At 54.7% G+C, this 57,671-nt stretch carries 36 protein-coding genes and 3 pseudogenes (2 of these 39 only partly in view); 10 read left to right on the top strand and 29 right to left on the bottom strand.

All coding sequences use genetic code 11. The features are described 5' to 3' along the window. Positions 1-393 carry the beginning of an AI-2E family transporter gene (locus QEN31_RS06570; protein ID WP_000892056.1) on the bottom strand. Its footprint begins 675 nt before the window's first position, so 393 of the gene's 1,068 nt are visible here — the first part of the coding sequence; it begins with the start codon at positions 391-393; its stop codon lies beyond the left edge, outside the window. 207 nt (positions 394-600) lie between these two features. Between QEN31_RS06570 and bepA the strand changes: the two genes are divergently transcribed. Beyond that, positions 601-2,064 carry a beta-barrel assembly-enhancing protease gene (bepA, locus tag QEN31_RS06565; protein WP_000489630.1) on the top strand — a complete coding sequence of 488 codons (1,464 nt, stop codon included), beginning with the start codon at positions 601-603 and terminating at the stop codon, positions 2,062-2,064. A 39-nt stretch (positions 2,065-2,103) separates the two neighbouring features. After that, on the top strand, positions 2,104-2,463 hold the full coding sequence (gene arsC / locus QEN31_RS06560) for an arsenate reductase (glutaredoxin) (protein WP_000132648.1): 360 nt from the start codon (positions 2,104-2,106) through the stop codon (positions 2,461-2,463). A gap of 26 nt (positions 2,464-2,489) precedes the next feature. Here arsC and QEN31_RS06555 read toward each other — a convergent pair whose 3' ends face one another. The 3 genes from QEN31_RS06555 to upp form a co-directional block, all read right to left on the bottom strand. After that, positions 2,490-3,191: a DnaA inactivator Hda gene (locus tag QEN31_RS06555; RefSeq protein WP_061835882.1), complete on the bottom strand. Its 702-nt coding sequence runs from the start codon at positions 3,189-3,191 to the stop codon at positions 2,490-2,492. A gap of 94 nt (positions 3,192-3,285) precedes the next feature. Further along, on the bottom strand, positions 3,286-4,575 hold the full coding sequence (gene uraA / locus QEN31_RS06550; protein WP_000198335.1) for a uracil permease: 1,290 nt from the start codon (positions 4,573-4,575) through the stop codon (positions 3,286-3,288). Positions 4,576-4,662: 87 nt separating this feature from the next. Then, positions 4,663-5,289: a uracil phosphoribosyltransferase gene (upp, locus tag QEN31_RS06545; protein ID WP_000706208.1), complete on the bottom strand. Its 627-nt coding sequence runs from the start codon at positions 5,287-5,289 to the stop codon at positions 4,663-4,665. Positions 5,290-5,702: 413 nt separating this feature from the next. On the opposite strand from upp, the gene purM reads away from it, so the two are divergent. From purM to ppx, 4 genes are all read left to right on the top strand, one after another. Then, positions 5,703-6,740 (top strand): phosphoribosylformylglycinamidine cyclo-ligase, encoded by a 1,038-nt coding sequence (gene purM, locus QEN31_RS06540; RefSeq protein ID WP_000130477.1) that lies wholly within the window; start codon positions 5,703-5,705, stop codon positions 6,738-6,740. After that, positions 6,740-7,378, top strand: coding sequence for a phosphoribosylglycinamide formyltransferase (purN, locus tag QEN31_RS06535; RefSeq protein ID WP_001028593.1), 639 nt, complete (start codon positions 6,740-6,742; stop codon positions 7,376-7,378). Before purM ends, purN begins: the two co-directional genes overlap by 1 nt. Positions 7,379-7,566: 188 nt before the next feature. Continuing rightward, complete coding sequence (gene ppk1, locus QEN31_RS06530) at positions 7,567-9,633, top strand: polyphosphate kinase 1 (RefSeq protein WP_000529555.1); 2,067 nt, start codon at positions 7,567-7,569, stop codon at positions 9,631-9,633. 4 nt (positions 9,634-9,637) lie between these two features. Continuing rightward, complete coding sequence (ppx, locus tag QEN31_RS06525) at positions 9,638-11,179, top strand: exopolyphosphatase (protein ID WP_001123330.1); 1,542 nt, start codon at positions 9,638-9,640, stop codon at positions 11,177-11,179. 35 nt (positions 11,180-11,214) lie between these two features. On the opposite strand, the gene QEN31_RS06520 is transcribed toward ppx, so the two are convergent. Together QEN31_RS06520 and QEN31_RS06515 are read right to left on the bottom strand one after the other, a co-directional pair. Then, a complete protein-coding gene (locus tag QEN31_RS06520) occupies positions 11,215-13,428 on the bottom strand; it encodes a bifunctional diguanylate cyclase/phosphodiesterase (RefSeq protein WP_000773647.1) in 2,214 nt (737 codons plus the stop codon). 96 nt (positions 13,429-13,524) lie between these two features. Continuing rightward, the gene (locus QEN31_RS06515; RefSeq protein ID WP_001540598.1) at positions 13,525-13,662 is read right to left on the bottom strand and encodes a hypothetical protein; all 138 of its coding nucleotides are present in this window, start codon (positions 13,660-13,662) and stop codon (positions 13,525-13,527) included. Between the two features lie 178 nt (positions 13,663-13,840). Here QEN31_RS06515 and QEN31_RS06510 point away from each other — a divergent pair, with 178 nt between their 5' ends. Further along, positions 13,841-14,032 carry a YfgG family protein gene (locus tag QEN31_RS06510; protein WP_000075924.1) on the top strand — a complete coding sequence of 64 codons (192 nt, stop codon included), beginning with the start codon at positions 13,841-13,843 and terminating at the stop codon, positions 14,030-14,032. 78 nt (positions 14,033-14,110) lie between these two features. Here QEN31_RS06510 and QEN31_RS06505 read toward each other — a convergent pair whose 3' ends face one another. Next, complete coding sequence (locus QEN31_RS06505) at positions 14,111-14,347, bottom strand: hypothetical protein (RefSeq protein ID WP_014343875.1); 237 nt, start codon at positions 14,345-14,347, stop codon at positions 14,111-14,113. On the opposite strand from QEN31_RS06505, the pseudogene QEN31_RS25340 reads away from it, so the two are divergent. After that, positions 14,271-14,588, top strand: a pseudogene (locus QEN31_RS25340) (STM2901 family protein); the annotation flags it as partial. The gene QEN31_RS06505 and the pseudogene QEN31_RS25340 overlap by 77 nt on opposite strands. Next, entirely contained in the window at positions 14,573-14,902 is a 330-nt protein-coding gene (locus QEN31_RS06500; protein ID WP_001738968.1) for a DUF1493 family protein, read from the top strand. The pseudogene QEN31_RS25340 and the gene QEN31_RS06500, both read left to right, overlap by 16 nt. A gap of 79 nt (positions 14,903-14,981) precedes the next feature. Here QEN31_RS06500 and QEN31_RS06495 read toward each other — a convergent pair. From QEN31_RS06495 to guaB, 3 genes and pseudogenes are all read right to left on the bottom strand, one after another. After that, a pseudogene (locus tag QEN31_RS06495) lies at positions 14,982-15,299 on the bottom strand (DDE-type integrase/transposase/recombinase); the annotation flags it as partial. A 135-nt stretch (positions 15,300-15,434) separates the two neighbouring features. Further along, positions 15,435-17,012, bottom strand: coding sequence for a glutamine-hydrolyzing GMP synthase (guaA, locus tag QEN31_RS06490; RefSeq protein ID WP_000138296.1), 1,578 nt, complete (start codon positions 17,010-17,012; stop codon positions 15,435-15,437). Between the two features lie 69 nt (positions 17,013-17,081). Next, the gene (guaB, locus tag QEN31_RS06485; protein WP_000944174.1) at positions 17,082-18,548 is read right to left on the bottom strand and encodes an IMP dehydrogenase; all 1,467 of its coding nucleotides are present in this window, start codon (positions 18,546-18,548) and stop codon (positions 17,082-17,084) included. Positions 18,549-18,708: 160 nt separating this feature from the next. On the opposite strand from guaB, the gene xseA reads away from it, so the two are divergent. Beyond that, entirely contained in the window at positions 18,709-20,058 is a 1,350-nt protein-coding gene (xseA, locus tag QEN31_RS06480; RefSeq protein WP_000953165.1) for an exodeoxyribonuclease VII large subunit, read from the top strand. Positions 20,059-20,219: 161 nt separating this feature from the next. On the opposite strand, the gene shdA is transcribed toward xseA, so the two are convergent. From shdA to QEN31_RS06385, 19 genes and pseudogenes are all read right to left on the bottom strand, one after another. Next, positions 20,220-26,183: a fibronectin-binding autotransporter adhesin ShdA gene (shdA, locus tag QEN31_RS06475; RefSeq protein ID WP_072052107.1), complete on the bottom strand. Its 5,964-nt coding sequence runs from the start codon at positions 26,181-26,183 to the stop codon at positions 20,220-20,222. Between the two features lie 559 nt (positions 26,184-26,742). After that, a pseudogene (locus QEN31_RS06470) lies at positions 26,743-26,829 on the bottom strand (IS1 family transposase); the annotation flags it as partial. A gap of 14 nt (positions 26,830-26,843) precedes the next feature. Continuing rightward, positions 26,844-34,151, bottom strand: a complete 7,308-nt coding sequence (gene ratB / locus QEN31_RS06465) for a DUF823/DUF824 repeat adhesin RatB (RefSeq protein WP_080111495.1) — start codon at positions 34,149-34,151, stop codon at positions 26,844-26,846. Between the two features lie 165 nt (positions 34,152-34,316). After that, on the bottom strand, positions 34,317-39,914 hold the full coding sequence (ratA, locus tag QEN31_RS06460; RefSeq protein ID WP_074379262.1) for a DUF823/DUF824 repeat adhesin RatA: 5,598 nt from the start codon (positions 39,912-39,914) through the stop codon (positions 34,317-34,319). A 119-nt stretch (positions 39,915-40,033) separates the two neighbouring features. Then, positions 40,034-40,993 carry a SinI family autotransporter-associated protein gene (locus tag QEN31_RS06455; protein WP_001149066.1) on the bottom strand — a complete coding sequence of 320 codons (960 nt, stop codon included), beginning with the start codon at positions 40,991-40,993 and terminating at the stop codon, positions 40,034-40,036. A gap of 57 nt (positions 40,994-41,050) precedes the next feature. Next, positions 41,051-43,243 carry an intimin-like inverse autotransporter SinH gene (sinH, locus tag QEN31_RS06450; RefSeq protein ID WP_000252220.1) on the bottom strand — a complete coding sequence of 731 codons (2,193 nt, stop codon included), beginning with the start codon at positions 43,241-43,243 and terminating at the stop codon, positions 41,051-41,053. A gap of 345 nt (positions 43,244-43,588) precedes the next feature. Continuing rightward, positions 43,589-43,810: a zinc ribbon domain-containing protein gene (locus tag QEN31_RS06445; protein ID WP_000406466.1), complete on the bottom strand. Its 222-nt coding sequence runs from the start codon at positions 43,808-43,810 to the stop codon at positions 43,589-43,591. A gap of 88 nt (positions 43,811-43,898) precedes the next feature. Continuing rightward, positions 43,899-45,371 carry a ribosome biogenesis GTPase Der gene (der, locus tag QEN31_RS06440; protein ID WP_000249411.1) on the bottom strand — a complete coding sequence of 491 codons (1,473 nt, stop codon included), beginning with the start codon at positions 45,369-45,371 and terminating at the stop codon, positions 43,899-43,901. A 118-nt stretch (positions 45,372-45,489) separates the two neighbouring features. Then, positions 45,490-46,668 carry an outer membrane protein assembly factor BamB gene (gene bamB, locus QEN31_RS06435; RefSeq protein ID WP_001177074.1) on the bottom strand — a complete coding sequence of 393 codons (1,179 nt, stop codon included), beginning with the start codon at positions 46,666-46,668 and terminating at the stop codon, positions 45,490-45,492. A gap of 10 nt (positions 46,669-46,678) precedes the next feature. Next, positions 46,679-47,299: a YfgM family protein gene (locus tag QEN31_RS06430; protein ID WP_000409190.1), complete on the bottom strand. Its 621-nt coding sequence runs from the start codon at positions 47,297-47,299 to the stop codon at positions 46,679-46,681. 13 nt (positions 47,300-47,312) lie between these two features. Beyond that, complete coding sequence (hisS, locus tag QEN31_RS06425) at positions 47,313-48,587, bottom strand: histidine--tRNA ligase (RefSeq protein WP_001107141.1); 1,275 nt, start codon at positions 48,585-48,587, stop codon at positions 47,313-47,315. A gap of 110 nt (positions 48,588-48,697) precedes the next feature. Next, the gene (gene ispG, locus QEN31_RS06420; RefSeq protein ID WP_000551804.1) at positions 48,698-49,816 is read right to left on the bottom strand and encodes a flavodoxin-dependent (E)-4-hydroxy-3-methylbut-2-enyl-diphosphate synthase; all 1,119 of its coding nucleotides are present in this window, start codon (positions 49,814-49,816) and stop codon (positions 48,698-48,700) included. Between the two features lie 26 nt (positions 49,817-49,842). Next, complete coding sequence (gene rodZ, locus QEN31_RS06415; protein ID WP_001090890.1) at positions 49,843-50,847, bottom strand: cytoskeleton protein RodZ; 1,005 nt, start codon at positions 50,845-50,847, stop codon at positions 49,843-49,845. 291 nt (positions 50,848-51,138) lie between these two features. Then, a complete protein-coding gene (locus QEN31_RS06410) occupies positions 51,139-52,305 on the bottom strand; it encodes a bifunctional tRNA (adenosine(37)-C2)-methyltransferase TrmG/ribosomal RNA large subunit methyltransferase RlmN (RefSeq protein ID WP_000003211.1) in 1,167 nt (388 codons plus the stop codon). A gap of 206 nt (positions 52,306-52,511) precedes the next feature. Beyond that, positions 52,512-52,943 carry a nucleoside-diphosphate kinase gene (gene ndk, locus QEN31_RS06405; protein WP_000963846.1) on the bottom strand — a complete coding sequence of 144 codons (432 nt, stop codon included), beginning with the start codon at positions 52,941-52,943 and terminating at the stop codon, positions 52,512-52,514. A 120-nt stretch (positions 52,944-53,063) separates the two neighbouring features. Continuing rightward, complete coding sequence (locus QEN31_RS06400) at positions 53,064-53,927, bottom strand: 4Fe-4S binding protein (RefSeq protein ID WP_000247788.1); 864 nt, start codon at positions 53,925-53,927, stop codon at positions 53,064-53,066. Beyond that, positions 53,927-54,736, bottom strand: coding sequence for a dimethyl sulfoxide reductase anchor subunit family protein (locus tag QEN31_RS06395; protein ID WP_000544894.1), 810 nt, complete (start codon positions 54,734-54,736; stop codon positions 53,927-53,929). The genes QEN31_RS06400 and QEN31_RS06395 overlap by 1 nt, the downstream gene beginning before the upstream one ends. Further along, the gene (locus QEN31_RS06390; protein WP_000077436.1) at positions 54,729-55,358 is read right to left on the bottom strand and encodes a DMSO/selenate family reductase complex B subunit; all 630 of its coding nucleotides are present in this window, start codon (positions 55,356-55,358) and stop codon (positions 54,729-54,731) included. Before QEN31_RS06390 ends, QEN31_RS06395 begins: the two co-directional genes overlap by 8 nt. Then, positions 55,355-57,671 carry the 3' portion of a DmsA/YnfE/YnfF family dimethyl sulfoxide reductase gene (locus QEN31_RS06385; RefSeq protein WP_001521637.1) on the bottom strand. 62 nt of this gene lie beyond the right edge of the window, so 2,317 of the gene's 2,379 nt are visible here — the last part of the coding sequence; its start codon lies off the right edge, out of view; its stop codon occupies positions 55,355-55,357. The genes QEN31_RS06390 and QEN31_RS06385 overlap by 4 nt, the downstream gene beginning before the upstream one ends.

Here is a 57,671-nt window from a genome sequence, read left to right as displayed (position 1 = left end):
ATCAATAATGCCCGCATCCATCAGCGCCGGATAGCGTCGCGGCAAGGTCGCGGCGAAATCGGACAGTTTATTCAGCATACCGGGCATATCACGAATCAGGTAAATACCCTGCTGCCAGGCAATCGGCATCACCACAAACGCCATTAATAACAGAATGCCGACAAAAAGGATAAGGACAATGGAGGCTGCCCAGCGCCGGGAACAGCCAATCGCCTGCAGGCGCGCCGTCGGCCACTCCAGCAGGTAGGCCAGTACGATAGCGACCAGCAGCGGCGCTAACAGGCCGCTAAAGAAAAAGAGGATGCTAAAACCAGCCACCAGAATGACCAGCAAGGCAATCGCCTCCGGGTCGCTGAAGCGACGGCGATACCATTGCATTAACATTTCGAGCATAAAACCCTTCCCAGAACTCAACTGCGGGATTGTGATGCCGAATTGTATCGAAATGTCACAAAAAAGACTTCGCTTTTTATCGTTGATTCAGGAAACTAAAATAGTGAGTCTGTGCTCATCACAGTTACACTTATGAAGTGTCGGAGCGTGGAACGATATTTCACGACGTTGGTCAAAGGGCTATCTCAAAACAACAGGATAGAGGTTATGTTCAGGCAGTTGAAAAAAAACCTGGTGGCAACCCTCATTGCAGCATTGGCTCTCGGTCAGGTCGCGCCCGCATTTGCCGACCCTGCCGACACGCTGCCCGATATGGGAACCTCGGCAGGAAGCACGCTTTCTATCGGACAAGAGATGCAAATGGGCGACTTTTATGTGCGCCAGCTACGCGGCAGCGCGCCGTTAATCAACGATCCGCTGCTGGTGCAATACATTAACGCGCTGGGTATGCGTCTGGTCTCGCACGCCGACTCCGTCAAAACGCCCTTCCATTTTTTCTTGATCAATAATGACGAAATCAACGCCTTCGCGTTCTTTGGCGGCAATGTGGTGCTGCACTCGGCGCTTTTTCGCTACGCGGATAACGAAAGCCAGCTAGCTTCAGTCATGGCGCATGAAATCTCCCACGTGACGCAGCGCCACCTGGCGCGCGCGATGGAAGATCAAAAGCGCAGCGCGCCGCTTACCTGGGTGGGCGCGCTGGGTTCCATTTTGCTGGCCATGGCCAGCCCACAGGCCGGTATGGCGGCGCTAACCGGTACTCTGGCGGGAACGCGCCAGGGAATGATAAGTTTCACCCAGCAAAATGAGCAAGAAGCCGACCGTATTGGTATTCAGGTACTGCAACGCGCCGGATTTGACCCACAGGCGATGCCCTCTTTCCTCGAAAAACTGCTCGACCAGGCGCGTTACTCCACGCGCCCGCCTGAAATTTTGCTCACTCACCCCTTACCGGAAAGCCGCCTTGCGGATGCCCGCAACCGTGCCAACCAGATGCGCCCGGTCGTGGTGCAATCTTCCGCCGACTTTTATTTCGCCAAAGCGCGCGCCCTGGGAATGTACAATTCCGGACGTAACCAGCTTACCAGCGACCTGCTGGATCAGTGGTCTAAAGGCAACGTGCGTCAGCAACATGCGGCGCAATATGGCCGGGCGTTGCAGGCGATGGAAGCGAGCAAGTACGATGAAGCGCGCAAAACGTTGCAGCCGCTGTTAAGCGCGGAACCGAACAATGCCTGGTATCTTGACCTCGCCACCGATATTGACCTGGGGCAGAAAAGAGCCAACGACGCGATTAATCGCCTGAAAAATGCCCGCGATCTGCGCGTTAATCCTGTGCTGCAGTTAAACCTCGCCAATGCGTACCTCCAGGGAGGCCAGCCGAAAGCGGCGGAAACCATTCTGAATCGCTACACCTTTAGCCATAAAGATGACGGTAACGGCTGGGATCTGCTTGCTCAGGCCGAAGCCGCGCTGAACAACCGCGATCAGGAGCTGGCGGCGCGCGCTGAAAGTTATGCGCTGGCGGGACGACTGGATCAGGCAATTTCACTGCTCAGTAGCGCCAGCGCCCAGGCAAAACTGGGTAGTCAGCAACAGGCGCGTTACGATGCGCGTATCGACCAGTTGCGCCAGTTACAGGAACGCTTCAAGCCATACACGAAAATGTAATCGCCGTTTATTAGCCGGATGGCGTCACAAGGAGAACTCATGACCGACACGATTAAAATCTACCATAACCCGCGCTGCTCGAAGAGCCGCGACACGCTGAACCTGCTGAAATCTAACGGCGTGGAACCGGAAGTGGTGCTTTATCTGGATACGCCCGCCGATGCCGCCACCGTGCGGGAACTGCTGCGTATGTTGGGCATGTCCAGCGCGCGCGAACTGATGCGCCAGAAAGAAGATCTCTATAAAACGCTTCACCTGGCGGATAGTGAGCTGAGTGAAGAGGCGTTAATCCAGGCGCTGGTTGAACACCCTAAACTGATGGAGCGCCCCATTGTGGTGGCAAATGGTCAGGCGCGCATTGGCCGACCGCCTGAGCAGGTGCTGGACATCCTCGGTTAACCGTTGAACGCCGCCGTCGCGGCGTATTACAGTTTCAGGATCTCTTTGACAAACGGGATCGTCAGTTTTCGCTGGGCAGTGATCGACGCATGATCGAGCTGATCCAGCGTCATAAACAGCGTGCGCATTTCGCGATCAAGACGTTTGAGTAAAAACCGCCCGACATCTTCCGGCAGTTCAAACCCCCGTAACCGGGCGCGCAACTGTAGCGCCTGAAGTTTGTCTTCATCGGAAAGAGGCTGGAGTTTATAGATTTGCCCCCAGTCCAGACGGGAAGCGAGATCGGGCAAGCCCAGATTTAACTGTCTTGGCGGACGATCGCCGGTGATCAATAACCGCGTCTTACCGGACTCCAGAATGCGGTTATAGAGATCAAAGATCGCCATCTCCCACAGTTCATCGCCAGCGACACACTCAATGTTATCAATACACACCAGCGAGAGGTGTTCCATACCGTCGAGCACTTCCGGCACGAACCAGGTACGTTTATCGAGCGGGACGTAGCCTACCGCATCTCCACGCTGCGACAGTTCAGCACAGGCGGCGTGCAGTAAATGGCTGCGGCCCGCGCCTTCACGCGCCCAAAGGTAGATATATCCACTATGTTCCTGGCGCAACACGTTTTGTAACGCGGCCAGTAGAGAGGCGTTATCCCCCGGCCAGAAACTTGCGAAAGTTTCGTCGTCAGGAAGATAAAGTGGCAAAGAGAGCTGTGCCGGTGTGTTCAGAGATACCTCAACCCAGGATGACATAAAATCGCGCTGAGTTTACCACATAATTCCCGTGAGATAGAACCGGGCAGCATCGCTGCCCGGCAACCCGTTACTGATGCGGGGGCTCCGCATCATTTGCCTCCAGTACCACTTCTTCCGGACGCAACAGGCTAATCAGTTTAAAAATCAGGCTCAGGCAAATCCCGACGATGGTCGCCAGCGCCATCCCTTTCAATTCTGCCGCGCCGATATGCACTTTCGCGCCGCTCACGCCGATGATCAAAATCACCGAGGTGAGGATCAGGTTTTGCGCTTTGTTGTAGTCGACTTTCGATTCGATCAAGACGCGAATCCCCGACGCGCCGATAACGCCGTACAACAGCAGCGAGACGCCGCCCATCACGGGTAACGGGATAATCTGAATCGCCGCCGCCAGTTTGCCAACGCAGGAAAGCAGAATGGCGAAAATCGCCGCGCCGCCGATAACCCAGGTACTGTAAACGCGGGTGATCGCCATGACGCCAATATTTTCCCCATAGGTGGTATTCGGCGTGGAGCCGAAGAAACCGGAAATGATCGTCGACAGTCCGTTAGCGAACATCGAGCGGTGCAAACCGGGATCGCGCACTAAATCTTTTTTGACGATATTCGCCGTCACCACCAGATGACCGACATGCTCGGCGATCACGACCAACGCCGCGGGCAGAATCGTCAGGATCGCGAACCATTCAAAACGCGGCGTATAGAAGGTCGGCAGCGCAAACCAGTGCGCCTGGGCAATCGGCGTGGTATCGACCACCCCCAGCGCGAATGACAGCGCATAGCCCGCCAGCACGCCGATCAAAATCGGAATGATCGCCAGGAAACCGCGAAACAGTACGGAGCCGAACACCGTCACCGCCAGCGTGACCATGGAGATGATAATTGTTTTCGTGTCCGGCGACTGCCCTTGCGCAGGCAGTAATCCGGCCATCCCCGCCGCGACGCCAGCCAGCTCCAGACCGATGACGGCAACGATTGCGCCCATTGCCGCAGGCGGGAACATCACATCCAGCCAGCCGGTGCCCGCTTTTTTAACGATGAAAGAGACCAGACAGAACAACACGCCGCACATAATAAAACCGCCCAGCGCCACTTCATAACCCAGCGGCAACAACAGTAATACCGGGGAAATAAAGGCAAAGCTCGATCCGAGGTAGGCAGGAATTTTACCTTTGCAGATAAAGAGATACAGCAACGTTCCGATACCGTTAAACAGCAGCACCGTCGCGGGATTGATATGAAACAGAACTGGCACCAGCACGGTCGCGCCAAACATGGCGAAAAGGTGCTGTAAACTAAGCGGGATTGTCTGTAAAAGCGGCGGTCTTTCACTCACCCCGATAGCACGGCGCGTCATAGTGTTTTCCTCTAAGTGTGTTTGTTATGAGTGGTTTTATTCAAAAAAAAGCCGACTCTTAAAGTCGGCTTTTAATTATTTATTCACTTATTTGGTACCAAAAATCTTATCGCCGGCATCGCCAAGCCCCGGAATAATGTATCCGTGCTCGTTAAGCCCCTGATCGATAGAGGCGGTGTACAGTTCAACGTCCGGGTGCGCTTTTTCCAGCGCCGCAATGCCTTCCGGCGCGGCGACCAGCACCAGCACCTTAATGCTGCTACAGCCTGCTTTTTTCAGCAGGTCGATGGTCGCGATGACAGAACCGCCAGTCGCCAGCATCGGGTCGACGATCAGCGCCATGCGCTCATCAATGTTCGATACCAGTTTCTGGAAATAAGGTACTGGCTCAAGCGTCTCTTCGTTACGGTACATCCCGACTACGCTGATACGCGCGCTCGGTACATTTTCCAGAACGCCTTCCATCATACCCAGACCCGCGCGCAGAATCGGCACAACGGTAATTTTTTTACCTTTGATCTGGTCGATTTCCACCGGGCCATTCCAGCCTTCGATGGTGACTTTTTCCGTTTCCAGGTCGGCTGTCGCTTCATACGTCAGCAGGCTGCCTACTTCTGAGGCGAGTTCACGAAAGCGTTTAGTGCTAATGTCGTTTTCACGCATCAGACCCAGCTTGTGTTTGACGAGTGGGTGTTTGACTTCCACGATCTTCATACTCTTCTCCTATCCTCAGATGACTGGCAACCACAAAAAAAATCGCCGGATTATACCGCTTTTCCTCTCTGACGCAACACAATGTATGCTTGACCTGGATCAACCAAAAGCGCTGATAGCGGAAAAGTGAGTATAAATCACTCACGTTGAAACAGGCGATAAAGGCTAACAACCGTTTGAATATTAGCAATTTTAAGGGTGAATGACCTATCCCGACCGCCTGTCGTAAACCAAGTGCTGGATATCCTTTTCTTTTTTACCAACAGGGAAATTTTCAAGCAGCGACCGAAACCATGCAAAAAAAATCGCCCGGATAACCAGGGCGCAGACCACGCTCGCAAACGTTTGCTTTCCCTGTTAGAATTGCGCCGAATTTAACTTTTACCGCAAGAAAAAACGTGGGGAACCAGGCAGTGACCGATAAGACCTCTCTTAGCTATAAAGATGCCGGCGTCGATATTGATGCGGGTAACGCTCTGGTTGATCGAATCAAAGGCGTAGTGAAGAAAACTCGCCGCCCGGAGGTTATGGGCGGTCTGGGCGGTTTCGGTGCGCTGTGCGCGTTGCCGCAAAAATATCGTGAACCGGTACTGGTTTCCGGCACTGACGGCGTAGGTACCAAACTTCGCCTGGCGATGGACTTAAAGCGTCACGACGCTATCGGTATTGATCTGGTGGCAATGTGCGTAAACGATCTGGTCGTTCAGGGCGCGGAACCGCTGTTTTTCCTCGATTACTATGCCACGGGTAAACTGGATGTCGATACCGCCGCCAGCGTGATCAACGGTATTGCCGAAGGCTGCCTGCAATCCGGCTGCGCGCTGGTCGGCGGCGAGACGGCGGAAATGCCGGGCATGTATCACGGCGAAGATTACGATGTGGCGGGTTTCTGCGTCGGCGTAGTCGAAAAATCAGAAATCATCGACGGCTCCCGGGTTGCCGAAGGCGACGTGCTGATTGCACTCGGCTCCAGCGGCCCGCACTCGAATGGATATTCGCTGGTGCGGAAAATTATTGACGTTAGCGGCTGCGACCCACAAACCACTCTGCTGGAAGGGAAGCCGCTGGCCGATCATCTGCTTGAACCGACCCGTATCTACGTAAAATCGGTTCTGGAACTGATTGAAAACGTCGATGTACACGCTATCGCCCACCTCACCGGCGGGGGCTTTTGGGAAAATATTCCGCGCGTTCTGCCGGAGAATACCCAGGCGGTAATTAATGAGTCGTCCTGGCAGTGGCCCGCCATCTTTACCTGGCTGCAAACCGCCGGTAATGTCAGCCGACATGAAATGTACCGTACCTTTAACTGCGGCGTCGGCATGGTGATTGCGCTCTCCGCTCCGGAAGCGGACAAAGCGCTTGCTCTGCTAAACGAGAAAGGTGAAAACGCATGGAAAATCGGTATCATCAAAGCCTCTGATTCCGAACAGCGTGTGGTTATTGAATAATGAATATTGTGGTGCTGATTTCCGGCAATGGAAGCAATTTACAGGCGATTATCGATGCCTGCGAAGCGAAGAAAATTAAAGGCACCCTCAGGGCAGTATTCAGCAATAAGGCCGACGCGTTCGGCCTTGAACGCGCCAGAGAAGCCGGTATTCCGGCGCAAGCGCTGACTGCCGATCGGTTTGACAGCCGCGACGCCTTCGATCGCGAGCTGATTCGCAAGATAGACGCGTATGCGCCCGATGTGGTCGTGCTGGCCGGTTTTATGCGTATTCTGAGTCCGATGTTTGTCGCGCATTACTACGGGCGTCTGCTGAACATTCACCCTTCCCTGCTACCAAAATATCCGGGGTTGCATACCCATCGCCAGGCGCTGGAAAACGGCGATGAGGAGCACGGTACCTCGGTACATTTCGTGACAGACGAACTCGACGGCGGCCCGGTCATTCTCCAGGCGAAGGTGCCGGTTTTTGCCAACGACAGCGAAGATGATATCACCGCACGCGTACAGACTCAGGAACATGCGATTTATCCGCTGGTGATTAGCTGGTTTGCGCAGGGGCGTCTAAAGATGCGCGATAACGCCGCCTGGCTGGACGGGCGTCGTCTGCCGCCGCAAGGTTATGCGTCTGACGAATAATATGTCATCGGACAGGACTGCGTCTGCTTGCCGGATGGCGGCATAAATGCCTATCCGGCCTACTCTTTTCCCTTCCTTTATGCTATCAGTTTATTGTCATATTTTTCTGACGCTGTTGGACATTAACGCGTAATGCTCGCCATAATTATCAGGCAGTGTCCCGTGAATAAAACGGAGTATAGGTAGTAATGGGTCAGGAAAAGCTATATATCGAGAAAGAACTGAGCTGGTTAGCATTTAACGAACGCGTGTTACAGGAAGCAGCGGATAAATCCAACCCGTTGATTGAGCGGATGCGGTTCCTGGGAATCTATTCTAATAACCTCGACGAGTTCTACAAAGTGCGTTTCGCTGAACTGAAACGACGTATTATTATCAGCGAAGAACAGGGTTCAAATTCTCATTCACGCCATTTGTTAGGCAAAATTCAGTCCCGCGTGTTGAAAGCAGACCAGGAGTTCGACGGCCTGTACAACGAATTACTGCTGGAAATGGCGCGTAATCAAATCTTTCTGATCAACGAGCGTCAGCTCTCGGTGAACCAACAAAGCTGGTTGCGCCACTATTTTAAGCACTATTTGCGCCAGCATATTACCCCGATTCTCATTAACCGGGAGACGGATCTTGTTCAGTTTTTAAAAGATGATTACACCTATCTGGCGGTGGAGATTATCCGTGGCGACACCATCAACTATGCGCTGCTGGAGATACCGTCCGACAAAGTCCCACGCTTCGTTAATCTGCCGCCGGAGACACCGCGCAGACGCAAGCCGATGATCCTGCTGGATAATATTCTGCGCTACTGCCTGGATGACATTTTTAAAGGGTTCTTCGACTATGACGCGCTTAATGCCTATTCGATGAAAATGACCCGCGATGCCGAATATGACCTGGTGCATGAGATGGAATCCAGTCTGATGGAGCTGATGTCTTCCAGCCTGAAGCAGCGCCTGACCGCTGAGCCTGTGCGCTTTGTCTATCAACGCGATATGCCCGCCGCGCTGGTCGACGTACTGCGGGAAAAACTGACGATCTCCCGGTATGACTCAATCGTACCCGGCGGGCGCTACCACAATTTTAAAGACTTTATTAATTTTCCGAATGTCGGTAAAGCCAACCTGGTCAATAAACCGTTACCGCGGTTACGCCATCTTTGGTTTGATAAAGAGAAGTTTCGTAACGGTTTCGACGCGATTCGTGAACGTGATGTGCTGCTCTATTATCCTTATCACACCTTTGAACATGTGCTGGAACTGCTGCGTCAGGCGTCGTTTGACCCAAGCGTGCTGGCGATCAAAATCAATATTTATCGCGTAGCGAAAGACTCGCGCATTATTGACTCGATGATCCATGCCGCCCATAACGGCAAAAAAGTCACCGTGGTGGTGGAGTTGCAGGCGCGCTTCGATGAAGAGGCAAATATTCACTGGGCCAAGCGGTTAACCGAAGCGGGCGTCCATGTTATTTTCTCTGCGCCCGGGCTGAAAATTCACGCCAAACTCTTTCTCATCTCACGAAAAGAGGGTGATGACGTGGTGCGTTATGCGCATATCGGCACCGGTAACTTCAACGAAAAAACAGCGCGGCTGTATACCGATTATTCGCTGCTGACCGCCGATGCGCGCATTACCAATGAAGTGCGTCGGGTCTTTAATTTTATTGAAAACCCCTATCGCCCGGTCACTTTCGATTATTTGATGGTTTCTCCACAAAACTCACGGCGTCTGCTGTATGAGATGATCGATCGTGAAATCGCCAATGCCCAGCAAGGCTTACCGTCAGGGATTACCTTAAAGCTTAACAACCTGGTTGATAAAGGGTTGGTCGACAGGCTATACGCCGCGTCGGGTTCGGGCGTCCAGGTCAATCTGCTGGTACGCGGTATGTGTTCTCTTATTCCGCAACTGGAAGGCATTAGCGATAATATTCGTGCGATTAGCATTGTGGATCGCTATCTGGAACACGATCGGGTTTATATTTTCGAAAACGGCGGTGATAAGCAAGTTTGGCTCTCTTCAGCTGACTGGATGACGCGTAATATTGACTACCGTATCGAAGTCGCTACGCCTATCCTCGACCCGCGGCTTAAACAACGCGTCCTGGATATCATTGACATTCTGTTTAGCGACACGGTAAAAGCGCGTTTTATCGATAAAGAACTCAGCAACCGCTACGTACCGCGCGGCAATCGCCGTAAAGTCCAGGCGCAGCTGGCAATTTATGACTACATCAAATCACTCGAGCAACCAGACTAACGCTATGCCAATTTACGATAAATCCCCTCGTCCGCAGGAGTTCGCTGCGGTCGATCTCGGCTCAAACAGCTTTCATATGGTCATTGCCCGCGTGGTTGACGGCGCAATGCAGATTATCGGGCGCTTAAAACAGCGCGTCCATCTGGCGGACGGGCTGGGCGCAGATAACAAACTCAGCGAAGAAGCCATGGAACGGGGGCTTAGCTGTCTGTCGCTGTTTGCTGAACGCTTACAAGGTTTCTCCCCTTCCAGCGTCTGTATCGTAGGCACCCATACGTTACGTCAGGCGCAAAATGCCGCTGATTTTCTCAAACGCGCGGAAAAGGTTATTCCCTACCCGATAGAGATTATTTCCGGTAACGAAGAAGCGCGCCTGATTTTTATGGGCGTAGAACATACGCAGCCGGAAAAAGGCCGCAAGCTGGTGATCGATATCGGCGGCGGGTCAACAGAGCTGGTCATTGGCGAAAACTTCGAACCCAGGCTGGTTGAAAGCCGTCGTATGGGCTGCGTGAGCTTCGCGCAGCTCTACTTTCCCGGCGGCGTTATCAATAAAGAAAACTTCCAGCGCGCCCGAATGGCGGCGGCGCAAAAACTGGAAACCTTAACCTGGCAGTATCGTATTCAGGGTTGGAACGTAGCGATGGGCGCTTCCGGTACGATTAAGGCCGCTCATGAAGTTCTCCTGGCGCTGGGTGAGAAAGATGGCTTCATTACGCCGGAGCGCCTCGATAAACTGAAGTCAGAAGTGTTGAAGCACCGCTCCTTTAATGCGCTCAGCCTGCCGGGTCTGTCTGAAGAACGAAAAGCGGTCTTTGTGCCGGGCCTGGCGATTCTGTGCGGCGTTTTTGATGCTCTGGCTATCCGCGAGCTTCGCCTTTCCGACGGCGCATTGCGCGAAGGCGTACTGTATGAAATGGAAGGCCGCTTCCGCCATCAGGATGTTCGCAGCCGTACCGCAAAAAGTCTGGCCAATCAATACAACATTGACAGAGAACAGGCCAGACGCGTGCTGGAAACCACCATGCAGATGTACGAGCAGTGGCAGGCCCAGCAGCCAAAACTGGCGCATCCGCAGCTTGAAGCGTTGCTTCGCTGGGCGGCAATGCTGCATGAGGTTGGACTGAATATTAATCACAGCGGTTTACATCGCCATTCGGCTTATATTCTGCAACACAGCGATTTGCCCGGCTTTAATCAGGAGCAGCAAATGATGATGGCGACGCTGGTGCGTTACCATCGTAAAGCCATAAAACTGGATGATATGCCCCGCTTTACGCTGTTTAAGAAAAAACAGTATCTGCCGTTAATTCAGCTACTTCGGCTGGGCGTATTACTGAACAACCAGCGGCAGGCGACCACCACGCCGCCGACGCTGCGGCTAACGACCGATGACAGCCACTGGACGTTATGTTTTCCGCATGACTGGTTCAGCCAGAATGCGCTGGTACTGCTTGATCTGGAAAAAGAACAGCAGTACTGGGAAGCGGTAACTGGCTGGCGTCTCAATATTGAGGAAGAAAGCTCGCCGGAGATCGCCGCGTAAATTGTGAGCCAGACGCCGCGCCGCGGCGTCTGTCTTTACTGAATCTCAGATAATAGCTGCGGCTCGCCAATTAAATATCCCTGAAGATAGTCGATCCCCAACGAGAGCACTACGCTTCGTATTTCTTCGCTCTCGACATACTCCGCGACGACCTGCATATTTTTCATTCGCGCTAAATGACAAATAGAAGCCACAATCTGATAATCGAGACTGTTTGACACTATATTGCGAATAAAACTGCCATCAATTTTAAGAATATCGGCGTCAACGTTTTTCAGCCGCGCATAGCTGGCGTAGCCAGTACCGAAATCATCAATCGCTATCTGACAGCCAAACTGCTGTAGCTGTCCCAGCGTCAACTGCGCCTGCTCAGCATTGGTGAGAGAGTTGCTTTCCGTTACCTCAAAAACCAGTTGCCAGGGTTCAACCTGATATTGCGTAAGCAGCTGCTTAACTTCTGCAGGGAAACGAGCGCGGCATACCGATGTTGGCGACAGATTAATGGCAAAACGATGCGCGGGCATATATTCCCGGCTGGCCGCCATAAACCGCAGCGTGTTTTCAATCACCCAAAGATCGATAGCGGAAGACAATCCAAACTCATGCGCCACGGGTAAAAAATTGTCCGGGTTGATAACGTCGCCGTTGTCATCCCTGAGTCGCAGTAAGATTTCATGGTAAACGTCCCCACGAACACCGAAAATAGGCTGCGCCATCAGGAAAAAATGATCGTGCTCCAACGCCTGTTGCAGGCGATTCATCATCGCAATTCTGCCCTTCAAATCGCGCTGCAGGTGCATTGCGCCGCGCCGCTGTAAATCCTCCGGCGCGTTAGTCGTCAACGAAAGATCGGAACTGGTGCTTAATTCGCCCAACAGCAGATAAAGGTGGCTAACCGGAGAACGCACGCAGCAATAGCTCACGCCGACAGGCGGCTGTAGCGGCAGTCCATCCCAGATAAACCGAAACTGCTTAATATGTTTATCCAGCGCTTCAATACGCTGCTGATGCGCCTCTGTATTAAGACGCAGCACCAGGTCGTGCCCTGACATCTGGTAGACGCACTCATTTGAGGCCAGCATCGGCGTAATCCAGTGAGAGAGCTTTTGCTTATACTGGATGCGTAGCATGACGCCATAATTTTTACCCAATAGCTCCAGGCCCGGCACGTGTAAAAAACAGATCGTAGACCAGGGCGCATTTTGGAGCGCGCGGTTTAACGCACGTAAATTGGGAAGATGTACAACCGGGTCAAGATAGGCCAGCCGCCGTGCGCGACCACTCACTACGCGCTGACGCGTGGCCAGTACAGACATATAATTAACAATAAAAGAAAAAACCAGATAGCTCGAAGAGGTAATCGCTAATTGCGTATCATAACCTGAATACCAGGGCATATAACGCTGATAATAATGAATCGACGTAATTAGCACGACGGCCCAGATAATTGAAATAAACTTATAGCCATAGCGCATCGCGCCCCACAGCATGACCGGCAATAATAACGAAAGCGTATAGTTGGTACTAAATATTGAACTATTATCAGTCAATGGCATACACAGTATAAACATTAGTGTAGTCAATACGGCCAGCCAAATAACGATCTCTTTTTTAGTGGCCTTGCTATCAATCTGTAGCTTTAATTGCTGATAATACCCCCGTAGGTGCAGCGGATTGCGAAGAGTACGAATAATAAAATAGCACAATGGCACGCCGACAAGGTTACCGACCAGTAACGCCTGGTAATTAATCAGCGTGTTGATATTAAAGGGCATTACCCCCATCAGGCTGGCTTTGCTTTCGTACATGCCAACAAAAGCGGCAAACTGGTAGATGACCAGAAATAATGTTGCTGAACAAAATACCTGCCAGAATATTCGTTGAAACAGCAGGTGGGCGTCGCCGTGGGAAACATTGTTTCGCCGGGGGGAAAAGACACGATAGCCGCCCCAGCTTAGCACGATAGTAATGATAAAGTGCATCGTCACGGAAAGGGTTTCATACAGCCCTGTCTGCGGGTATCTGCGCCAGAAGATAGCAAGCACAATGCCCGGCAGTGCTGCCCAGCCGAAAAAGAGCATCAGGCTAAGCATAAAAGCTAACGGCAGGTAAAAAAGAACCACATTTCCAGTGCTGGTAAGCGCATAAGTATTTGCGCTACTTAAAACAGGCAGTAAAATCGAAGGGAGAATGAGCGGTAGTCCCCACCATTTATCTCTGATATTTATATAAGTTTTATTTAGTTTCATAGATGCTCAGCAGAACCCCCCAATCCCAAAGGGGCGTTAACAGACAGGCATCCCACCTGACTTTAAATTGATGATGAGATATACATCACACGATAGTCATCGATTGTAATTATTAAACAAAAGTAACATTTGATTTAAGTCAATTATTACCTTTCTCCTGCAGCCTTTATTCGCCTTTTTATTCTTTGTTATCATTAATTTATTATTAATGTAAATACTAAAATTATCTTCCATAACAATATAAGATAAATCAACTGACGCAATTTTACATTAAGAGGAATTGACCATCGGTTCGCAGTATGCCTTAATGTAGAGTGAACGCAGGCTTGTTACGTTCTTCGCCTTGATAATACCCTTGAAGAACCCAGCCTGATCCCGCCCATATCGCTGGGCCAACGTTAAGGAACCCTTTGTGAGTCAGGCCAACAGTATGCGAAAACGACATCGATTTAACACTCGCATGACCCGTATCGTACTGCTTATCAGTTTTCTCTTCTTCTTTGGACGTTTCGTCTACTCTTCTATCGGCGCCTGGCAGCACCATCAGGATAAAAAAGAAGCGCAACAGTCATCGCTTTCTGTCACCACGCCGGGACAACGTTAAGCTGTTATCCGTTAAAAAGCCCGCGCAAGAAAAAGAAGCTTTAGCGTTAACGCAAAAAGACAATCCCACTCAATGGGTTCAGGCCATGATCAGACGCTTAAAGAGCAACCGCGGGATATCCTGCCTGGGTGATAAGATCACATGCGCGGTTACTAAGATTCCCTCGACCGAATACAAAACCCGATAGCCTTCAGCGTGGTTAAACTCCCGGTAGCTGGCACAGCCAATTTTCAGCAGTTCAGGGCAACCAGTTCTACCTACGAGGGGTAAACCTCGTGGGACAACTCCAGTAACATTAATTGCTTCTAAGTACATCAGTAATTGGTTGAACTATAAACTGCCACCTGGGATCAGATTACCAACGTTGACAGGCAAAACTATCAACTCATTACAGCTAAGCTCAACGAATAATTTAGGTCGTTTCGTTGGTCGTAATGTACCCTGGCTCGGTTGGGTTATGACATTCACTACGATTTATGATATCCAGCGTAATATTAAAGATACATTTAATCGTGTGGCGGTTCCTAAAGATCGCATTAAGTGGACGTACTTCTAATGAGAGATATTGAGAAAGAAATTATCGATTTTATCGATCAGGAATATAACACTAAAAAGTACTTTCTCTGTGGGCCAAAGCGAATCATCACGCTTGATACCAGTATTAGGGATGATCTTAAACTCGTTTTTGAAGATAGTGAAGAACTTCTACAAAAGTACTTCAAGCGTTGGAATGTAGATTCAGAAGGATTTGACATACTCAACTATCTGAATCCAGAGTACTTTGGAAGTAAAGAGCCTGATCCGCGTAAGCCACTAACGGTTGGTATGCTCGTTGAAAGTGCTAAAGCTGGGCGTTGGTTATATAGTTGAAGAATAAAGTTACTATATTTTAAATACCCCTTATTTGGGCTGAATCGCCACGGATAATCTGGACACTTCTGAGTCGTTGGTAGATCTTTTTCTTTATCCGTTCACGCTTCAGTAGCTGGAAAAAGCTTTCTGCAACCGCATTGTCATGACAGTTGCCACAACGGCTCATACTGCCCTCCAGTCCGTGCAATTTCAGCCATTCATAGCGGGTGTACTGACTACCCTGATCAGACTGAACCAGCACCTGTTTTTGGGGATGACGTCGCCACACGGCCATCAGAAGCGCATTCAGAACAATATCTTTTGTCATTCGTGGTTGCATTGACCAACCGATAACTTTGCACGAGAACAAATCAACGACCACGGCAAGATACAACCAACCTTCGTGGGTTCGTAATTACGTCAAATTTGCCGTCAGGAACTGTGCGCCACATAGAAAATTCATGAATGCACATAAATAAAAACCCTCTGTAAAAACAGAGGGTTAAATTCACCTTTACCTGTTCATGAAAACACAGGAAGGATTATCGGCTTATTCCCACTCAATGGTAGCCGGCGGTTTACCGCTGATGTCATACACCACACGGGAAATCCCGTTGACTTCATTGATGATGCGGTTGGAAACGCGACCGAGGAAGTCATACGGCAGGTGCGCCCAGTGTGCGGTCATAAAGTCGATGGTTTCGACGGCACGCAGAGAGACAACCCAGTCATACTTACGACCATCGCCCATAACGCCAACGGAACGAACCGGCAGGAAGACGGTAAACGCCTGACTGACTTTGTCGTACAGATCCGCTTTGCGCAGCTCTTCAATGAAGATAGCGTCAGCACGGCGCAGCAGGTCGCAGTACTCTTTCTTCACTTCACCCAGAACACGAACGCCGAGGCCCGGCCCCGGGAACGGATGGCGATACAGCATGTCATACGGCAGGCCCAGCTCCAGACCAATCTTACGCACTTCGTCTTTGAACAGCTCTTTCAGCGGTTCAACCAGCCCCATCTTCATCTCTTTCGGCAAGCCGCCGACATTGTGGTGAGATTTGATGACGTGCGCTTTACCGGTTGCAGACGCCGCAGATTCGATAACGTCAGGGTAAATGGTGCCTTGCGCCAGCCACTTCACGTCTTCCAGTTTGAGCGCTTCTTCGTCGAACACTTCTACAAAAACACGACCGATGATCTTACGCTTGGCTTCCGGATCGTTCTCGCCAGCCAGCGCGGACAGGAAGCGCTCTTCTGCCGGTACGTGAACGATATTCAGGCCAAAATGGTCGCCAAACATGTCCATCACCTGCTCGGCTTCGTTGAGACGCAGCAGGCCGTTGTCGACGAATACACAGGTCAGATTTTTACCGATCGCGCGGTGCAGCAGCATTGCGGTGACGGAAGAATCCACGCCACCAGAGAGGCCGAGGATCACTTTGTCGTCGCCCACCTGCTCGCGAATGCGCGCCACGGCGTCGTCGATGATCTTCGCCGGCGTCCACAACGCTTCACACTGGCAGATATCGCGTACAAAACGCTCCAGCATGCGCATACCCTGGCGGGTGTGAGTCACTTCCGGGTGGAACTGTACACCGTAGAAGCGTTTTTCTTCGTTGGCCATAATGGCGAACGGGCAGCTCTCGGTGCTGGCGACGGTCACGAAGTCGGACGGAATCGCCGTCACTTTATCGCCGTGGCTCATCCACACGTCCAGCAGCGGTTTGCCGTCTGCGGTCAGGGAATCTTCAATACCGCGAACCAGCGCGCTGTCGGTCAACACTTCGACCTGCGCATAACCAAATTCACGCTCATTAGAACCTTCTACATGACCGCCAAGCTGCATCGCCATGGTCTGCATACCATAGCAAACGCCAAATACCGGCACGCCTGCTTCAAAGACATACTGCGGCGCGCGCGGGCTGTTTTCTTCGGTGGTGCTTTCCGGGCCGCCGGAAAGAATAATGCCGCTTGGGTTGAAGTCACGAATTTGTGCTTCTGTCACATCCCACGCCCACAGTTCACAGTAAACACCCAGCTCACGCACGCGGCGCGCAACCAGTTGAGTGTACTGAGAACCGAAGTCCAGAATGAGGATGCGATGCTTATGAATGTTTTCCGTCATTGACGCTTATTCCGAGGCAAGTGAAACAGATTAAATAAATCGCCCGACACGAAGGTCGGGCGAAGAAAATCAGGAGCCCAGACGGTAGTTCGGGGACTCTTTGGTGATGGTCACGTCGTGAACGTGGCTTTCCTGAATGCCCGCACCGCTGATACGCACAAACTCCGCTTTAGTACGCAGTTCGTCGATGGTAGCACAACCGGTCAGCCCCATACAGGAGCGCAGGCCGCCCATCTGCTGGTGAATGATCTCTTTCAGGCGACCTTTATAGGCTACGCGACCTTCGATACCTTCCGGCACCAGTTTGTCAGCGGCGTTGTCGCTCTGGAAGTAACGGTCGGAGGAACCTTTGGACATCGCACCCAGCGAGCCCATGCCGCGGTAAGATTTGTAAGAACGGCCCTGGTAGAGTTCGATTTCGCCCGGGGATTCTTCCGTACCCGCCAGCATGGAACCCACCATTACCGCGCTTGCACCTGCGGCAATCGCTTTGGCTATGTCGCCGGAGAAACGGATACCGCCGTCAGCGATAACCGGAATACCGGTACCTTCCAGCGCTTCAACTGCGTCAGAAACAGCGGTGATCTGCGGAACGCCCACGCCAGTCACGATACGAGTGGTACAGATGGAACCCGGGCCAATACCGACTTTCACCGCGCTGCAACCGGCTTCCGCCAGTGCGCGAGCGCCTGCGCCTGTCGCGACGTTGCCGCCGATGATTTGCAGGTCAGGATATTTAGCACGGGTTTCACGGATACGTTGCAACACGCCTTCTGAATGACCGTGAGAGGAGTCGATCAGCAGTACGTCAACGCCTGCCGCCACCAGCGCGTCAACGCGCTCTTCGTTGCCCGCGCCTGCGCCGACCGCCGCGCCGACACGTAAACGGCCCTGCTCATCTTTGCAGGAGTTTGGTTTACGTTCCGCTTTCTGGAAATCTTTTACGGTAATCATGCCAAGCAGATGGAAGTTATCATCAACGACCAGCGCTTTTTCTACGCGTTTTTCGTGCATTTTTGCCAGCACGACTTCACGGGCTTCGCCTTCACGAACGGTCACCAGACGCTCTTTCGGCGTCATGTAAACGCTAACCGGCTGGTTCAGGTCAGTCACAAAACGCACGTCACGACCGGTGATGATACCCACCAGCTCGTTATCTTCAGTCACCACCGGATAGCCCGCAAAACCGTTACGCTCGGTCAGGGCTTTCACTTCATGCAACGTGGTGGTTGGCAGGACGGTCTGCGGGTCGGTCACTACGCCGGACTCGTGTTTCTTCACGCGGCGAACTTCTTCCGCCTGGCGCTCAATGGACATGTTTTTGTGGATAAAACCAATGCCGCCTTCCTGGGCCAGGGCAATTGCCAGGCGCGCTTCCGTCACGGTGTCCATCGCCGCAGAAAGCATAGGAATATTCAGACGAATAGTTTTCGTCAACTGCGTGCTGAGATCGGCAGTATTCGGCAAAACGGTGGAGTGAGCGGGAACAAGGAGGACGTCGTCAAACGTCAGGGCTTCTTTAGCGATACGTAGCATGGGCAATATCTCACCTGGGAGGTTAATAAATATTGCCGCGGCATTATACAGAACGTAATCGGTTGCATCTACATTTTTTTGCAAATAGTGCTTGCGATCCCCCGTGAGCAGGTTACTATCGATTGAATAACCTGCTGATTTAGAATTTGATCCCGCTCACATGTTATCCTCTCAAACTTCCTCAATTTTTACCGTAAGCCGCCTTAACCAGACGGTTCGTCTGCTGTTAGAACAGGAGATGGGACAGGTATGGATCAGCGGCGAGATTTCTAATTTCACGCAGCCTGCGTCGGGCCACTGGTACTTTACGCTCAAAGACGATACCGCTCAGGTGCGCTGTGCGATGTTCCGTAACAGCAATCGCCGGGTGACGTTCCGCCCGCAGCACGGGCAGCAGGTGCTGGTACGCGCCAACATTACGCTGTACGAGCCGCGCGGCGATTATCAAATCATCGCCGAAAGTATGCAGCCCGCGGGCGAAGGCTTGTTGCAGCAGAAATATGAGCAGCTAAAAGCCAAACTGCAGGCCGAAGGCTTGTTCGATCAGCAGCATAAACAGCCGTTGCCCTCCCCGGCCCACTGCGTTGGGGTGATCACTTCGAAAACCGGCGCGGCGCTGCACGATATTCTCCACGTGCTAAAGCGTCGTGACCCATCCCTGCCCGTTATTATCTATCCAACCGCAGTCCAGGGCGACGACGCGCCGGGGCAGATCGTTCGTGCTATCGAACTGGCGAACGCGCGCGGCGAATGTGATGTACTGATCGTCGGGCGCGGCGGCGGTTCGCTGGAAGATTTGTGGAGTTTTAACGACGAACGCGTGGCGCGGGCGATTTTTGCCAGCCGCATTCCGGTGGTCAGCGCCGTCGGTCACGAAACGGACGTCACGATAGCTGATTTTGTCGCCGACCTGCGCGCGCCTACGCCATCAGCAGCGGCAGAAATTGTCAGCCGTAACCAGCAGGAGTTGTTGCGTCAGATCCAGTCCGCCCAGCAGCGTCTGGGCATGGCGATGGACTACTACCTCGCCAATCGCAGCCGCCGTTTCACGCAGATTTTTCACCGTCTGCAACAGCAACATCCGCAACTGCGTCTGGCCCGTCAGCAAACCGCGCTGGAACGTCTACGCCAACGGATGGGATTTGCGCTTGAGGCCAGGATTAAGCAGGCCAATCAACGCCAACAGTGCGTAAGTCAACGCCTGAGCCAGCAAAATCCGCAGCCGCGCATTCACCGCGCGCAGTCGCGCATCCAACAGCTTGAATATCGTCTGACGGAGAATATCCGCTCACGGTTAAGCGAACAGCGCGAGCGTTTTGGCAACGCGGTCACGCATCTGGAAGCGGTCAGCCCGTTAGCCACGCTGGCGCGCGGCTATACGGTTTCGACGACAACGGACGGCAAGGTGCTGAAAAAGATCAAACAGGTCAAAGCAGGCGATATCATGACCACGAGACTGGAGGACGGCTGGCTTGAAAGTGAAGTCAAATCCGTCACGCCGGGCACGTAATCCAACACTCCCCCACCCTTTGCAGCGCGATGTTGGGTTTCGACTTCGCCTCAGCCAACCTACGCGCCACGTCGGATAAGGTGTAGCCATAATCTGACGATCAACCGGTTTGTCATTCGCCTCAAAACCGGGCAGGGAACACCCGCCCGGTTTTGTCTAACTTACCAGTTATAGCGCAGATTGAGGCTACCGTTCAGATCGCCAAAGTCATTGCTGCCAGTCTGCCCGGCAACCTGAGCGCGAACGCTCCACTGCTTATCGATATCTGCCTGCAGACCCACTTTCAGCTCCGCACGGTTAGCCGGAAGATCCTGTTTCACCGTAGCATCATCAAACGATACCGACACATCATCGCTGGTGTGCAGCCAGTTAGCTTCAGCAAACGGCTGGATAACCGTACGGCTGCCTTTGTACAGCTTGCCGTCAACACGCAGACCCAGACGCGTTGTCCAACTGTCGCCATCCTGACCATCGATCCGGGTGCCGTAGTTATCCTTCACGCTATCCGCTGAGTAATTCTGCCAGACAACCTGCGCCTGCGGCGTCAGACTGACAGTATTACCGTTGCTAAGCGCAATATCGTAGCGATAACCAGTTTCCAGCGAGACGGCGTTAGCGGTTGAATCATAAGATTCAGATCCCGCATCACCGCTCTCTACGCTGTTGTTGTAGAAACCATATTGGTACCAGCTGTCGACATACGCGCCGCTATGCGTTTGGGCATCGGCAAACCAGGTGGCATAGACGCCAAGGTTGTAGCCGTCTACGTTGCCGCTACTGGTGAACTGGCTACCGTCTGCGCCACGGTTACCGGTGCTGTCGGTATCGGCGTTGATGTAGCTCGCCATGACGCCAACGGTAACGCTCTGCTGGCCGTTACCCCAGGCCAGAATGTCGCCGCCTAACTGGAACTGGGAGTAGTTGCTGTCCATATCGATATTGCCGCTGACAGCCTCGGATTCCGCTTTACCCGCTTTGAAGCGCGCCCATACGCTGCCATCGGCATTACGATACTGGCTGCCCTCGCGGTCATAGAGGGTCTGCATTTGCAGGTTGCGCGCCATCCACTGGTTGCCCATGTACGCGCCGATATCCGCACGGTACTGCGGTGCGACATCGCCGCCGTGGTCCGGAGGCGTGACATCGCCGCCGTCGCCGCCGTCGTCCGGAGGCGTGACATTACCGCCATCGCCGCCGTCGTCCGGAGGCGTGACATTACCGCCATCGTCACCGCCATCCGAAGGCGTGTCATCACCGCCGCTGTCGTCATCATCAGACTGTGCTTTTGACGCCAGATACCAGTCGTTGTCACTTTCATTCCAGTACAGACGGTAGGTATACAGACCGGCGTTAACCTCATTTTTTAGCTCAAACGCATCGCTGGTCGATACGCCGCCAACATCCACCACTTCGATACCGTTAGTGGTCTGTGCTCCATCGCCGATGCCGTTGATGTACAGATCGGTGGTGCCGGAAGCATCGCCGGTAATGACCAACTTATCGGTTGCCGAATCATCGTCGCCCAGGACGGTATTCAGGTAAAGCGAGCCGCCGTTGCCGGTGTAATTGCCATCGACATAAAGCGTATTGCCAGGCGTGCTGGAGCTGCTACCACTGGTCATTGTCCCCATGTTGATCAGATCGCCATTGAGGGTGAAGATAGCGCCTGTTTCCTCGCTGTTGCCGAAGACCAGCGTCCCTTCGTTGGTCACCTTACCGTTAACGGTCGTACCATTGCTGCCGCCGAAGGTCGCCCCGGAGGCGACGTTCACCGCCTGCTGGCTGCCCATCTCGCCAATCGAGCCGTCTCCGGACAGCCATAGCGTGCCTTCCTGTACGTTGGTATCGCCGCTATAGGTGTTCGCGCCGCTCAGCGTCAGTTTACCCGCGCCCAGTTTGGTCAGCGATTTACCGTCCCAGTCGCCGTTGCCGGTTTTATCGCCCAGTACGCTGGTGACTTCAAAACTGTCGCCTGCGCCCAGGGTAAACGTGCCGTGTGCTGGCGTCGCTGACGTGGCGGTCGCATTCCAGCTCAGCCCTTCGGTAAGCAGATATTCTGACGCATCTTCAGGATTGATTGTCCCGGTTACGGTCAGATAGTCCGGCTTGTCAGTGAGGTTCATCGTCAGGCTGGTAAAGTCGCCGCTGATATCGCTGGTCATATCCATCAGTTTAAAGGACTGGAACTCCGCGTCGGAGGCGCGCGCTTGCAGGCTGGCGTCGCTGACGACCAAATCGCCGCCAAGCGTGGCGCTGCTGCCGGTAATCAGCGGTTGCACTGAGTCACTATTCAGCTCAACGTTCAGCGTACTGCCATCTTGCTGAATTAACGCGCTGTCGCCGAGATCCAACGAGGTGCCGAGCGCCAGTTGGGTCGTCGCGCCGCTATGAGTGGTGATGCCGCCCACCGCGCTGACTTCACCGTCTGCGTCCAGCACCAGCGTGGCATTATTGTCTACCAGACCGGTGCCCAGCGCCGTCGTACTGGCGGCGACCAGCGTACCTTCATTGATGGTGGTGCCGCCGCTGTAGTCGTTGTCGCCAGAGAGGATCAGCGTGCCTGCGCCTTCTTTGGTCAGCGATTTACCGTCCCATCTGCTACCCGGATCCAGCGTATCGTCAACGTCTGTCAGTGTAGCCGCAACGTTAAAGCTGCCGTCAGGGTCGCTCAGGGTAAAGGTGCCGTGGGCGTCGGTAGTGGCGTTGTCTCTGTCCGCATACCAGGAGAGGGAGGCCGTCAGATCATAGTGGGTGTTGTCTGCTTCATCGACTTTTCCGTCGATAGTCAGGAAGTCAACATCTTCTCTATTCATTCCCGCGACGGTCAGATCGTCGAAATCGGTCGTAATGGCGCTGTCGCTGCCAATCAGCGTGTAGGTGTATGCCTCAGGCGTCCAGCTGTCTGTAACGCTGCCAATGCCGGTAACATTCAGCGTGCCGCCCAGCGCGACGCTGTCGGCGGTAATCACGGCGTCGTCGGTGGCCGCGCCGAGGTCAATACTTAGCGTACTGCCGTCTTCCTGGGTGAACTGGCCCGCGTCAAGGGTGCTGCCCGCTGCCAGCGCGGTAGTGGCGCCGCTATGGGTGGTGACGTTCGCAAGCTCAAATGCGCCGTTGGCATCCAGTATCAGCGTACCGCTGTTGTCGATATTGCCGCTGCCCAGCGCGTTGACGTTGGCGGCAATCAGCGTGCCGTCAGTGATAGTGGTGGCGCCGGAATAGCTGTTGTCGCCGCCTAACGTCAGCTCGCCGGTACCGGTTTTGACCAGCGAACCGCTGCCGGAAAGCGTATTTTCCAGCTCGCCCTCACCGACCTGAAGCACACCGCTGTTGGCAACAGCTCCGGTACCCAGCGAATCCGCATGGTCAGCCGTCAGCGTACCGCCGATAATGGTGGTGCCGCCGGAGTAACTGTTATCGCCGCTTAACGTCAGTTCGCCCGTACCGGTTTTGACCAGCGAACCGCTGCCGGAAAGCGTATTTTCCAGCTCGCCCTCGCCGACCTGAAGCACGCCGCTGTTGGCAACAGCTCCGGTACCCAGCGAATCCGCATGGTCAGCCGTCAGCGTACCGCCGATAATGGTGGTGCCGCCGGAGTAATCGTTGCCGCCGCTTAACGTCAGCTCGCCGGTACCGGTTTTCACCAGCGAACCGCTGCCGGAAAGCGTATTTTCCAGATCGCCTTCGCCCACCTTAAGCACGCCGCTGTTATCGATATCGCCGCTGCCCAGCGAATCCGCATGGTCAGCCGTCAGCGTACCGCCGGTAATGGTGGTGCCGCCGGAGTAAGTGTTGTCGCCGCTTAGCGTCAGCTCGCCTGTGCCGGTTTTCACCAGCGAGCCGCTGCCGGAAAGGATGTTTTCCAGCTCGCCTTCGCCCACCTTAAGCACGCCGCTGTTGTCGATATCGCCGCTGCCCAGCGAATCCGCATGGTCAGCCGTCAGCGTACCGCCGGAAATAGTGGTGCCGCCGCTGTAGTTGTTATCGCCGGTCACGATCAGCTCATCGCTACCGCTTTTGACAATTTGGCCCTCGCCGGTCACGTTGTTATCCAGCGTGCCCTGGCTCAGCGCAAGCGTTGCGCTTTCTGCAATCGTCACATCGCCAGTGCCGAGCGCGGCGGCGTCTTTGGCGGCCAGAATGCCGCCGTCAATTTCAGTATCGCCGTAGTCGTTGCCGGTGTTGCTGAGGATCAGCGTGCCGTCGCCTTGTTTGGTTAGCTTGCTGCCGTTCCAGTTGGAGGTCGCCGTGGTTTCGTCCAGTTCGCTGGTGACGGTAAAGGTACTGCCTGCATCAACGGTAAAAGTGCCATGCGCAGCGCGCGCAGAATTTGCGCCCGCGTACCAACTCAAGCCCGTAGACAACTCGTAGTTGGTATTATCATTCGCATCAACGCCCGCGTTGATCGTCAGATAATCCGGCATAGCGGAGGTGTCAGCATCCAGTGTTACGCTGTCAAAATCGGTAGTGATTGCAGTTTGCGAATCAATCAGCGTGATCGATCCAAAGTGTTCGTCGGTTTCGGGCGCGACAAAGGTGGCCGTTGAGCTAAGGTTCAGCGTCCCGTCCAGCGTGACGTTGGCGGCTTTGATAATTGGCGCGCTGTTGGCGGTATCCAGCGTCGCGTTTATCTGGCTGCCGTCCTGCAAGGTCAGGGTATTGTCCACCGTCAGCAGCGTACCTGTCGAACCGCTCGCGTTGCCCAGCGTAATATCGCCGTCGTTGGTCAGATTGCCGACGGTTGACGGGTCGGTCATGTTCCACTGGCTGGTGTCGTCGAGCGACAGCGTAGTAAACATCGCATCTACACTACCGGTTAACGTGGACCCCTGGCTTAAAGAGAGCGATGACGATGACGCGTCAGTCTGGACAATGTTGCCGGTCAGCATCGTTTTTTCGGCCTGAATAGTCGCTTTGCTGCCTAATTTGATCGCGGTCGGCGCCGTAAAGGTGCTGTTGGTGAGCTCAATGGGGTCGTTAATGGTCGTGCTGCCATCAATGTTCAGTGCGACAGTTTTTGAGGTGACGTTTGCGTCGCTGACCGTCAGCGCGTTGAGATCCTCATACCCGTCGAGTTTTCTTTTGCTGGTTATAAAGATACCGTCGCCGTCGGCGTTGATGGTGGCGCCGTCGATCCTGGCGTCCGACGCCAGAATATACACGCCCGTACCGGCAGAGGTAATGTTGCCGCCTGTAATATCCAGGGTAGTGGCGTTATTGGCCTGTACCGCCGCGCCGCTGGCATTGGTATGTGTTATGGTCGCGTTGGTGAGATTAAGAGCGGCCTTATTGGTACCCTGGATGGTGCTCATCGTACCTGCAGAGCTGACCGAGCTATCAGACAGGTTCAGGGTGGAACCCTCGTCTGTCGCGGTGTTTCCGGCAACAACGTTTATCTGGCCTTGCGCCAGGGTGATTGTGCTACCGTCCAGCACGTTCAGCGTACTGCCTTGTTGCACCTGCGCGCTGCTGCTGTTAGCTGCCTCAACGATGGTACCGTCCAGCGTTGCTTCTGAACCCGTATACAACGTCATTACGCCGAAATTGCCGTCAATCGTTAGCGTACTGTCTGTTAACCTCAGTGTGCTGCCATCCGCTGCGGAAATACCCTGGGTATAAATACCCGTAGTGGTTATCTTCGCGTCGGTAAGCTCAAGGATAGCGTAATGATCCAGCGAAATGGCGTTGGAAACATACTTACCGCCATCCGGATCATCAGCCCCGCCTCCGCTTGTTTCAATGACGAGCCCCGTCCCTGTGACCGTGGTGGGCTGCCAGCCGACGGTGGCGACACCCGAGACATATAGCGCCGCGCCTTCATCGGTGCCCGAATAGCTTATCGGCGGCGTTGACGCATCCAGAACGTGGGGCTGCGCATCAGCATATGATACCTGATTATCGGCCATAGCCAGCGGGCTGAAAAATCCGAGCGCCGCAGCCACGGCGCAAGCCAGCGCCGCGCGCGTTGCTTTTATTATTTGTCCATATTCGGACTTTTGGTTTGGAGAATGGGTTTCACTCGCGCATACTTGCGCTTTAACTTTGCTGTGGCCTCGCGCCAGTTCTGAAGCCACGACATACATATTTCGCACGGCGCTCCAGACAATACTGTAAGTCCTGTTCAATTTTTAAATTTCCCTTTAATAACGTTCACGAAGCAAACTGGATTTTGATTGGGCTGCAAATAGCCTTTAAATGCTACATTATCAATGAGTTAAATAATAAATAACAAAAATACAGCTCTATGAATGGTTGCAATCACCTGAAACAATATATTATCCAAGCCAAATTATTAACTAATTTCAAGGCTTATTTCAATGCCAGGTCAATTTCTGGTTGATTTATAATTGATATAAATACATTCATCCATTTAATAAATATTTATATCGTGAATAACATTTAATAACTTCATATATTGAAATAAATAAATGCGTGAAACAAAAAGGTGTGATTATCATGCGACACCTGGCGTTATTTTAAATATACTCGTCATACTTCAAGTTGCATGTGCTGCGGCTGCGTTCCCTCACCCCAGTCACTTACTTTAGTAAGCTCCCGGGGATTCGCTCGCTTGCCGCCTTCCTGCAACTCGAATTATTTAGAGTATATACGTAGCGCCAGATGCCGGGTTGCAGAAGGGAGACGGCGCTTTTACACACGCGTGGCAAACGGTGGTGACGCCAATTAGCAGAACATATACTTTTCAATGAATGCTACTTTCACTTTTTCATGAAGCTCAATTGAACGTGAAAAGCAGATTATTTTCGTGCCAGACGCATAATACGTTACTCCACGCACGTCGCATAACCCGCTGAGCCTGCCGGCTTAATGGCGCAGTTTTGACTCTTGGTATTCTCATCTACGCCGCAATACATGCCGCCGCTTGAGGTTGATTTAGATAAATAGGGATAGCCCTGCGTCGGCCAGCCTAACGAGCTAATTGAATGATACAGCGTCAACAGGTCGTTATTATCCGGTGCTTTGCTAAGGCTACCGCACTGTTTGGCAATATCCCATTTCGTGTTGTCCACCGTATGCGCCATCGCCCAGTACTCGTTATTTGCATGCACTCCGTTGGTAAATACTGGCGTTACGCCTGACAGCATCTCAGCCTGAAGCCACGGACGATGCAGCGTTTTTCCGTTGACGGATGTCGTATCCGACATATTTCCCCAGAACAACGCTTTATCCGTATCCGGGCTGGTAAGTACCATAAAAATCACATCCAGCGATGCGTGAAGAGTCGTATTGTCCGTCACTTTCACCGTGAGTGGCGTTTTCAACCCCAGGCTTTTATCCTGATTAAGCGTAAACGTTGCCGTACCGTCGCTGCCGGTAGTGCCGGTAAAGACAATCCCGGTGGTGGTCATACTTTGGCTGGCGCTTGCGGGAGTCAGCTCTTTAAGCATGAGATCGTCTGCTCCGGCATCCGCTGCCACGTCGCCATCCGTTATCACCATACCTGCCCGATTTTTCGAATCGCCACGTGACAACGTAAAACCGACGTTGGCGACCGGGTTACCGCTGCTATCTTTTACCGTCACCGTTAACGGCATCGCGCTTCCCTTCGCCACTACCGCCGCATTTTTCGCGCTGTCCATCGCCGTCGAGGTCAGCGTAATACTGGCAGGAGTAGAAGTACGCGGCTCGACCAGACACACCTGAGCGCCGGTGGCAGTCGATGAACTGGCGGTGCCCTTACCGCCGCTATTCAGGTTTATAAATTGGTAATATCCGGTATTCGGCGCACGATCCGCCGCCCACCAGGATTTGTTCCCCGCCACCGGCCAGCCGTAATTTGTACCGATTGCGCCGTTAGGATTGTCGCTATACAACGTTTGCAGATCGCCCGACAACGGCTGGTATTCCGCATCACAGCCGGTTGCGCCCGCTTTTTCAGTGTTCGCTGCGGTGACTAAGGGCCATGTTTCATTGTTAACCAGGTAAGTACCGCTATTCGACGTCATCTCCGCCGCCAGCAGCGGACGCCGGAACTTCACGCCCGCGCTGTTGGTTACGGTTTCCGGCATGTGTCCCCAGTATTTAGCTTTATCACTGTCCGGGCTGGTAATGACGGTGAAAATGACGTCCATATCGCTAACTGTCAGCGGATCGTCGACAAGCATCGCCTGTAGCGGTGTTCTCAGGCCACGGGAATCATCCTGCGTCACTTCGAGTTGCGCTTTACCATCCTCATCCGTAATGCCATACCAATAACTTGTGCACGAAGATACCGTGCAGTTAAACGTCATTGAGCCCGTAGACGGCGCAACCGATGTGAGTACCATGCCTCCGCCGGAACTGCCATCAACGACACCCGCCCGGTCTATCGAAAGCGTTCGTCCCAAACGGATAGCGGTATTGGGCTGCGGCGTGCCGGAACCATCCCTCACAGTGACGGTCAACGGCAGGCTCTCGCCCTTCTTCGCCACTGGAGCGCCTTTATCCGCATCCATGTCGCTGGAGGTGAGTTCTATCGACAAGTCCCGGCGCTTTGCCAGACAAAGCTGCGCCGTGGCGGTATTGGCTTTGGTTGTCAGCGTATTATTATCGCTGAGTCTGACATACTGAAACTGACTGTCTGAGTGCGTGGCATCCGGTACTGAGTTACCCGCCCCCCAATATTTTCCTGATGCCACCGGTAGGCCAAGCGTTGTCGTGAGTGCGCCATTGGGATAATCGGTATATAGCGTCTGTAAATCATTTACCGTCGGCAACCCCAGCCGATCGCACGGGCTGGCGGTGTCCTGATACATATTCGGATAACGGCTCCAGGTATACCAGGTCTCGTTATTTTCCGTATAACCCGACGTGTCCGCCGTTGAAGAAAGTTCAGCGCGCAGCAGCGGTCGCTTAAATTCAACCCCCTTACTGTTGGTAAAGGTTTCCGGCATATGGCCCCAGTATTTGGCCTTATCGCTGTCCGGGCTGGTCACTACGGTAAAGATTGCGTCTTTGCTGTCTGTCAGGTTGCTGCCGTCCATCGTGGCGGCGCTGATAGTGGTTTTTAAACCGGCGGTACTGTCCTGCGCAAGGGTAAATGTCACCTGTCCCTGGGCATCAGTTTGCGCATACAGATATTTCGCCGAGGTATCCAGCAGGTATGTCGCCAGGCCGGACGGCATCACATTACGCAGCGTAATATCGTCTGTGATGCTTGAGGACGATGTGGCGCTGTTGGCGCGATTGTACGAAGATCCGCGGCTGATTTTCACCATCACGTTTTTCATCGGCTGACCTGCGGCGTCTTTCACGTCGATGGTGGCGGCCATCTGCTCGCCCTTCTTCGCCTTTGCGCTTCCGGTGGTTTCATCCTGGCCTGCCAGCGTCAGCGTCAGGCTGGCGGCGGCGCTGCGCGGCGAGGCAAGACAGGTCTGCATGTAGTACATCGAGGTGCTGGTCGTCGTTTTGACATCATTGCCGTCGTTAAACAGGTTGACCGCCGCATAGAGCGACTTCGTGCCGTCTGACGATATCACGTAATCCCCCGCCCACCAGTAGCGGCTGACGTTGTTGTTGCCTGAACTGGTCATCGGCCAGCCGTTACGGCTGCGCATGGCGTTATCCGGGTATGTCCCGTACAGTGTCTGGAGGTTGGCTACGGTCGGTAGCGTGTCGCGCCCACAGCCGCCACCGGTGCCGTTCCAGGCTTTATCGACGGTTATCATGCCCCAGGTTTCGCCTTTGTCGTAGTAGCCGTTGGCGATGGTCAGCGTTTTGCCGGGCGTAGCGCTAAACTCGCTGGCCAGCAGCGGACGCCTGTACGCCACGCCGCTGCTGTCGGTCAGCGTTTCCGCCATATGGCCCCAGTAGTTGGCCTTCGGCGTGTCCGGACTGGTGACCACGGTAAAGATGACCGGCAGCGGCGCGCTCGTTACGCCGTTGTGTTCTATCGCCGCCGTCAGCGGCGTTTTAAAGCCCGCGCCGCTGTCCTGGCTGATATTCAGCGTCAGTGTGCCGTCGGCGCCCGTGGCGGTGTAATAGTTAGCGCCGCTGCTACGCCCGTCGCTGTGGTTTATCTGTATATCCGCCGCCGCCGAGCTATTCACCTCCTGATTCGCGCGCCCGACGCTGTCGCCGCGCGTAAAGATAACCGGCGTGTCGGCGGCCGGGTTGCCCTGGGCATCCCGCGTGGTGATGATGACCGGGATGGTCTCGCCGACTTTCGCTTTGGCGAATCCGTCGCTGTCGTTATACACAGGCGAAGTGAGCGTTATCTGCGTCGCCGCCGGATGGGCGTTTTGCAGGCAGACAAAATAGAGTTGTTCATTCCACAATAGCGAACCGACGCCGCCGTCGCGCAGATTAATCGACTTAACGTAGCGGTTTTGCGTACTCCGGCTCAAATCGGCGGTGCTGTCCTGGTAGTTTTTACCGTCCAGCGGCCAGCCCTGCTGCGTATTCATGGCGCCGCCGGGCCCGGCGTCGTACAGCGATTGCATATCGGCAAGGGTCGGCACGTATCCCGCGCCGCAGGCGTCGTTCGCCATTTCAAAATCGACGATTCCCCACGCTTCGTTGTTTTCCGTATTGTCGCCGTGGGTAACGCCGCTGGCGATTTCAGCCGATAACAGCGGGCGCTTAAACACCTCGCCGTTGGCCGCCGTCGTCGTTTCCGGCATATGGCCCCACATTTTGGCTTTGTCGCTGTCCGGGCTGGTGACCACGGTGAAAATAGTGTCGATGCTGGCCGTCGCGCTGGCGTTGTCGTACAGCGCCGCCGTAATCGCGACTTTCGTCCCGTGGGTGTCCGGGCGGGTGACGTTGATGATTTTGCTGCCGTTTTCACCGGTCATGCCGCCGATTTTGGTGGCGGTGTCGTTGAGCGAATCGCCGTCGATCACCACCGCCGAGACGATGCCGTCGCCGCTACCGGCGATATGTTTCTCCCCCTGGCGGGTATAGCCGTCGCCGCGGCTTAACACGAACGGCGCTTGCGGCAGCGGATTGCCGCTGGCGTCTTTTACCGTCACTTTAAGCTGGAGCGTATCGCCCTTTTTCACCTTCACCGCGTGTTCGCTGTTTGCGTTATACCACAATGCCGCATCCACCGGCTCAATGGTGATAGACGCCGCCGTCGGATTTTTGCTGACCAGACAGCTCACGTAGTCCGACGCATCGCCGGAAGCGGTATAGCCGCCCGCAGCCAGTGATACCGCCTGCCATGTAGCGGCGCTGGCGAAGGTGGATGACCAGTAGTCATACTCAGTCGGCCAGCCGGATACGGTGTGGATTTTATTGCCGTCGCTGGAGGCATACAGTGCGGCAAGCTGATCGGCGCGCGGCAGATGGCCGGCCTCGCAGCCCCCGGCGTTGGGGTTATTCAGCGCGTCGGCGTGGCTGACACGCGCCCAGGTTTCGTTATCCTGCTCCTGGGTACGGGTGGCGGCAGTCGCTTCCGCCGCCAGCTTTGGCCGCTGGAATTCCATATCACCCACGGTGAGCGTGTCCGCCATATGACCCCACATCTGCGCCTCCGGCGTATCGGGGCTGGTGGCAACGGTAAATTTCACGCTGCGGTTGACGGGCGTGGTAATCAGTGAGTTGACCGGCAGTACGCTCAGCGGCGTCAGTAAGCCCACGCCCTGCGGCTGTTCAATCACCAGCGTGGCGTTGCCTTCGGCATCGGTCATGCCCTGATACGTCATCGACGCCTGGGAAGAGCCGAAAGGCGTTCCGCCCATCACCAGCGTTCCGTCGCTGGGATCGGTAAAGCCCGTGGTGGCGTTGTCGCGATTTTTGCCGTGCGACATGGTGACGGTAAAGCTGGCGTTGGGCACACTTAACCCGTTCAGCGCATTAACGGAATGGACGTTCATCGTGATTTGTTCGCCGACTTTGGCTACCGCATTACGTAACGACTCATCGCCATTAAAGTAAACGTCCAGACTGGTCACCAACTCATTGCCGGAGCAGGAGAGATAGTTCGGTTCGGTGCCGCTGAACGTGCTGTCCGCGCCGGTCGCCAGGTTGACGTGCGCGGTGGTGGAACCATCAGTATCCGCCGCGATATAGCTGTGTTTCTGCGTCGGCCAGCCGTAGGTCGTTTCCATCGCGTTACCGGAATGGGCCTGATACAGCGTATCCAATAGCAGTTGCCCCGGCACCTGGCCGGTACCGCACTGGTTCGTCGCCGCCGTTACCGAGTTAAACGTCGCCCAGTATTCGTTATTCTCAAATTCGGAACCGGTATCCTGCGCGGCCTCTTCTGCCAGCAGCGGGCGTTTGTAGATATTGCCCGCTTCCACCACGCCCTGCATATGGCCCCACATGCGCGCCTGCGCCACGTCCGGGCTGGTGACGACGGTAAAAATCACGTTCTGCGTCGCTTCCGTGCCGTCGAACAGCACCACGCGCACCGGGGTTAATACGCCCGCACCCTTATCCTGAGTCAACACCAGCGAGAACTGACCGTTGGCGTCGGTGACGCCATGATAGTGGCCGTCGCTGCCTGCCAGATTGGTGATAATTACCGGATCATCCGTCCACTGATGCCCGCTATCAATATCGGCGTTCTTTTGATTCTGGCGATTTTGCTCGTCGCCCAGGTAGACGTTAAAGTAGCGATAAGGCAGCGGTTTATTGGTGGCGCTGTCGGTGACGGTGATCTTCATGTTGATCTCTTCGCCCACCTTCACTTTCGCCGCGTTGACCGTTGAATCAAAATTATCGGCGCTAATCACTAATTTCGGCGTGACCGCAGGCGGGGCTTTATCCACGCAGCTAACCAGCGATTGCGTGGCGTCCGGCATCTGCGTAAGGGCGCGGCTGCGCATATCAATGCTGATATGGTCAGTGGCAGTCGATCCCTGGGAGGAGGACCAGTACTCTTCGTCACCGGATGTCAGCCCTACCGGCCAGCCGAGGGTGGTGGCCAGATCGCCGCGCGCAATTTTTAACCCTTCCAGTTGGCGTGCATCCGGCAGAATATCGCAGTGCGCGTCGGCGTGGCCCCAGTTGAACTGCGCCCAGGTTTCATTGTTGATGCTGGCGGTGCGGTCTTCACCGTCGGTTTCCGCCGCCAGTTTGGGGCGGTAAAAGGTGTAGCTTGCGCCGTCCACCGTGGCGGTGGACGTCTCTGCCATATGACCGTACATGTTGGCGCTGCTGCTGTCCGGGCTGGTGAGGGTGGTAAAAATCACGTCCACGCTGGCTTTCAGCGCTGGCGCGCTCGACGGGTGCGCTATCAGCGGCGTTTTAACGCCCGGGCCGTTCGCCTGGGTGACGACCACGGTCGCCACGCCCTCGGCGTTGGTCGTACCGTGATATTCCGTGGCGGTGGTGGTCAGTTCGGTGTTGCCGACGCGCACCGGCGCGGCATTGTTTACCACGCCCTGGCGGTTTTGCGCGTCGCCGCGGGTAATCACGAAATCAACGTTGCCCTCCGGTTCGCCGCCGCAGTCTTTGGTCGTTACCGTCAGCATGATGCTTTCGCCCGCTTTGACCTTCGCGGCGTTGAGCGACTCATCCAGATGATCGGCGGCGAGCGTTACCGGGTCGCCCACGGCGGGCGCGATATCCACGGCAAACTTTTGATCAAGCACTTCGACCGCCGTGTTATAAGGCACGCCGGTGCGGGTAAGCAACCACAGCGGCGGTATGGCGGTTGAGGTATCCAGTTGCGACCAGACCACCAGATGGCGGCCCGCCAGATTCTGCGCGCAGAAACTTATATTGCTGACGGGTTGTGGATCAAGCGGCGTGTCCGGCGTGGCGGCGTCGGCCCACACCAGCGTAACGGCGGGCGCGCGCTCAGCCTGCCAGGCCAGCGGCGGCACGGCGAAGATATCGCCTTCGGTGTCGTGCGGATTGGTTAAGGTCAGCGCGCTGCCGACATCACTGGTGCTGAACTGGCTGGGCTTCGCGGAGTAGTCAACAGGATTCGCCGCATCAGAGCGCAACTGCACGCTGCCCTGATATACCGGGATCGTTACACTGTCGGCCTGAGGCGGAGTGCCATTAATAGCCGCAGTTTGCTCAGTGAGTTCCTGCCATGCGCCGCTGCTTCGCACGGCCTGCGCGAAGAAAGGCGTTAAACTGAGGGCGCATAGCAGCAGCCAGGGTAAAAAACCGACACACTTTTTCGATTTCACTGACGTACCTGAGAAAAGTCCATTTCGTTGCAGTTCATTCCATGAATACAAAAACGTAAAAATACATCGCTACCGGAACAGCGCCAGCTACAAGGGATACCCAGGTTGGGCGCCGCAAAGCGTCACCCAACATTCAAACGCGCTCCCGGCCCCATTCCCCATTCACTACGGCACCCGGCACGAGCCTAAGCCCGAGGTCGTCGCTTTTTCACGAGTACAGGTTGTCTGGCCGGTCGTTTCGTTAAATGAACAGTAGTACTTATTGCTTTGACCTTCATCTTGCGACACATAGTCCCAGGATGATGTCGTCGGCCATTGCAACGTGCCGATAACGCTCTGCAACGCTTTCAGATCGTCCAGCGAGGCTATATTTTCCTGCGATCCGCAAAGATGCGTCAACGACGTTTCCACGTGTTCGGACTGATAATAATAGTTCGTCCCCCAGAATTCATTATTAAACGGCCAGGTATCCCGGGGCGCGGCAGAGAGCTCGGCTTTCAGGTACGGGCGGCGCAGCGTAACGCCGTTCACCTGCACGGTATCCGGCATATGACCCCAGTATGACGCATACGGCGTATCCGGGCTGGTTTGTACCGTAAAGATTGCATCTACGCTCGCCGCCTCATCAAATTGATTCGCAAGCGCCGCCGTGACAGACGTTTTTAACCCCAGCGATTTATCCTGAGTTAACGTAAACCGCAACTTACCGTCATCGCCGGTGAAGCCAGACCATTTTGTGCTGAGGCCATTCTGGTTATTAAACGCCACTGCCGTACCCGCAGGTGCAACCGGCGTCAGCATCATATTCGCCGGCGAAGTTGTAAACGGAACCGGCTCGCCAATCACGCCTGGTTCAATGTATTGCTTATCCACCGCACCGCGCGAATAAGCGTAATCACGCGTCAACAGTACGGCCACCCCGGCCTGCGGCTGCCCGGCGTCGTTAGTCACCGTTACCGTCATCGGTATCGTTTCGCCTTTTTTCGCCACGGCCGCCGATTTATCGGCGTTCCATGCGTCGGAAGAGAGCGCGATATTCAGCCCGCTGCGCGATGTTGTCAGGCAGAGTTGTAAGTAGTAGTTACCCGGGTTTTCCGACATGCTGTAGTTTTTCCCCGTCTTGAGATCTTTATACTGCCAGTAAAGGGTTGAGCCTTTCAGCAGGCTATCCCCCGCCCACCACCGCTTCCCGACGGGCAATCCAATATCGGTCGCCACCTTGCCGCTTGGGTGATCGTTGTACAGCGCAGTGAAATCATCTATCGCAGCCATCTGGTTCATCGGACACCCGCCGTAATTGCCGGTATTAAAACTATTCACCATGATCCAGTTTTCATTGGTTTCGAAATAGGTATCCGTGTGCGCCTCCGATGAGGGCTCGCCTGCCACCAGCGGGCGCTTAAACTCCGCACCGTTGCTGGCGGTGAAGGTCTCCGGCATATGGCCGTACATGTTGGCCTTGTCGCTGTCCGGGCTGGTGAGGACGGTGAACACCACCGGCAGCGATGAGGTCGCCGTCGGCGTATCGTTCAGATTCGCGGTCAGCACGTTTTTCAACCCTACGCCGCCAGGTTCGGCAAGCGTCAGAGCCAGCGTACCGTCCGCGCCGGTGGCGCCGGTCAGAACCGATGTGGCATAGTAAAACTGTTGCTGCGCACCGGTGAGCGGCGTCACCGTCATGTTGGTGCCGTTAGTGGCTACAAATTTATTATAGTCGGTGTTGCGCGCCTTCCCGGCGTCGCGTTTAAGCGAAAAAGTCGCATAAGGCACCGGGTTGCCCATCGCATCGGTAGTGGTGATGAGTAGCGGGATCGACTCGCTGTTTTTCGCCTTCACCGCCTGAATAGCGTCATCCATCGCCTGCGGGGAGGTGAGGGTAATCTGCGTGGCCTGCGGCAGCGGCGTCGTGGCGCAAATTTGATACTGCCAGGCAGTGCTGGTCGCGCTGTTTTCTGACCGACGCGAACCATCAGCCAGATCGACTGCGTAATAGAAGTCAAGTTTTGCCCCGCTGGAAAATGACGTCGAGTTCGATCCGCTCCAGTAAGAATAGTAGACCGGCCAGCCCTGGGCGGTATTTATCGTTCGGCTCGGGTATTTGCTGTAGAGCGAATCCAGCGCCTCAACGGCAGGGTAATAGCCCGCCGCGCAACGGGCCGGATTGGCCCCTTCACTGGCTGGCCCATGAAAAACCGCCCAGGCTTCGTTGGTTTCTTGCTTAGACGCAGTATTGTCCGTACTGGACAGCTCAGCGTACAGCAGCGGGCGCTGGTACACCGCGCCATCCGCCGCCGTCAGCGATGGCGCCATATGCCCCCACATGCGGGCAACGCTGACATCCGGGCTGGTGACGACGGTAAAGATAGTGTCGATGCTGGCACTCACGGCGGCATTTTCATACAGCGTCGCGTTAATCGCGGTGCGGGTGCCGTGGGTGTCCGGGCGGGTGACGCTGATGATACGGGTGCCGTCAGTGCCGGTCTGCGACCCCATTTTGGTGGTGGTCCATGCCAGCGATTCGCCGTCGATCACCACGGGCGTCACGATGCCTTGCAGATCGTCACCGTCCTGAGCGGTATACTTTTCGCCCCGGCGATCGTAACCGTCGCCGCGGGTGAGCACAAACGGCGCTTCCGGGATCGGGTTGCCGCTGGCGTCCTTCACCGTCACCTTGAGCTGCATCGTCTCGCCCTTTTTCACTTTGACCGCGTGGACGTCGCTGCCGTCGTACCACTGCGACGGATTGACCGGTTCAATGGTGATGGACGCCGCCACCGGGTTATCGCTGGCCAGGCAGCTGGCGTAAATCGAGACGTTGCTGTTGGCAAATTCACTGCCGTTCGTCAGCGCGATCAGTTTCCAGGTGGTGGCGCTCTGGTAGGTGGACGACCAGTAGTTAAGATAGGTCGGCCAGCCCTGAATGCTGTGAATCTTGCCGCCGCTGTTGGCGTTATACAGCGCCTCAAGCTGGTCGATGCGCGGCAGGCGGTTCGCCGCGCAGCCGCCCGCATCCGGGTTGCCCACCGCGTCGCTATGGGCCACGCGCGCCCAGGTCTCATTGCTCTCGTCCTGGGTACGCAGCGGGTTGCTCACTTCACCCGCCAGTTTGGGCCGCTCAAAAGTCCAGTCGCCCACGGTAATCGTGTCGGCCATATGGCCCCACATTTTGGCCGCTGGCGTATCCGGGCTGGTGGCGACGGTAAACTTCACGCTGCGGGAAACCGGCGTGCTGATTAATGAATCGACGGGCGCAATATTTAACGGCGTCAGCAGCCCCACGCCCTTTTTCTGGGTGAGGATAATGGTCGCATCGCCGTTAGCGTCGGTGATCCCGTGATAAACCTGCCCGGCAACGTAGCCCACGTCGTCAAACTGCATCTCGCCGTTGCTGGTATCGGTAAAGCCGGTCGTCAGCCCGTCACGCCGCCTGCCGTTCGCCATGGTGATGGTGAAGTCGGTATTGCCGATCGCCATGCCGTTAAGGGCGTTGCGCGAATGGATGTTCATCTTAACCTGTTCACCCACTTTGGCGTCGGCGTTTTTGATCACCGGGTCGTCGTTGAAGTAGACGTCCAGCACCGCCACCATTTCATTGGCCGAGCAGGTCAGGTAGTTGGGCGTATCGGTAAATTTGCCGCTATCGCCGTTTTCGAGGTTGACGTGTACCGTCCCGGAGGCGTCGCTGTCGGCGGCGATGAAATAATCTTCAGTCGGCCAGCCGTGCTCGCTTTCCATCTGTCCGCCCGCATGTTCGCTGTACAAATGCGCCAGCGACGACTGATCCGGCACCTGGCCGACACCGCACTGCGCGGTGGCCGACGCCACGGAGTTAAACGTCGCCCACTCTTCGTTATTTTCGCTGAATTGGCCGTCTTTATGGCTGGCCTCCACCGCCAGCAGCGGACGTTTGTACAGGTTGCCCGCGTCCACCACGCCGCGCATATGGCCCCACATGTTGGCGCCGTCCACGTCCGGGCTGGTGACCACGGTGAAAATTACGCTAAAGGACAGCTCGACGTTGCCGCCTTCGTCGTCCGGCATCACGATGCGGATGGGCGTTTCGACGCCCAGGCCGCTGTTATGTTTTAACGTCAGGTGCGCCTGGCCGTTGACGTCAGTCACGCCGGTATAGTGCTCCGGCGACGAGGCGCTCATACCTTCGGAATCAGCGGTGACCCGCAGGTTATCCCATGCGTCCTGATGTTCCCCTTTGCGGTTTTTCGCCGGGTCGATAAACAGCTCCATGTAGCGGTAAGGCAGCGGTTTTTGCGTGTCCCGGTCAACTACGGTCATCGTCAGATCAATCGACTCCCCCACCTGCGCTTTATACGGTCCTTGTGGGGAGAGAGTAATCTGCGGGTGCGCCGCAGGCTGGGCTTTATCCACACAACTGACCAGCAGCGTGTCGCTGTCGGCGGCCCTGACGACCGATGCGCTGTTCATATGTACGGCAGCGTGGTAGCCGCTCAGTTGGTTTTTGGTCGATGACCAATATTCAGCATCGCCCGCCACCGGCCAGCCGGTCCAGGTTTCCAGCGTGCTGTGCTCATGTCGCATCTGCACCAGCTGTTCGGCGTCCGGCAGAATGTCACAGTGGTTATCCGCGCCGCTCCAGGTAAACAGCGCCCAGGTTTCGTTGGTATCGACGACGCTTTTGTCAGCGCCGCTCGCTTCCGCCGCCAGCTTCGGGCGGGTGAAGGTGTAGGTTATACCGTTCAGCGTCGCGGTAGCGCTCTCTATCATGTGGCCGTACATACTGGCCTTATCGCTGTCCGGGCTGGTGATGGTGGTGAAAATGACGGCGGTTTCAGCCGTAAGCGCCGGAAAGTTGACCGAGCTGACAACCAGCGGCGTTTTGACGCCGGGGCCTTCCTTCTGGGTGACCACCACCGTGGCGTTGCCGTTGGCGTCAGTGACGCCGCGATATTCCGTTTGGGTGGTCGTGAGCTCGGTATCGCCAACGCGAACCGGGTTGGCGTTATTGACCACACCCTGGCGGTTTTCCGCATCTTTACGGCGGATGACAAACGGCGCGTTGCCTTCGGGCGTGCCGTCGCACGCTTTGGTGGAGATGGTGAGGGTGATGCTTTCCCCCACCTTCACTTTTGATGCCTCAAAGGCCGAATCAACGTGATCGCCGCTGACTGTAACCGGCGTGTCGGTGGCCGGTTTAATGTTGAGCGCCACTTTCGGGCTTAACAGCGGAATGGTCGCATAATTCGGCACCCCGGTACGCGTAAAGAGCCACAGCGCGGGAACGTTGGTTTCATCTTCCACCTGCGCCCAGGCCACCAGCTGTCGCCCGGCGAGGTTTTGGGCGCAAAAGGTCAGGTTCGGAACCGGCTGCGGCGAGAGCGGCGTGTCGGGCGTGGCGGCATCGGCCCATACCAGGCCCATGGCGGGCGGCTGGCGGTTTTCCCAGGCGATGGTGGGCGGATCGCTAAAGAGATCGCCTTCGGTATCGGTGGAATTGACCGCCCGCATCGAGGTTGAGGTAGCATCCGCGCTAAAATCGCGCGGCATGGCGCTGAATTCAATATCGTGGGTTTTGCTCGGGTCAAGCAGCGTACTTCCCTGGTAAAGGGGGATAATAGCGCCGTCGGCCAGCGGCGCGGTGCCGTTAACCGCACCGGTGACTGAGTTCAGCTCTTGCCAGGTTCCGCCCTTCAATAGCGCCTGCGCAGGTGCGATCGACACTGCAAACATGATCAGTAATGTCAGTAAGAAATGTACAACTTTATTCACTTGCCGATTCCTGTCCATGAGCGATAGCCACCCGTTTTCATTCTCTGTCGTAATTCAACCCACTTTGCTTAGCGCGCGGCTAAGCAAAGTGCGCGGAAAATACCACTCCCCGCGGGGAGTGGTATGTTGAGGACAACTTATTTGCGTTTGTAGTCGATGGACAGACCAAAGCCCTGGACACCGTCGCTACCCACGGTAACGCCGCCGTCTGCTCCCTCGAACGCCGTTTTCGCTTCGGCGTTGGTGACAGGGATGACAAGGTCTTTATCGTTCCAGCTTTCGTTGACGATACCGCCGGTACCGGTACCTGCAATTTTACTGGTGCCGACGAATTTCCAGCGGTAGTCATACTGGTCGGTAACGTTTTCACCGGCATCATAGGTACCGTTGCCGTTCTTATCGCTCCACAGCAATACCTGATAGGTGGTATTCGTTTTGAGTGTCGTCCCTGAATTCTTCAACAGGTTGGTATTCGAATCTTTCTCATGAATAACCACATGGACGTTTTCATCCACCACCGGACCTTCCGGAATTTCGTCATCATCCGAACCACCGCCCGCATCGGTCGACAGGTCTTTCAACAGCAGTTCGGTTGCCACGGCAGGGTCACCGGTGGTAGTGGTTGGCGTGATTTTGATACCGATATAACGATCCGCATCAGCGGCCTGGATTTCATAACTGTCACCAGTACCAAGATCTTTGGGGTCGCTGCCATTCTGATCGCTAAAGCTCACCCATTTCACGGTGGCTTTAGTTGCCGTGTTGTCGGTGTCCAGGTCGCCTTCCGTATCGCCAATCGCCCAGTTCACCGTGACCTTATCGCCAACGTGGAACTGCTTATCGCCTTCGGTCACAATTTTACGATCGCCGCGATCGATAGTTACCGTTACGTGATCTTTGTCGGTATCCGCAGTTTTATCCGCCGCACGGGTAATCCACGGCACCGTACCCTGAATGGTGCCCGTCTGTTCAGAGACAATCTGCCACTGCCCCGATTTCAGATTACCGTTTGCCGCCACCGCTGGCGCGGCGCAATACCCGGCAACTACTAATGCTAAAGCGACCTTCGTCAGCCGCCGTTTTACTGTTGCTTGCATTCAGACTCTCCTTTTTCTCAAAATTCAGCGGCTGGCTGGTCAGCCACAACGCTGACGCTATTTCTGACTATACGTAACGCGTATGCCGTAACCCTGAACGCCATCTTCCACATTGGCGGCAAACTTCTGCGCCGCCTCTTTATTGGTTACTGGCAGGACAAGATCTTCATTCATGGTGTTGGCCAGCGCGCCGGTATGTCCGTTTGTACTCTGCCCGGTAAACTCCCACTGGTAGTCGTACAGCGCCATCTCTTCTTCCGTGAGCTGCTCGGACATCTGGAATACGCCGTCTTTATTTTTGTCGCGCCACAGCAGGAAACGGTAAGCATTATTGACCGTAGGGTGCTTATCTTCTTTGCCGATAAGGTTGACAGGGTTGGCGGCTTTGACCTGATAAATCACCGCATTCAGCGCGCTCAGGTTGTCGCCGATAAAAGTGACATCAACGTAGTTACTGTCGCCATAGGCGTCTGCTTTCGCCTTCCAGCGGAAAGTCCCCGGCAGGGTGCTGGAAAGCGTCACCGTCCCCGCTTCTTTGTCACGACTGGCAATAAACACGCAGGGGGTTTCCGTGGTGCAGGGCGTCTGGGCCAGGGTGACTTTTTTATCATTGCTGTCGTACAACACGGGCGTCATGGCATCGTCCACCAGTTCGTTACCATTGCGATCCGTGGAGTCGCCAAAGGAATCGGTGATCAGCAGATCCATCACCACGCCGTCTTCGCCATCGGCCAGCGCGCTGGCTTCATGGCTGTGATCGCTGCGATCGGTATCGGCAATGTTGTCGACGATCAGCTCAATTTTGCGATCCTGCTGGACGGTGATTTCCACCACGCCGGAGTTCTGCTTATTGCCCTTTTCATCTTCCAGCGTCATGCGTACTTTCCAGGTGTTCAGGGCGGTGCGCTGCTCTTCGGTATCGGCATTAACCCAGGCAGGAAGCACCAGATTCCAGCTGTTATTGTTGCCTTCGGTTAACGCATTAGCTTTTACCACCGGCATCACCAGCGTACGGGCGGCGTTGTTTTTCGCCTGCCAGGAGGCAGAAATAATTTTGTAATGGTGGTTAATCAGCGCGTTGACAGTCCATTTGCACTTTTCCAGACCAACAGCGGCCTCAGGCGTATCTTCAATCACGCATTCCGGGTGTTCATTGGTGGCGTCAGCCTTCAGCCACAACGTGACGTCCAGCGGATCTTTCTCACGATATTCGAGAATGATGAAATTGTTACGATCGACAAAATCGGTGCGGCTGCCCATTAAGGAGTGCTGAATTTTAACGTTTTCCGGATCGAGCTGCGCCGCCAGCGGCGTGCCTATCTGGTAGTTCACGGTCGCGTTAACGCTAAAGTCGTTACTATCGCCAGTACCGGCTTTGTAATCCGTACCAACCGTGACCAGCGGTACCGGCGTATATTCCAGCCCCAAAGTGACGGCATGAGGATCTTTTTGCAGATTATCGGTGCCAAACAGCGCTACTTCATCGCCGTAGTACTGTTCGTAAACTAATTTAGCGCCAAGCTGCGGATAAAACGGCAGCCAGCTTTCCATGCGGATATCCCAGCCGCGCGCGGGTCGTTCTTCATAAAAGTCGAAATCTTCGGAGTCTTTCCAGTCAGAAAGAGGATGGTAATAGTTGCCGGAGAATTTCAGGTAATCCGTCCAGGCTTCAGTTCCCAGACCTAATCGACGGTGACCGCGCGTAAAATCGTAGTCATAGAATGCGTTGCCGCCAAGCAGCCAGTTGCCGACGTTCTGGCGAACGCCAAGCCCAAAGTTACCAATGGTGCGGTCTTCCTTACGCTGAGCCGAAATCTGGCTAAAGAAAAGCGTGCTCTGGTTGTCATACCAGGGAATAAAATAATCCAGCGAACTGCCGTCCAGATCGCCGCCTTCGCCCACGGACAGGCTGGTACGGATCTTGCCATAAGGTGACATTACACCTTCAAGATATGACTGTGCTGAGGAAGTGATTTGGTTTTGCAAATAGCTACGCGCCTGGGATTCCAGCGCTTCCGGGGTGAGATTATCAAAGCCCTGGGTGGCGGAATTAATAAAGTAGTCAGCGCCCTGTTCTTTAAAGGACTTTCCTTTATTTTCCTGTTCTTCTTTTTTCGCGGATTCGCTGGCTAAATCAGGCAGGGAGGAGTGGCTTTCATCATTTGCAGATGCAGAGTTATCTGCGCCAGAAGCCGCAACTGAGACTCCAGACACTAATAGCAAAACCAGAATGCGAATCCTTCGCACCATATGATATCCCTGTCGTTAAATAAAAACGCCTCTATGAAAAGATATTATATGGATGATTCAGATGGAATCATAACTAACAGGCCTAAATATATTCCTAAAAAGAAAAGTTTAATATGAAACAGATTTATAATATTGATATAATAAATAAAAAGAAAGCTGTTATTTATTTCTAATATTAATTTTCGGGAATAATATTCCCTATAAATAGTTGAATCAATAAAAAGAATAAAATAACCGCCGGGCAGGATACTATGCTGATATTACGGGAGTATCGAATAACGCTTTTGCCCTTAGCCGGATAAGACGTCGGCGCCTCTGCTCTGCGGCGCAACGTCGACAGCGGTTTTATTGATCGGAAATGACGAAATTAACCCGTTTTTTTGAAATTAAACCATGACCGTTCTGGCAAAAATAGTCCACTGCGCCGCAGGCTTTCAAAACCTGTAACGGCTGGCGGCAGTCAGGACAAAGTGCCTGTAACGAGAAATCTTTAGCGCATGTCTCGCAATGCGCTGTATCGCCATTGCGCTCCAGCGCGTGATGGCAAACGGGGCAGGTTATTTCCATAACATTCTCCTCAGGCGCGTGACTTACTTTTACTTGAAAGGCCTGATAGCGCAGCGCTTGTCAGGCCTGGAATATTACTGAAAAAGCATTACTTGCTTTTCTTGATATGTTTCATCAGACGCTTACGTTTGCGCATTTGCGTTGGCGTCAGTGTGTTACGCTTGTTCGCATACGGGTTCTCCCCTTCTTTAAACTGAATGCGAATCGGCGTCCCCATCACTTCCAACGACTTGCGGAAGTAGTTCATCAGATAGCGCTTATAGGAGTCTGGCAGATCTTTTACCTGGTTGCCGTGAATCACCACAATCGGCGGGTTATAGCCGCCAGCGTGGGCATATTTCAGTTTTACACGGCGACCACGCACCAGCGGCGGCTGATGATCTTCCACCGCCATCGTCATGATACGGGTCAGCATCGCAGTGCTCACCCGGCGAGTGGAACTGTCGTAAGCCTCGCGTACGGACTCAAACAGGTTGCCGACGCCGCTGCCGTGTAGCGCAGAGATAAAATGGACGCGGGCAAAATCAATAAAGCCCAGACGGAAATCCAGCGTCTCTTTCACCTGCTCTTTGACTTCCTGGCTCAGGCCATCCCATTTGTTGACTACGATAACGAGTGAGCGCCCACTATTGAGGATAAAGCCCAGCAGAGACAAATCCTGGTCGGAGATCCCCTCGCGCGCATCGATAACCAACAGTACGACGTTAGCGTCTTCAATCGCCTGCAACGTTTTAATCACCGAGAACTTTTCTACCGCATCGGTGATTTTTCCGCGCTTACGCACCCCCGCCGTGTCAATCAGCACATATTCCCGTTCGTCGCGTTCCATCGGGATATAAATGCTGTCGCGAGTGGTGCCCGGCATGTCGTATACCACCACGCGCTCTTCACCGAGAATACGGTTAGTGAGTGTGGACTTACCTACGTTCGGGCGACCGACAATCGCCAGCTTTATCGGCAGGCTTTGCGGGTCAAAATCATCTTCCGGCGCTTCTTCACCATTTTGTTCCGCCTCGAACTGCGCCCAGTATTCCGCGTCTTCATCCACCTCTTCCTGCGGCGCGACATCATCCATCCACGGCAGAAGCACATGTTCCAGCAGGCTCAATACGCCGCGACCATGTGAGGCGGCGATAGGGTAAATTTCGCCTAATCCCAGCGAGTAAAAATCGACAACCGCCTGATCGGGATCGAGACCATCCGTTTTATTCGCCACCAGGAAGGTCGGTTTTTCACGGGAGCGCAGATGTTTGGCAATCGCTTCATCCGCCGGCATCAGACCAGCGCGCGCATCTACCATGAATAACACCACATCCGCTTCTTCAATCGCCAGCAGCGACTGTTCCGCCATCCGCGTTTCGACGCCGTCTTCGGTGCCGTCAATACCGCCGGTGTCGATACAGATAAACTCGCGGCCTTCAACCTCCGCACGACCGTACTTACGGTCACGAGTCAGACCCGGGAAATCCGCAACCAGCGCATCTCGGGTGCGGGTCAGACGGTTAAATAGCGTGGATTTTCCGACGTTAGGGCGCCCGACAAGCGCGACCACAGGTACCATGTTTAAAGCCTCATTTAAAAAATCATCAGACAACGCGCGTCATTTTTACGCCGTTGTTAAAAACAGGAAAACGGCCCCTACACCAGGAGCCGTTTTTTAAAACACACAACCGTGACGATTAACGCGTAATCGCGTAGACCGTACCGTCTTTGGCCTGGATGAGCAGTTTACCATCCGCCACCGTCGGTTCGGTCAGAAAACCGGAACTGTCTACTTTTTGTTGGGCCACAAAACGCCCGTCATCGACATTAATCCAGTGCAGATAACCTTCGCTATCGCCGACGACTAAATCACCATTATACAGCACCGGGGAGGTCAGCAAACGGTGCAGCAAATCGCTTTGCGTCCACAGCGTTACGCCGCCGTCAGTGGTCAGCGCCAGCACGCGATCGTTCTGATCGACCAGGTAGATACGGTCTCCGTCGACGATAAAGTCATTGACCGAACCCAGCTCGCGTTTCCACATAATCTGACCACTGCGCAGATCCAGCGCCGTTAAGTTACCATTATACGCCAACGCGTAAACGACGCCGTTTACCACAACCGGCGTGGTATCGACGTCGCTCAGACGGTCAATTTCCGTTGGGCCAGTGGCCTGGGAGATACGCTGCTGCCAAATCATCTGCCCTTGTTGCATCAGCACGGCGCTGACGCGGCCATTATCACCACCAACGATAGCCGCGCCGAACGCGGTTGCCGGCGCAGATTCGCCGCGCAGCGACAGCGAAGGCATATCCAGGTTCACCGTCCATTTAATGGCGCCATCCGCCTGATTTAGCGCCTGCAACTGACCGTTGCTGGTATGGATAAGAACGATTCCATCACTGACAACCGGACGAGACAACGCTTCGCCTGCGACCTTCGTCTGCCATGCTGTGGTACCGTCGCTGGTATTCAGCGCATAAACCTCGGCCTTTTCACTGCCGATATAGACGTGACCGCCCGCGACAGTGACGCCGCCGGACAACAACGCGGACGAACGAGAGAACCAGCCGTCTTTCTCGCCCAGATTCACAGACCAGATCTCTTTGCCATCATCCGCATTGAGCGCTTTTACCACGCCCGCGCGATCGGCTGCATAGACCACGTTATCTACCATTACCGGATGAAGGTTAGAATAAAATTCGCCAATTCCGTTACCGACAGAGGTGCTCCAGACAGTGGTCGGGGTAAACTGGTTTTCAACCTGCGGTAATGGAGACATCTTGACGACATCTTCTTCGCCGCTAAACAGTGAACAGCCGCTGAGCAGGGTAACGGAAAGCAACCCTGGCAGAAGTAATTTACGCAATTGCATCGGGTCCCTCTCAGATGGACAAATTATTGATTTTCATCTGCATCATTTCGCTCAACGCCGGAGAAGCATCGCTATTGACGCCCGCTTCCCATGCGCTGCGCGCGCCTTTTTTATCACCCTTACTCAGCAACGCTTCGCCGCGCAAATCAGCGACAATGGCTGTCCATCCTTCGCCTTTAACGGCATCCAGAGTTTTCAGCGCGGCGTCGGCTTGCTTAAGCTGCAACTGAACGCGAGCGAGACGCAGATTAATCACCGCTTTGAGATTTTCATCGCTGGTGGCCGCCAACCCCTGCTGCAACTGGGCTTCGGCTTTTTTAAGTTCATTCTTATCCACAAACTGCTGCGCCAGTTCCATAGACGCCAGCGCACCATAGGTGTTTTTATTCTCAGCCGCGAATTTTTCAGCGGCGGGAATGCTATCCGGCTTATCGGCGCTTACCGCCGTCACCGCATTTTGATACGCCAGAGAAGCAGCACGCGCGGACTCCGTCTGATGGCTGCTCCAGTAACGCCAGCCAACCAGCGCGCCAACCCCTAAAATCACTCCGACAGCCAGCGCTTTGCCGTTTTCGGCAAAGAAGCGTTTAATCGCATCCACCTGGTCGTGTTCGTTCTCGTAAATTTCCACGCTGTCCTTCTCCTTAGCCCAATAAAGTGCGCAAATGCGCGGCGACGCTGTCCTGCGCCACTGCCGTTTGCTCACCGGAGCGCAAATCCTTCACTACAACAGTCCCATCGGCGACTTCAGATTCGCCAAGAACCAGTGCAATACGGGCGCCCCACTTATCGGCGCGGGCAAACTGTTTCTTAAAGTTGCCGCCGCCGTGGTTTGTCATTAGCTTCACGCCTGGCATTTCATCGCGCAGCCGCTCCGCCAGCGTCATTGCCGCAGACTGCGTTTGTGCGCCGGCAGCCACCAGGTATATATCGACAACAGGAGAGGCAATAAATTCCGGATTAACTGCCTGAACTAACAAAACAAGTCGTTCCAGGCCCATCGCAAAGCCCACTGCCGGGGTAGCGCGACCGCCCAGTTGTTCCACCAGACCGTCATAACGACCACCCGCACAGACGGTGCCTTGTGACCCCAGACTGTTTGTTACCCATTCAAATACGGTGCGGTTGTAGTAATCCAGACCGCGTACCAGACGCTGGTTGACGGTGTAGGCAATTCCCGCCGCGTCCAGCAATTTACACAGGCCGGCAAAGTGCTCGCGTGAATCGTCATCGAGATAGTCGCCGAGAGCGGGCGCGTCGTTGAGCAGCGCCTGCACGTCCGGATTTTTTGAATCCAGCACGCGCAGCGGATTGGTATACATACGGCGTTTGCAGTCTTCGTCCAGCGTCTCTTGATGCTGTTCGAGGAACGCGACCAGCGCATCGCGATAGTTCGCACGCGCCTCTAACGAACCAATAGAGTTCAGCTCCAGGCTAACGTGTTCAGCGATGCCCAGCGCGCGCCACCAGCGTGCGGTCAGCATAATCAGCTCCGCGTCAATATCCGGGCCTTGTAAGCCGAAGACTTCGGCGCCTAGCTGATGGAACTGACGGTAGCGGCCTTTTTGCGGACGCTCATGACGGAACATCGGCCCGATATACCACAAACGCTGTTCCTGATTGTACAGGAGACCATGTTCGATGCCGGCGCGTACACAGCCCGCCGTACCTTCAGGGCGCAATGTCAGGCTATCGCCGTTGCGATCCTCAAAGGTGTACATCTCTTTTTCAACTACGTCAGTAACTTCACCGATCGCACGTTTGAATAACGGGGTCTGCTCTACAATCGGCAAGCGGATTTCACTGTAACCGTAGCTGCCGAGCACGTTTTTGAGTGTGCCTTCAATGCGCTGCCAGATGGCGGTTTCGCCAGGCAGATAATCGTTCATGCCGCGAATGGCTTGAATGTTTTTTGCCACGTTTATTCTCTTTCTGAATATAAAAATGAACCCTCAGCGCTTCCCCGAACGAACCGGGAGCCATGCGGGTTCAATCATACACGGGAAGCGCGCCGCTTCCCATCACGTTCTTATTTTTCAACCTGCAGCACGTCAATCCGACGCGCTTCATCAAGTTGACTTGCTTTCGCGCGAATACGGGATTCAAGCTGCGCGATCATATCGTCGTTATCGAGTCTGTCCTTACGCACGCCGTCTTCATACAGGCCGCTTTTCTTATTGCCGCCCGTCACGCCCAGCGTCGATACCAGCGCTTCGCCCGGCCCGTTCACTACGCAACCGATGATCGAGACGTCCATCGGGGTGATGATATCTTCCAGACGCTGCTCCAGCGCGTTCACCGTGCCGATAACGTCGAACTCCTGGCGAGAACAGGTCGGGCAGGCGATGAAATTGATGCCGCGCGCGCGAATGCGCAGCGACTTCAGAATATCGAAACCGACTTTGATCTCTTCCACCGGGTCGGCCGCCAACGATACGCGCAGCGTGTCGCCGATACCTTCCGATAACAGCAGACCTAAACCGATCGCCGACTTGACCGCCCCGCTACGCGCGCCGCCCGCTTCGGTGATCCCCAGATGCAGCGGCTGATCGATCTGTTTAGCCAACAAACGATAAGACTCAACGGCAAGGAATACATCGGACGCTTTTACGCTCACTTTGAACTGATCAAAGTTGAGACGATCGAGATGATCGACATGGCGCATGGCTGATTCCAGCAACGCCTGCGGCGTCGGCTCACCGTATTTTTCCTGCAGATCTTTTTCCAGCGATCCGGCGTTTACGCCGATACGAATAGGGATGTTTTTGTCGCGCGCGCAGTCCACCACCATACGAATACGTTCTTCGTTACCGATATTGCCGGGGTTGATACGCAAGCAGTCAACGCCGTATTCCGCTACTTTCAGCGCAATGCGGTAGTCGAAGTGAATATCGGCAACCAGCGGGACGTTAACCTGCTGTTTGATAAGCTTGAACGCTTCGGCGGCGTCCATTGTCGGTACAGAAACACGAACAATATCTGCGCCAACGCGCTCCAGCGCTTTGATCTGATTAACCGTCGCTTCCACGTCAGTGGTACGCGTGTTAGTCATCGACTGGACGGCGATAGGGGCACCATCGCCAATCGGCACATTCCCAACGTAAATACGTGTCGATTTTCTACGTTGAATCGGAGCCTGGTTATGCATGAAAAACCTCCCGCGTTACCCGTCTGTTACTGCGCCGGTGTCGGTTCGGCATTAAGGGTCAGACGCGCAACCTGATTAGTTCTGATAAAGCGGCTCAGATCGACAGGTTTTCCTTGATACTGGATCTGCACCGCGGCCGGCGCGCCAATTTTAAGTTTATAAGGCGCCTGACCGGTTAGGTTTAAATTACCATCTTTACGCTGCATACCGCTAAACAGCTTCTTACCCGTGGCGTCAGTGACTTCGAGCCAGCAGTCAGCGGTAAAATTCATCACCAGCGCGTTCGGATCGGCAGCAGGCGCCGCTACGCCAGCCTGACTGGTCGGCAGCGCGGACGGCGTCTCCGTTGCCGCTGGCGCGGCAGATGTCGCAGCCGTATCGACATTCGCCTGCGAAGGCGCGACTACCGTATTTTGCGTCGCCGCCGCCGTTGGCGCTGGCGTTTGCGTCGCCGCCGTCGAATCAACCGGCGTCGCAGGAGCCGGAGCCGTTTGCGCTGGCGTCGTATCCTGGCTTGTCGCGGCACCGGTGTCCAGCGGTACGCTTTGGCCGCTGTCTTTATCTGCGTTCAGTTCAGCCGTGCTTTGATCGGCCATCGTCGTGATCTCTTCCTGCTGCGCCTTGTGGTTCTGCCACCACCAGGCGCCGGTCAGCCCTACGACCACAAACAGTACCAGCCAGGTAAAAGACATTAACCAGCCGTCGCGTTTTTTACGACGCTTTCCTAATGAGAAACTCTGCATCGGGGCGACTTTAGCGGCGCGCAGCGGAGCTTGTTTTTCCAGCCCCGGCAGCAGTTCCTCTTCTGGAACATGCACCAGACGCGCATATGAGCGGATATATCCGCGCAGGAAGGTTGAAGCAAGATCGGACGGCGCCTTATCTTCTTCAATATCGCGTACCGTAGAAACCTTCAGGCAAAGTCGCTCAGCGACAGCCTGCTGGCTGAGTCCGAGTTGTTCACGGGCATTGCGCAGACGAACGCCGGTGGTTTGTGCTTCATTTTGGTCGTGCGTGGCTTCAGTATTCATTCGCTACAGCTACAGGTACGTGTAAATTAGGATTCAGGCGCCGACGAGCCGTAATGCCCGCCCACACCGCGAAACATCAGGTTAGTTAACCTTAGTCAGACAGTATAAGCCTGTCAGGCCGCAGATGACAAAACCGCTAAGACACAAGGCTAAACTCTTGTTGCACCATTACATACTGCCTTAAAGTCGACAAAAACGCACCGTTATTATTGACCAGACAAGTACAACGCCAGACATTATTCAACTGACATTGCGCCACGGTATAATGAATGCCCCGTGGCGCAACTGCTATCAAATAGCCTTGATGTCAATCACCTCTCCCTGCATACGCTTACGCAGGGTACGTTTGGTACGGTCAATCACATCGCCAGCCAACTGTCCGCATGCCGCATCAATGTCATCGCCACGCGTCTTGCGTACGATGGTCGTGAAACCATAACTCATCAAAACCTTAGAAAAGCGATCGATACGGCTGTTAGAGCTGCGGCCATACGGCGCGCCAGGGAACGGGTTCCACGGAATCAGATTAATCTTACAAGGCGTCTCTTTTAGTAGCTCCGCCAGTTGATGCGCGTGTTCAGTGCCGTCGTTAACGTGGTCAAGCATCACGTATTCAATCGTCACGCGCCCCTGATTGGCGTTGGATTTCTCCAGATAGCGGCGAACCGCGCCCAGGAACGTTTCGATATTGTATTTTTTGTTGATCGGGACGATTTCGTCGCGAATAGTGTCATTCGGCGCATGTAAGGAGATAGCCAGCGCGACATCTATCATATCGCCCAGTTTATCCAGAGCAGGCACCACGCCGGACGTTGAGAGCGTGACACGACGTTTGGACAGGCCGAAACCAAAGTCATCGAGCATAATTTCCATCGCCGGTACGACATTGGTCAGGTTAAGCAATGGCTCGCCCATCCCCATCATGACCACGTTGGTGATCGGACGCTGGCCGGTGACTTTGGCCGCGCCGACGATTTTCGCCGCACGCCAGACCTGACCGATAATTTCCGATACGCGCAGGTTGCGGTTAAAGCCCTGCTGCGCAGTTGAACAAAACTTGCACTCCAGCGCGCATCCTACCTGTGAAGAGACACACAGCGTAGCGCGGTCGTCTTCCGGGATATAGACCGTTTCAACGCGCTGATCGCCGACAGCAATCGCCCACTTGATGGTGCCGTCTGAAGAACGCTGCTCTTCAACGACCTCCGGCGCGCGAATTTCCGCGACCTCTTTTAATTTGCCGCGCAACACTTTGTTGATGTCGGTCATCTCATCAAAATTATCGCAGCAATAGTGATACATCCATTTCATCACCTGATCGGCGCGGAAAGGTTTTTCACCTAAGTTTTTAAAAAACTCGCGCATCTGCTGACGGTTGAGATCCAGCAGGTTGATTTTTGTTTCTTTGTTAGGAACTACCGGGGTACTGCTTTCAGGTGTGACAATTTGTTCAGACATATGCTATTCCGGCCTCGTTATTACACGTTATGGCCTCTGGAGGGTTGAAAAAAGAAACGCCCCGGTAAGCTTACTGCTCGTCCGGGGGCGCTGCATTGTACAAATTCTGGCGTAAGGATGCCACGTCTGCACGCGGCATTAGCAAAAATAATATTTGAACCGATAATTTATCGCCAACGCATTTACAGCGTGAAAGACGAAGGAGATTAACGGGTGCGCGGGCACACTTCGCCTTCACCGAAGAAAAAGGCGATTTCGCGCTGCGCGGATTCCAGCGAATCCGAACCGTGGGTGCCGTTTTCAGTTAAGCTATCAGCGTAGTCGGCGCGCAGCGTACCCGCCAACGCGTTCGCCGGATTGGTGGCGCCAAGCAGATCGCGGTGACGCTGTACCGCATTTTCACTTTCCAGCACGGATACCACGATAGGGCCAGAGGTCATGAACTCCACCAGACCGTCAAAGAACGGCTTGCCGTCGTGCTCAGCATAGAAGCCGCGCGCCTGCTCAACGGTCAGGTGCAGCATTTTAGTGCCAACAATTTTGAACCCTGCAGCTTCAAAGCGCGCAAAGATGCTGCCAATAACGTTTTTTGCCACCGCGTTGGGTTTAATGATGGAAAAAGTCCGTTCAATAGCCATGTTTACCTCTGAAATATGTTCTGTTGTTATGTCAGGCGCGGATTATAAAGAGCATCCCATCAATTGCCTATGGATGCAGGTAACATTTTTTTAAAATAAAATGAGCATTAGCAACAAAAGTTAAAGGCGCACAGCAAACTCAGGGGACTGACACAGCACGCAGTGCGTGTGTTCAGGCGTGAGAGCATGAAAAGTACGTTTGCAGATGTCGCAGGTGAGCGTATACGCCGTACTATGCCGCGTTGAGGCGGGTTCCACGTCAAACCGCAGCCGCAGCGCCTGATGCGGACATACCGCCGCACAGCCGCCGCATCCCGTACAACGCGCCGCCGCTATCGTCAGGGTATTGTCGTCAAACTGGATAACGTTTTCCGGGCAGCTTCGCCAGCAGGCGCCGCACATCCTGCACTCTTGCGGACTGATTTCGGGTACGCATTCGCTGAACGCGGAAAACGCCTGTCTGAGACGCCGTTTCCCCGGCTCGACGGCGCACGGGGTAATGGCGTCGCGCGGAACATGAAACAGAGTGCGCCGCGAGGCGTTAATCTCCGCGCCGACAACGTGTTTGAAAGACCAGCCCGGCTCGCCGTAGCGGCGCAGCGCTAAATTTAGCCTCGCCAGCGCCATCAGCCACTGCGCCGATCGCTCCACCGCAATATCAATAAAGCGAATACCGTACTGGCTGTGCCAGAGAAGCAGTTCATCGACCGTTGGCGCCTGTAGCGAAAACGGCCCCACCAACGTATCCCCCTGCACAAAGCGTTTAACCGGTTTGATACCGGTAATGGCGTCAACAGGACAGACAAACAGACAGTCGCCACAGGCTATGCAGCGCGTCGTATCTATGCTGACCTGCCCCTGCGCCAGCGAAAACGCCTGCGCCGGACAAACATCGGCGCAAGCGCGGCAGGAAGAAAAACGAAAGCGACGACGGACGCAGGCCTGCGTCACGTCTACCGCCGGATCGATCGTCAGGTTAACCATCAGCCAATACTAAAGAAGACGTAGCGCAGCATAATCTCGCCGAGAAGCAGCAATACGCTGCCCGCCACCAGCGTCCCTCTGGCGTTTCGCAGACCGCCTGCGGCAAAGCAGAGCATTCCCGCCGCTGAGACACACCAGCCGAGAAGATAGACGTCACGCAACTGCGCCAGCGCCTGTAGCGGATGATGCGGGAAAGTGACGACCGTCGTATCCACCGCATTAATATCCGCCAGCCATAGCGGCTGCATGATCAGGCGAATCAGCACCATCAGTGCGACCACCACCACAGCGCAGCGCATTGCGGCGCCAGCGTTGCGCAGATAAGCCAGCGCAATGACTACCGAGCCGATAATGCCTGACGTGCCAAAGAACAGCGCCAGCGTGTTGCTATGCTGCCAGGTCGCCACCGAGGCATGGATATAAACCTGCGCCATGCAGAATACATCCACCAGCCCAAACGCTGCCGCCAGCGCCAGCAGCGGCTGCCAGCCTGGCTTTCGGAAAAACAGCAGCACAATCCCTAGCCCCAGCGCCGCCAGATAAAGGCTGGCAAAGACGATTTCGCGACTCAGCCACGAACTGGCGACATGACGTAACGCATTTAGCGCATTCAGGGGATAGCCCATGTGCAGCGCTGAAGCAAGCAGCCCCACGCAGGCCAGTACAAACGCCCCCGCCATCGCGGGAAGCGCGCCGCGTGCAGGCACGCGTCCCTCTACGGCGTACTGGCGGCCCAACGCCAGCCACACTGTCACGCCCACGGACCCTTGCAAACAGAGCGTAAAAATCAGCAGCGGTAACTCATGCATGGCGTTTACCCTCTTTTTCTGCGCCCTGATGCGCTTTGACAACCAGATTAGGTTTGGTTATGGATGAATCTGGCAGCCCGTTAACGTCGCATACGCTACCGTACTTCGCGCGCAGTTCATCAATCGGACCAAACTTGATGGCCTCCAGCGGACAGGTCGCAACACAGACGGGCGGTTCACCTTTCGCCAGTAAATCAACGCACATGTCGCACTTAGACATTTGGCCGGTCTGCTCGTTAAGCTGCGGCGCGCCATAAGGGCAGGACCAGGCGCAATAGCCACAGCCGACGCATTTGTCGGTATCAACGCGCACAATGCCGTCACCCGGGCGTTTATGCATAGCGGTAGTCGGGCAATTTTTGGTGCAGACAGGGTCCGCACAGTGGTTGCAGGAAATGGAAAGCGTATAAGCAAATACGTTATTGCTGACCCCACCCTGCCCGGTCGGGATGAAACTTCCGCCCTTGACTTCATAGACGCGGCGGAAACGACGGCCTACTTCCAGATTGTTTTTGTCTTTGCAGGCCACCTGGCAGGCTTTACAACCGGAGCAGCGTGAGGAGTCGATGAAAAATCCCAGTTGTTTATCGCTCACCGGCGGGTAATGTGTAAACTGACTCATGCTTTAGCCACCTCCACCAGCATGGTTTGATGTGAATTTCCCTTCGCCAGCGCGGTAATACGGGCCGAGCTGAGGACGTTCGCACAGCCGCCTTTATCAACGCCGTTTTCATCCGGCTGCCACCAGGCGCCAGCCTGCATCGCGACAACGCCGGGAATAATGCGCGGCGTCACTTCCGCCGGGATTTCGCAAATCCCGCGTGAGTTATGAATGCGCACCATGTCGCCATGCGTAATGCCGCGCTTTTGCGCATCCTGCGGGTTGATCCACAATGTCTGCTGCTGCACTTCAATCAGCCACGGGTTAGCGTATTGCGTTGAGTTGGCGCGGTTTTTTCCTTTCCACGTAATTAACTGGAGCGGAAAATCTTTCGCCAGCGCATCCTCCGGGCCTTCATGCGCGGGAACGTAGTGCGATAACGCCGGGATTTCCGGATGCTGCATGTCGTAGAGGCGCTTCGAGAAGATCTCTATTTTCCCTGACGGCGTCGGGAACGGATGATTTTCCGGATCGCGAATATTGTCTTCAAAGGCGATAAATGGCGCGCTTTTGAACAGATGCTGACGGGTCTTTTGCAGCGTGGCGAAATCCGGCAGATTTTCGTCCGGCATCGCCAGGCGCGTCTGTTCCCAGATGTGTTCAATCCACGCTTTCTCATCGCGCCCCTGGCTAAATTCATTCTCAATGCCTAATTTCGCCGCCACCTCACGTAGCCAGTCGTAGTCGGAGCGCCGCTCAAATTCAGGCTCAATCAGTTTTTCAGAGAGTATCAGGTAGCTTGCCGTGCCCCAGGTTTCACCGATGTTCCAGCGTTCCATAAAGCTGGTTTCCGGCAGCAGTAGATCAGCGTATTTCGCGCTCGGCGTCATAAACAGATCGCTGGCGACAATAAACTGGATCTTTGATTCATCCTCCAGTACGCGTACCGCCTGGTGCAGATCGGGGTTCTGATTCGCCAGATAGTTCCCGGCCAGCGAGAACAGAATACGGATGTTACTGTCCAGCTTATCGGCATCTTTCAGCCCCATATCCGGCGTCACTTTGCTGGCGTCGTCTGCGGCCTGCACCCAGTTCATCACCGAAATTTTGGCTTTTACCGGGTTATCCGGCATCTCCGGACCCGCGGCGAATTTACGGTTAGCGCAGCCGCCGTAACCCGCAGCCCAACCGCCTTTGATGCCGACATTACCGGTAATGGTCGCCAGTAGAGTCGAACCGCGCGCGGTGCGCTCGCCGCAGTTGTGGCGCTGTGGTCCCCACCCCTGAATCAACGCGGCGGGTTTGGTATTCGCGTAATCACGCGCTAACTGGCGAATGGTTTGCGCCGGCACATGGGTGATCTTTTCCGCCCACTCGGGGGACTTAACGACACCGTCTTTGGCGCCGGTCAGATACGCCACCAGCGATTCGTTAGCCGGTACGCCTTCCGGCATTGAGTCTTCATCAAAACCGATAGCGTAACGCGCAATAAATGCGCGATCGTGCAGATTCTCGCTGATGATGACGTACATCATCGCGTCCATCAGCGCATTGTCGGTGGTGGGCAGCAGCGGGATCCACTGATCCGCCAGCGACGAAACGGTGTCGGAATAGCGCGGATCAACCACGATAAACCGCGTACCGTTCTGCTTCATCTTCTGCAAGAAATAGTTGGTATGACCAAAAATGGTCTCCGTCGGGTTATGGCCCCACAGAATCACCAGTTTGGTGTCCAAAAGCGTATCCAGTGAACTGCCGCTGGCGGCAATGCCGTAAGTATAAGGCGTCGCGGCCGCCGTGTTGCCCATACTCACAGAATGGTAGCTTTCGAGATATCCGCCGGTCAGATTCAACAGGCGACGTGCCATTTTATCGCCGGAAAAGGTGCCGCCGGAAACGGCGGTACCAACATGAACATAGCGCGAAGCCGGGCCATATTTTTCAGTAATCGATTTTAAATTATCGGCGATTAAGGTTGTCGCTTCATCCCAGGAAATTCGCTCAAATTTTCCTTCACCGCGTTTTCCTACGCGCTTCATGGGATATTTAAGTCTGTCAGGATGATAAACAAATTTACGGTATGCGCGTCCACGAACACAGGCACGCATCACCGGCATTTGCGCATCCAGCGCATTATCCGGTCGCGTTGAAATTCGCGTCACGATACCGTCACTAACATGCGCCCGAATATCGCATTTGCCCCCGCAGTCAAAAGTGCTGCATGTCTGAACGACTTTTTCCGCAGGCCTGTTTTCAGTTGCCGTCACAGCGCGCGCCTGAGCGGTAGCTGGCGAGGAGACAAACGGTAACGCAATAAGCGCGGAGCTGGCCTGG

Source organism: Salmonella sp. SA15303, from assembly GCF_029962125.1.
Taxonomy (GTDB): Bacteria; Pseudomonadota; Gammaproteobacteria; order Enterobacterales; family Enterobacteriaceae; genus Salmonella; species Salmonella enterica.
The sequence above is the reverse complement of the archived record's forward strand: the minus strand, read 5'-3'. Positions and strand labels throughout refer to the sequence as shown.

Excerpts from the sequence above, each read along its gene's own strand:
- QEN31_RS06445 (WP_000406466.1), bottom strand. The coding sequence starts at position 43,810 with ATGGAAATAACCTGCCCCGTTTGCCATCACGCGCTGGAGCGCAATGGC.
- ndk (WP_000963846.1), bottom strand. The coding sequence starts at position 52,943 with ATGGCTATTGAACGGACTTTTTCCATCATTAAACCCAACGCGGTGGCA.
- QEN31_RS06455 (WP_001149066.1), bottom strand. The coding sequence starts at position 40,993 with ATGCAAGCAACAGTAAAACGGCGGCTGACGAAGGTCGCTTTAGCATTA.
- QEN31_RS06395 (WP_000544894.1), bottom strand. The coding sequence starts at position 54,736 with ATGCATGAGTTACCGCTGCTGATTTTTACGCTCTGTTTGCAAGGGTCC.
- ratA (WP_074379262.1), bottom strand. The coding sequence starts at position 39,914 with ATGGACAGGAATCGGCAAGTGAATAAAGTTGTACATTTCTTACTGACA.
- QEN31_RS06410 (WP_000003211.1), bottom strand. The coding sequence starts at position 52,305 with ATGTCTGAACAAATTGTCACACCTGAAAGCAGTACCCCGGTAGTTCCT.
- QEN31_RS06400 (WP_000247788.1), bottom strand. The coding sequence starts at position 53,927 with ATGGTTAACCTGACGATCGATCCGGCGGTAGACGTGACGCAGGCCTGC.
- ppx (WP_001123330.1), top strand. The coding sequence starts at position 9,638 with ATGCCAATTTACGATAAATCCCCTCGTCCGCAGGAGTTCGCTGCGGTC.
- QEN31_RS06505 (WP_014343875.1), bottom strand. The coding sequence starts at position 14,347 with ATGTACTTAGAAGCAATTAATGTTACTGGAGTTGTCCCACGAGGTTTA.
- sinH (WP_000252220.1), bottom strand. The coding sequence starts at position 43,243 with ATGGTGCGAAGGATTCGCATTCTGGTTTTGCTATTAGTGTCTGGAGTC.
- QEN31_RS06515 (WP_001540598.1), bottom strand. The coding sequence starts at position 13,662 with ATGGAAGATAATTTTAGTATTTACATTAATAATAAATTAATGATAACA.
- ppk1 (WP_000529555.1), top strand. The coding sequence starts at position 7,567 with ATGGGTCAGGAAAAGCTATATATCGAGAAAGAACTGAGCTGGTTAGCA.
- ispG (WP_000551804.1), bottom strand. The coding sequence starts at position 49,816 with ATGCATAACCAGGCTCCGATTCAACGTAGAAAATCGACACGTATTTAC.
- guaB (WP_000944174.1), bottom strand. The coding sequence starts at position 18,548 with ATGCTACGTATCGCTAAAGAAGCCCTGACGTTTGACGACGTCCTCCTT.
- guaA (WP_000138296.1), bottom strand. The coding sequence starts at position 17,012 with ATGACGGAAAACATTCATAAGCATCGCATCCTCATTCTGGACTTCGGT.
- arsC (WP_000132648.1), top strand. The coding sequence starts at position 2,104 with ATGACCGACACGATTAAAATCTACCATAACCCGCGCTGCTCGAAGAGC.
- xseA (WP_000953165.1), top strand. The coding sequence starts at position 18,709 with ATGTTATCCTCTCAAACTTCCTCAATTTTTACCGTAAGCCGCCTTAAC.
- QEN31_RS06390 (WP_000077436.1), bottom strand. The coding sequence starts at position 55,358 with ATGAGTCAGTTTACACATTACCCGCCGGTGAGCGATAAACAACTGGGA.
- uraA (WP_000198335.1), bottom strand. The coding sequence starts at position 4,575 with ATGACGCGCCGTGCTATCGGGGTGAGTGAAAGACCGCCGCTTTTACAG.
- bamB (WP_001177074.1), bottom strand. The coding sequence starts at position 46,668 with ATGCAATTGCGTAAATTACTTCTGCCAGGGTTGCTTTCCGTTACCCTG.
- bepA (WP_000489630.1), top strand. The coding sequence starts at position 601 with ATGTTCAGGCAGTTGAAAAAAAACCTGGTGGCAACCCTCATTGCAGCA.
- purN (WP_001028593.1), top strand. The coding sequence starts at position 6,740 with ATGAATATTGTGGTGCTGATTTCCGGCAATGGAAGCAATTTACAGGCG.
- upp (WP_000706208.1), bottom strand. The coding sequence starts at position 5,289 with ATGAAGATCGTGGAAGTCAAACACCCACTCGTCAAACACAAGCTGGGT.
- rodZ (WP_001090890.1), bottom strand. The coding sequence starts at position 50,847 with ATGAATACTGAAGCCACGCACGACCAAAATGAAGCACAAACCACCGGC.
- QEN31_RS06520 (WP_000773647.1), bottom strand. The coding sequence starts at position 13,428 with ATGAAACTAAATAAAACTTATATAAATATCAGAGATAAATGGTGGGGA.
- der (WP_000249411.1), bottom strand. The coding sequence starts at position 45,371 with ATGGTACCTGTGGTCGCGCTTGTCGGGCGCCCTAACGTCGGAAAATCC.